The 56,458-nt window shown below is 56.1% G+C and carries 55 protein-coding genes, 4 tRNA genes, 4 pseudogenes, 1 riboswitch and 1 other annotated feature (1 of these 65 cut by a window edge); of the genes and pseudogenes, 19 read left to right on the forward strand and 44 right to left on the reverse strand.

The window, feature by feature from the left end:
- A partial coding sequence (hflX, locus tag DXA70_RS06755; RefSeq protein WP_128118011.1) for a GTPase HflX occupies positions 1-804 on the forward strand: 804 nt, incomplete at its 5' end.
- 85 nt (positions 805-889) lie between these two features.
- Here the strand turns inward: hflX and DXA70_RS06760 are convergent.
- From DXA70_RS06760 to DXA70_RS06785, 6 genes and pseudogenes are all read right to left on the reverse strand, one after another.
- The gene (locus DXA70_RS06760) at positions 890-1,297 is read right to left on the reverse strand and encodes a MarR family transcriptional regulator (RefSeq protein WP_128118061.1); all 408 of its coding nucleotides are present in this window, start codon (positions 1,295-1,297) and stop codon (positions 890-892) included.
- A 127-nt stretch (positions 1,298-1,424) separates the two neighbouring features.
- Complete coding sequence (locus DXA70_RS06765) at positions 1,425-1,601, reverse strand: FeoB-associated Cys-rich membrane protein (protein WP_128118012.1); 177 nt, start codon at positions 1,599-1,601, stop codon at positions 1,425-1,427.
- 31 nt (positions 1,602-1,632) lie between these two features.
- Positions 1,633-3,829, reverse strand: a pseudogene (feoB, locus tag DXA70_RS06770) (ferrous iron transport protein B).
- A 25-nt stretch (positions 3,830-3,854) separates the two neighbouring features.
- On the reverse strand, positions 3,855-4,076 hold the full coding sequence (locus tag DXA70_RS06775; RefSeq protein ID WP_005944554.1) for a FeoA family protein: 222 nt from the start codon (positions 4,074-4,076) through the stop codon (positions 3,855-3,857).
- Between the two features lie 80 nt (positions 4,077-4,156).
- Positions 4,157-4,372 (reverse strand): FeoA family protein, encoded by a 216-nt coding sequence (locus DXA70_RS06780; protein ID WP_022256098.1) that lies wholly within the window; start codon positions 4,370-4,372, stop codon positions 4,157-4,159.
- 485 nt (positions 4,373-4,857) lie between these two features.
- Complete coding sequence (locus tag DXA70_RS06785; protein ID WP_128118013.1) at positions 4,858-5,436, reverse strand: DUF3793 family protein; 579 nt, start codon at positions 5,434-5,436, stop codon at positions 4,858-4,860.
- Positions 5,437-5,693: 257 nt separating this feature from the next.
- Between DXA70_RS06785 and DXA70_RS06790 the strand changes: the two genes are divergently transcribed.
- Both DXA70_RS06790 and pepT read left to right on the forward strand, forming a co-directional pair.
- Positions 5,694-6,293 (forward strand): uridine kinase, encoded by a 600-nt coding sequence (locus DXA70_RS06790; protein WP_128118014.1) that lies wholly within the window; start codon positions 5,694-5,696, stop codon positions 6,291-6,293.
- A 14-nt stretch (positions 6,294-6,307) separates the two neighbouring features.
- Positions 6,308-7,525, forward strand: a complete 1,218-nt coding sequence (gene pepT, locus DXA70_RS06795) for a peptidase T (protein ID WP_112148945.1) — start codon at positions 6,308-6,310, stop codon at positions 7,523-7,525.
- A 53-nt stretch (positions 7,526-7,578) separates the two neighbouring features.
- Here the strand turns inward: pepT and DXA70_RS06800 are convergent, their stop codons facing one another.
- The 10 genes from DXA70_RS06800 to DXA70_RS06840 form a co-directional block, all read right to left on the reverse strand.
- A complete protein-coding gene (locus tag DXA70_RS06800; protein ID WP_128118015.1) occupies positions 7,579-8,964 on the reverse strand; it encodes a potassium transporter TrkG in 1,386 nt (461 codons plus the stop codon).
- Positions 8,965-9,034: 70 nt separating this feature from the next.
- Positions 9,035-9,439, reverse strand: coding sequence for a PaaI family thioesterase (locus DXA70_RS06805; protein ID WP_128118016.1), 405 nt, complete (start codon positions 9,437-9,439; stop codon positions 9,035-9,037).
- Entirely contained in the window at positions 9,432-10,592 is a 1,161-nt protein-coding gene (locus DXA70_RS06810) for an RNA polymerase sigma-54 factor (RefSeq protein WP_128118017.1), read from the reverse strand. Before DXA70_RS06810 ends, DXA70_RS06805 begins: the two co-directional genes overlap by 8 nt.
- A gap of 146 nt (positions 10,593-10,738) precedes the next feature.
- Positions 10,739-11,479: an energy-coupling factor transporter transmembrane component T gene (locus DXA70_RS06815; protein WP_128118018.1), complete on the reverse strand. Its 741-nt coding sequence runs from the start codon at positions 11,477-11,479 to the stop codon at positions 10,739-10,741.
- Entirely contained in the window at positions 11,480-12,991 is a 1,512-nt protein-coding gene (locus DXA70_RS06820; RefSeq protein WP_128118019.1) for an ABC transporter ATP-binding protein, read from the reverse strand.
- Between the two features lie 3 nt (positions 12,992-12,994).
- Positions 12,995-13,594, reverse strand: coding sequence for an ECF transporter S component (locus DXA70_RS06825; protein ID WP_112115018.1), 600 nt, complete (start codon positions 13,592-13,594; stop codon positions 12,995-12,997).
- Position 13,595: 1 nt separating this feature from the next.
- On the reverse strand, positions 13,596-13,871 hold the full coding sequence (locus DXA70_RS14300) for a Ykof family thiamine-binding protein (protein ID WP_243001190.1): 276 nt from the start codon (positions 13,869-13,871) through the stop codon (positions 13,596-13,598).
- On the reverse strand, positions 13,868-14,239 hold the full coding sequence (locus DXA70_RS14305) for a Ykof family thiamine-binding protein (protein WP_243001191.1): 372 nt from the start codon (positions 14,237-14,239) through the stop codon (positions 13,868-13,870). Before DXA70_RS14305 ends, DXA70_RS14300 begins: the two co-directional genes overlap by 4 nt.
- A 98-nt stretch (positions 14,240-14,337) precedes the next feature.
- A riboswitch (TPP riboswitch) is annotated at positions 14,338-14,436 on the reverse strand.
- Positions 14,437-14,576: 140 nt separating this feature from the next.
- Positions 14,577-14,650: transfer RNA gene (locus tag DXA70_RS06835), tRNA-Arg, on the reverse strand.
- A 92-nt stretch (positions 14,651-14,742) separates the two neighbouring features.
- Positions 14,743-15,399: a helix-turn-helix transcriptional regulator gene (locus tag DXA70_RS06840; RefSeq protein ID WP_128118020.1), complete on the reverse strand. Its 657-nt coding sequence runs from the start codon at positions 15,397-15,399 to the stop codon at positions 14,743-14,745.
- 354 nt (positions 15,400-15,753) lie between these two features.
- Here DXA70_RS06840 and DXA70_RS13625 point away from each other — a divergent pair, with 354 nt between their 5' ends.
- Positions 15,754-15,966, forward strand: coding sequence for a hypothetical protein (locus tag DXA70_RS13625; RefSeq protein ID WP_278321320.1), 213 nt, complete (start codon positions 15,754-15,756; stop codon positions 15,964-15,966).
- A 78-nt stretch (positions 15,967-16,044) separates the two neighbouring features.
- Here DXA70_RS13625 and DXA70_RS06845 read toward each other — a convergent pair whose 3' ends face one another.
- Together DXA70_RS06845 and DXA70_RS13760 are read right to left on the reverse strand one after the other, a co-directional pair.
- Entirely contained in the window at positions 16,045-17,334 is a 1,290-nt protein-coding gene (locus DXA70_RS06845) for a sugar transferase (protein ID WP_199522859.1), read from the reverse strand.
- Complete coding sequence (locus DXA70_RS13760) at positions 17,334-17,495, reverse strand: hypothetical protein (RefSeq protein ID WP_199522860.1); 162 nt, start codon at positions 17,493-17,495, stop codon at positions 17,334-17,336. Before DXA70_RS13760 ends, DXA70_RS06845 begins: the two co-directional genes overlap by 1 nt.
- A gap of 273 nt (positions 17,496-17,768) precedes the next feature.
- Positions 17,769-18,027, forward strand: a binding site (T-box leader).
- A 62-nt stretch (positions 18,028-18,089) separates the two neighbouring features.
- Between DXA70_RS13760 and metG the strand changes: the two genes are divergently transcribed.
- From metG to DXA70_RS06865, 4 genes are all read left to right on the forward strand, one after another.
- The gene (metG, locus tag DXA70_RS06850; RefSeq protein ID WP_128118021.1) at positions 18,090-20,093 is read left to right on the forward strand and encodes a methionine--tRNA ligase; all 2,004 of its coding nucleotides are present in this window, start codon (positions 18,090-18,092) and stop codon (positions 20,091-20,093) included.
- Between the two features lie 4 nt (positions 20,094-20,097).
- Positions 20,098-21,057 carry a DMT family transporter gene (locus tag DXA70_RS06855; protein ID WP_112148976.1) on the forward strand — a complete coding sequence of 320 codons (960 nt, stop codon included), beginning with the start codon at positions 20,098-20,100 and terminating at the stop codon, positions 21,055-21,057.
- Complete coding sequence (locus DXA70_RS06860; protein WP_128118022.1) at positions 21,054-21,869, forward strand: TatD family hydrolase; 816 nt, start codon at positions 21,054-21,056, stop codon at positions 21,867-21,869. Before DXA70_RS06855 ends, DXA70_RS06860 begins: the two co-directional genes overlap by 4 nt.
- Positions 21,870-22,011: 142 nt before the next feature.
- A complete protein-coding gene (locus tag DXA70_RS06865) occupies positions 22,012-22,245 on the forward strand; it encodes a hypothetical protein (protein ID WP_022256116.1) in 234 nt (77 codons plus the stop codon).
- A gap of 68 nt (positions 22,246-22,313) precedes the next feature.
- On the opposite strand, the gene DXA70_RS06870 is transcribed toward DXA70_RS06865, so the two are convergent.
- The 10 genes from DXA70_RS06870 to DXA70_RS06905 all read right to left on the reverse strand — a co-directional run bounded on the left by DXA70_RS06870 (position 22,314) and on the right by DXA70_RS06905 (position 29,255).
- A complete protein-coding gene (locus DXA70_RS06870) occupies positions 22,314-23,144 on the reverse strand; it encodes an ATP-binding cassette domain-containing protein (RefSeq protein WP_347553517.1) in 831 nt (276 codons plus the stop codon).
- A gap of 7 nt (positions 23,145-23,151) precedes the next feature.
- A complete protein-coding gene (locus DXA70_RS06875; RefSeq protein WP_128118024.1) occupies positions 23,152-24,078 on the reverse strand; it encodes an ABC transporter permease in 927 nt (308 codons plus the stop codon).
- A gap of 184 nt (positions 24,079-24,262) precedes the next feature.
- Entirely contained in the window at positions 24,263-24,823 is a 561-nt protein-coding gene (locus tag DXA70_RS15380) for an ABC transporter substrate binding protein (protein WP_347553510.1), read from the reverse strand.
- A 14-nt stretch (positions 24,824-24,837) separates the two neighbouring features.
- A complete protein-coding gene (locus DXA70_RS15385) occupies positions 24,838-25,362 on the reverse strand; it encodes an ABC transporter substrate binding protein (protein ID WP_347553511.1) in 525 nt (174 codons plus the stop codon).
- A gap of 461 nt (positions 25,363-25,823) precedes the next feature.
- A complete protein-coding gene (locus DXA70_RS06885; protein ID WP_128118025.1) occupies positions 25,824-26,630 on the reverse strand; it encodes an ABC-2 transporter permease in 807 nt (268 codons plus the stop codon).
- On the reverse strand, positions 26,624-27,322 hold the full coding sequence (locus tag DXA70_RS06890; protein WP_022257454.1) for an ABC transporter ATP-binding protein: 699 nt from the start codon (positions 27,320-27,322) through the stop codon (positions 26,624-26,626). Before DXA70_RS06890 ends, DXA70_RS06885 begins: the two co-directional genes overlap by 7 nt.
- Complete coding sequence (locus DXA70_RS06895; protein ID WP_128118026.1) at positions 27,315-27,695, reverse strand: GntR family transcriptional regulator; 381 nt, start codon at positions 27,693-27,695, stop codon at positions 27,315-27,317. Before DXA70_RS06895 ends, DXA70_RS06890 begins: the two co-directional genes overlap by 8 nt.
- A 171-nt stretch (positions 27,696-27,866) precedes the next feature.
- Positions 27,867-28,535 (reverse strand): hypothetical protein, encoded by a 669-nt coding sequence (locus DXA70_RS06900; RefSeq protein ID WP_243001192.1) that lies wholly within the window; start codon positions 28,533-28,535, stop codon positions 27,867-27,869.
- Positions 28,528-28,809, reverse strand: a complete 282-nt coding sequence (locus DXA70_RS14310) for a hypothetical protein (protein WP_243001193.1) — start codon at positions 28,807-28,809, stop codon at positions 28,528-28,530. Before DXA70_RS14310 ends, DXA70_RS06900 begins: the two co-directional genes overlap by 8 nt.
- A 104-nt stretch (positions 28,810-28,913) precedes the next feature.
- Entirely contained in the window at positions 28,914-29,255 is a 342-nt protein-coding gene (locus tag DXA70_RS06905; RefSeq protein ID WP_128118027.1) for an arsenate reductase family protein, read from the reverse strand.
- A gap of 113 nt (positions 29,256-29,368) precedes the next feature.
- Here DXA70_RS06905 and DXA70_RS06910 point away from each other — a divergent pair, with 113 nt between their 5' ends.
- The 3 genes and pseudogenes from DXA70_RS06910 (at position 29,369) to tsaD (ending at position 33,247) form a co-directional block, all read left to right on the forward strand.
- The gene (locus DXA70_RS06910) at positions 29,369-29,560 is read left to right on the forward strand and encodes a ferredoxin (protein WP_128118028.1); all 192 of its coding nucleotides are present in this window, start codon (positions 29,369-29,371) and stop codon (positions 29,558-29,560) included.
- A gap of 108 nt (positions 29,561-29,668) precedes the next feature.
- Positions 29,669-32,234 (forward strand): annotated as a pseudogene (gene polA, locus DXA70_RS06915) (DNA polymerase I).
- 6 nt (positions 32,235-32,240) lie between these two features.
- Positions 32,241-33,247: pseudogene (tsaD, locus tag DXA70_RS06920) on the forward strand (tRNA (adenosine(37)-N6)-threonylcarbamoyltransferase complex transferase subunit TsaD).
- A 51-nt stretch (positions 33,248-33,298) separates the two neighbouring features.
- Here the strand turns inward: tsaD and DXA70_RS06925 are convergent.
- Complete coding sequence (locus tag DXA70_RS06925) at positions 33,299-34,135, reverse strand: CPBP family intramembrane glutamic endopeptidase (protein ID WP_128118029.1); 837 nt, start codon at positions 34,133-34,135, stop codon at positions 33,299-33,301.
- A 178-nt stretch (positions 34,136-34,313) separates the two neighbouring features.
- Between DXA70_RS06925 and DXA70_RS06930 the strand changes: the two genes are divergently transcribed.
- The 3 genes from DXA70_RS06930 (at position 34,314) to DXA70_RS06940 (ending at position 35,710) form a co-directional block, all read left to right on the forward strand.
- Positions 34,314-34,387, forward strand: a tRNA-Gln gene (locus tag DXA70_RS06930).
- Between the two features lie 28 nt (positions 34,388-34,415).
- Positions 34,416-34,488, forward strand: a tRNA-Pro gene (locus tag DXA70_RS06935).
- A gap of 142 nt (positions 34,489-34,630) precedes the next feature.
- Positions 34,631-35,710 carry an ATP-dependent 6-phosphofructokinase gene (locus DXA70_RS06940; RefSeq protein ID WP_112116350.1) on the forward strand — a complete coding sequence of 360 codons (1,080 nt, stop codon included), beginning with the start codon at positions 34,631-34,633 and terminating at the stop codon, positions 35,708-35,710.
- A gap of 198 nt (positions 35,711-35,908) precedes the next feature.
- Here the strand turns inward: DXA70_RS06940 and DXA70_RS06945 are convergent, their stop codons facing one another.
- Positions 35,909-36,814, reverse strand: a complete 906-nt coding sequence (locus DXA70_RS06945; protein ID WP_243001195.1) for an FKBP-type peptidylprolyl isomerase — start codon at positions 36,812-36,814, stop codon at positions 35,909-35,911.
- Between the two features lie 12 nt (positions 36,815-36,826).
- The gene (locus tag DXA70_RS06950) at positions 36,827-37,204 is read right to left on the reverse strand and encodes a DUF3592 domain-containing protein (protein ID WP_128118030.1); all 378 of its coding nucleotides are present in this window, start codon (positions 37,202-37,204) and stop codon (positions 36,827-36,829) included.
- 234 nt (positions 37,205-37,438) lie between these two features.
- Here DXA70_RS06950 and DXA70_RS06955 point away from each other — a divergent pair.
- A tRNA-Leu gene (locus DXA70_RS06955) sits at positions 37,439-37,525 on the forward strand.
- A gap of 174 nt (positions 37,526-37,699) precedes the next feature.
- On the forward strand, positions 37,700-37,951 hold the full coding sequence (locus DXA70_RS06960) for a DUF6061 family protein (RefSeq protein ID WP_128118031.1): 252 nt from the start codon (positions 37,700-37,702) through the stop codon (positions 37,949-37,951).
- Positions 37,952-38,017: 66 nt separating this feature from the next.
- Here the strand turns inward: DXA70_RS06960 and DXA70_RS06965 are convergent, their stop codons facing one another.
- From DXA70_RS06965 to DXA70_RS07020, 12 genes are all read right to left on the reverse strand, one after another.
- Positions 38,018-39,568 carry an RNA-directed DNA polymerase gene (locus DXA70_RS06965; RefSeq protein ID WP_128118032.1) on the reverse strand — a complete coding sequence of 517 codons (1,551 nt, stop codon included), beginning with the start codon at positions 39,566-39,568 and terminating at the stop codon, positions 38,018-38,020.
- A gap of 56 nt (positions 39,569-39,624) precedes the next feature.
- On the reverse strand, positions 39,625-39,945 hold the full coding sequence (locus tag DXA70_RS06970; protein ID WP_128118033.1) for a transposase: 321 nt from the start codon (positions 39,943-39,945) through the stop codon (positions 39,625-39,627).
- A gap of 136 nt (positions 39,946-40,081) precedes the next feature.
- The gene (locus tag DXA70_RS06975; RefSeq protein ID WP_128118034.1) at positions 40,082-41,047 is read right to left on the reverse strand and encodes a hypothetical protein; all 966 of its coding nucleotides are present in this window, start codon (positions 41,045-41,047) and stop codon (positions 40,082-40,084) included.
- Positions 41,048-41,059: 12 nt separating this feature from the next.
- The gene (locus DXA70_RS06980) at positions 41,060-42,595 is read right to left on the reverse strand and encodes a relaxase/mobilization nuclease domain-containing protein (protein ID WP_128118035.1); all 1,536 of its coding nucleotides are present in this window, start codon (positions 42,593-42,595) and stop codon (positions 41,060-41,062) included.
- Entirely contained in the window at positions 42,567-43,001 is a 435-nt protein-coding gene (mobC, locus tag DXA70_RS06985) for a plasmid mobilization relaxosome protein MobC (RefSeq protein WP_128118036.1), read from the reverse strand. The genes DXA70_RS06980 and mobC overlap by 29 nt, the downstream gene beginning before the upstream one ends.
- 741 nt (positions 43,002-43,742) lie before the next feature.
- Entirely contained in the window at positions 43,743-44,543 is an 801-nt protein-coding gene (locus DXA70_RS06990; RefSeq protein WP_128118037.1) for an SDR family oxidoreductase, read from the reverse strand.
- Between the two features lie 88 nt (positions 44,544-44,631).
- On the reverse strand, positions 44,632-46,581 hold the full coding sequence (locus DXA70_RS06995) for an FAD-binding protein (RefSeq protein WP_128118038.1): 1,950 nt from the start codon (positions 46,579-46,581) through the stop codon (positions 44,632-44,634).
- Positions 46,582-46,594: 13 nt separating this feature from the next.
- Complete coding sequence (locus DXA70_RS07000; RefSeq protein WP_128118039.1) at positions 46,595-47,362, reverse strand: 3-ketoacyl-ACP reductase; 768 nt, start codon at positions 47,360-47,362, stop codon at positions 46,595-46,597.
- A 15-nt stretch (positions 47,363-47,377) separates the two neighbouring features.
- A complete protein-coding gene (locus tag DXA70_RS07005; protein WP_128118040.1) occupies positions 47,378-48,733 on the reverse strand; it encodes a flavin oxidoreductase/NADH oxidase in 1,356 nt (451 codons plus the stop codon).
- A gap of 51 nt (positions 48,734-48,784) precedes the next feature.
- Positions 48,785-49,612 (reverse strand): helix-turn-helix domain-containing protein, encoded by an 828-nt coding sequence (locus DXA70_RS07010; protein ID WP_128118041.1) that lies wholly within the window; start codon positions 49,610-49,612, stop codon positions 48,785-48,787.
- Positions 49,613-49,664: 52 nt separating this feature from the next.
- Entirely contained in the window at positions 49,665-50,915 is a 1,251-nt protein-coding gene (locus tag DXA70_RS07015; RefSeq protein ID WP_128118042.1) for a hypothetical protein, read from the reverse strand.
- 12 nt (positions 50,916-50,927) lie between these two features.
- On the reverse strand, positions 50,928-51,935 hold the full coding sequence (locus tag DXA70_RS07020) for an amidohydrolase family protein (RefSeq protein WP_128118043.1): 1,008 nt from the start codon (positions 51,933-51,935) through the stop codon (positions 50,928-50,930).
- A 521-nt stretch (positions 51,936-52,456) separates the two neighbouring features.
- Here DXA70_RS07020 and DXA70_RS07025 point away from each other — a divergent pair.
- On the forward strand, positions 52,457-53,935 hold the full coding sequence (locus DXA70_RS07025; RefSeq protein ID WP_128118044.1) for a recombinase family protein: 1,479 nt from the start codon (positions 52,457-52,459) through the stop codon (positions 53,933-53,935).
- A gap of 191 nt (positions 53,936-54,126) precedes the next feature.
- Positions 54,127-54,369, forward strand: a pseudogene (locus DXA70_RS07030) (DUF6061 family protein); the annotation flags it as partial.
- Positions 54,370-54,478: 109 nt separating this feature from the next.
- On the opposite strand, the gene DXA70_RS07035 reads toward DXA70_RS07030, so the two are convergent.
- Entirely contained in the window at positions 54,479-55,315 is an 837-nt protein-coding gene (locus tag DXA70_RS07035; RefSeq protein WP_347553512.1) for an AraC family transcriptional regulator, read from the reverse strand.
- A gap of 352 nt (positions 55,316-55,667) precedes the next feature.
- Between DXA70_RS07035 and DXA70_RS07040 the strand changes: the two genes are divergently transcribed.
- Positions 55,668-56,458 carry the 5' portion of a sugar ABC transporter substrate-binding protein gene (locus DXA70_RS07040; RefSeq protein WP_347553513.1) on the forward strand. 181 nt of this gene lie beyond the right edge of the window, so only the first 791 of its 972 coding nucleotides appear in the window; the start codon lies at positions 55,668-55,670; its stop codon lies off the right edge, out of view.

Raw genomic sequence — 56,458 nt, forward strand, 5'->3', positions numbered from 1 at the left:
GGCGGGGGCGGCGGCGGGGGTGCCCGCCGCGGTGCCGGTGAGACCAAACTGGAACTGGACCGCCGCCATGTCCACGCCCGCATCGACGCACTGGCCGAAAAACTGGCCGAGATGGAAAAGCGCCGGGGCGAGAGCCGCAAGGCCCGCGCCAAAACCGGGATGCCCGTGGTCAGCCTTGTCGGCTACACCAACGTGGGCAAATCCAGCCTGATGAATGCCCTGTGCGGCCCCAGCGTCGCTGAGGCGGACATGCTGTTCGCCACCCTGGACCCCACCAGCCGGAAGCTGGTACTGCCCAGCGGCATGGCCGTGCTTCTGGTGGACACCGTCGGCTTCGTCTCCCGCCTGCCCCACAATCTGGTGGAGGCGTTCCAATCCACGCTGGAGGAAGCCGCCTGGTCGGACGTCATCGTCCGGGTGGCCGACGCCGGCGATGCGCAGCGGGAAGAGCAGCTGGCCGTCACGGACGAGGTTTTGGATGGTCTGGACTGTGCCGACATCCCCCGCCTGACCGTTTACAACAAATGCGACAAACCCGGTGCTCTCAGCTTTGACCCGGACATCCTGCTGACCAGCGCCAAAACGGGCTACGGCCTGGAGGCCCTGCTCAAAAAGCTGGATGAGACCCTCAGCGACCGGGTGCATACCATCCGGGTACTGCTCCCCTATGATAAGCTGGGCCTTGCCGCCCCCATGCGGGAGCGGGGCAGCGTGCAGGTGGAAGAATACCGGGAGGATGGCCTCTACCTGGAGGGCATCGTCAAAACGGAAGACCTCCACTGCTTTGAGGGGTATCTCTGCTGAGGAAACACTTACTGAATCATAAAATGCCAAAAGAGCCAGTCTCCTGTGAGACTGGCTCTTTTGATACCCATAGGCTTACAGGTTTTCAGCCCGCCTTTTCCGGTTCGGCTGCTTCGTCGGAGACCGTGCCGAACAGGCGCTCGTACTCACCCACAAAGGCCCGCTCCGGCAGCGCGGAGGTCAGGGCCAGCGCCGCCGCAAAGCGCTCCTCCTCCGTCAGCTCAATGTTGACCGGAGGAAAATTCTGCAGCACCCGCTCCAGCTGCGCCTGCACTTCTTTGGCCACAAAGATGCCGCGGTCGGTCATGTAGATCTTACCGTAGTGCTCTTTGACGATCATGCCGCGCTCCATGAGCAGGTTCATGATGCGCACTACAGAGGGCTTGGTCACGCCCAGCTTCTCTGCAATGCTGCGGGAGCTGATGTCCAGATGTGTCTGTGAGACCTCGTAAATGGCCAGCAGATACCGCAGGTGTGCCGCCGTCAGTTCCATTCCGATCACTCTCTTTCTCTTTGTTGTCTTTGTGAATGTTATGGTTCGCTAACTTTCTTTTTCCGAAAAAAGGGCGCGAGCCGAATACTCTCGACCCGCGCCCCCTTTCAGGTTGGTTCAGGCTTGGTCAGTGGCAGCCGCCGCAGCCGCCGCAATCTCCATTGCAGCCGCCTGCACTGCCACAACCACCACAGCCACCGCCGTGTTTGTGGGAGTGCCAGGTGACCCAGATCACGCCGCCAAACACGATTGCACCAACGATGATCGTGGGCAGGTTAAAGTTGGCAGCCAGAAATTCCATCATACAAAAGCACTCCTTTCAAAACCGTGCGATATTACTTGCTGGCAGTGATCTTCTTGACGTCGATCTTGACCTCATTGTCGCCAACATACTTGTTGGGACGGACCATCAGGTAGATGAAGCCAACCAGAACAACTGCAGCCACGATGGTGAAGAGGTTGAAGCCGACCTCACCGGTGATCAAGCCGCCCAGCTGGTACACGACCAGAGCCGCGCAGTAAGCCAGAGCGCACATATAGCCAATGGCGATAGCGGTCCACTTGCCGTTGTTCATCTCACGCTTGATCGCGCCCATCGCAGCAAAGCAGGGAGCGCACAGCAGGTTGAAGATCATAAACGCGTAAGCAGACAGAGCGGTGTAATCGGCAGCGACAGCGCTCCAGATCTCATCACCGTTCTCAGACAGCTCGCCGCCGAAGTTGTACAGGACGCCGAACGTACCAACAACGTTCTCCTTTGCGATCAGGCCGGTGACGGAAGCAACGGTTGCTTTCCAGTTGCCGAAGCCAGAGGAGCGAAGATCCAAGCGACCTTGGTAGCGATAGCAGCCAGCACGGAGTTGTCCTGATCCTCGACCATACCGAGGCACCGTTCTCGAAGCCGAAGCCCTGCAGGAACCACAGCACAACGGTAGCGGCCAGAATGACGGAACCAGCACGCTTGATGAAAGACCAGCCGCGCTCCCAGGTAGCACGGAAGACGTTGCCCCATGCAGGGATGTGGTAAGCGGGCAGCTCCATAACGAAGGGAGCGGGGTCGCCTGCGAAGATCTTGGTCTTCTTCAGGATGATACCGGAGCAGATGATGGCAGCCATGCCGATGAAGTAAGCGGAAACAGCAACCACAGAGGAGCCGCCGAACATAGCACCCGCGATCAGGCCGATAATGGGCATCTTAGCGCCGCAGGGGATGAAGCAGGTGGTCATGATGGTCATACGGCGGTCACGCTCGTTCTCGATGGTACGAGAAGCCATAACGCCCGGGACGCCGCAGCCAGTGCCGACCAGCACGGGGATGAAGCTCTTACCGGACAGGCCGAAGCGGCGGAAGATACGGTCCATGATGAACGCGACACGGGACATGTAGCCCACATCCTCCAGGATGGACAGCAGGAAGAACAGGACCAGCATCTGGGGAACAAAGCCCAGCACCGCGCCGACACCAGCGACGATACCGTCCATGATCAGGCCGTACAGCCAGCCAGCCACGCCGATGCTCTCCAGGAAGCCGCCCACTGCATTGGGAACGATCTCTCCGAACAGGACATCGTTGGTCCAGTCCGTTGCAAAGGTACCGATGGACCAGCCGCCGTCTGCAATGGAGGTGCCCATGGACAGGGAGTACATCAGGTACATGATGGCCGCGAAGATGGGCAGGGCCAGGATACGGTTAGTCACGATCTGGTCGATCTTATCGGAAGCGGTCAGGTGCTCCACACGGGCCTTCTTCTTGACAGCCTTGGAAACAACACTGTTGATGTAAGCGTAGCGCTGGTTGGTGATGATGCTCTCGGCGTCATCGTCCATCTCAGCCTCGCAGTCCTTGATGTGCTGGTCGATGTGATCCAGCAGGGCCTTGTCGAGGTTCAGTTCTGCCTGGACCTTGTCGTCGCGCTCGAACAGCTTGACGGCATACCAGCGCAGGAAGTGGTCATCGACCTTGCCCTGGATGGACTCCTCGATATGGGCAATGGCGTGCTCCACGCTGCCGGTAAAGACATGCGGCAGCTCGGCAGTCTTGCCAGCCTTGGCAGCGGCAGCAGCCATCTGAGCGGCTTTCTCGCTGCCCTCGTTCTTCAGAGCGCTGATCTCAACGGCCTGGCAGCCCAGCTCTTCGCTCAGCTTCTTCAGGTCGATCTTATCACCGTTCTTACGGACCAGGTCGATCATGTTGACAGCCATGACCACGGGGATGCCCAGCTCGATCAGCTGGGTGGTCAGGTACAGGTTCCGCTCGATGTTGGTGCCGTCGATGATGTTCAGGATGGCATCCGGCTTCTCGCCCACCAGATAGCTGCGGGCGACGACCTCTTCCAGAGTGTACGGAGACAGGGAGTAGATACCGGGCAGGTCCTGGATGATGACATCCTCCGCGCCTTTCAGCTTGCCCTCTTTCTTCTCCACGGTAACGCCGGGCCAGTTGCCGACGTACTGGTTCGAGCCGGTCAGTGCATTGAACAGGGTCGTTTTACCGCAGTTCGGGTTGCCGGCCAGTGCAATTTTAATACTCATTGCGTGTCCTTTCCTCTCTTTGGAATCAAACCACTTCGATCATTTCAGCGTCGGCCTTGCGCACGCTCAGCTCGTAGTTGCGCACGGTCAGTTCCATAGGGTCGCCCAGGGGGGCAACCTTACGGACATAGATCTCAACACCCTTGGTGATGCCCATGTCCATGATGCGGCGCTTCACGGGGCCTTCGCCATGCAGCTTTGCCACCGTTGCGGTCTCGCCGACTTTGACGTCTTTCAGAGTCTTCATTGTAGATCCTCCTCTACTTGTCTTTATACAAGAGACTATTCCAGTTTCGGAGCAGCTCTTTAAACAGCTTGTGGCGCTGTTTAGCCAATCATAATGCGGTTCGCCATGGTCTTGTCCAGTGCGATCCGGCTCTCCTTGACCTGCAGGATCAGGTTGCCTGCGATCTCGTTCACCACGGTCACTTCGCTGTCCACCACAAAACCCAGCTCTGCCAGGTGCTGGCGGACCTCATCCTTGCCGGTGATTTTTTTTATGGTCACGGTCTCGCCCGCTTTTGCCATCGTCAAAGGCATCATGTCTTCCACACTCCTTTGTTATTCTCCTGCAGTCGCCGCAAAGGTTAGTCAGTGGCAACTATCAGCATCGATAGTTTACACTTACTAACCTTTGCTGTCAACAGTTTTTTCATAATTTCTTAGCGGTTTGTAGACACAAACAATTTTCGTCCACGAATTTCCCAAGATTTTTTGCAGAGTGAACATAGACTAACCACAAAGTTTATACTTGCTAACTTTTTAGACTTTTCTTGTTTCTTTTTTGCTTTCATACGAATCATCGCCAAAAAGAATTATTTTCTGCCATTCTGTTTTTATTTTTCTTCATCTTTTTGTAAAACATTGTTCATCTGTTTTTTCCTCCCGGATATGACACAGCCGCCCGGTACAGTGGTCATTCTGCACCGGGCGGCCGCGTGTCAAAAGGAGGATTTCTTCCCGCCGACGCGTGGAGGCTCCGGCGGGCGCCAGGATAAAAAGAGAGTATTGGAAGAGAATGTCAAAATTTAAGCCGCCACCGCGAGGCGGGAGATGGGGGTGCCGCTGTGGAACAGGCGCAGGTACACGGCTGTGCATTTGCTCAGCTGCGCAAAATGGCGCCGGGCGGCGTTGGGGTCGCCGTAGGCTTTCCAGCAGCCGCAGCAGGTAAAGTTGCGGCCCCGGTTCTCAATAAAGCCCACCACATCGGTCAGCGGATAGCCCAGAAACACGCCGATCTCATGCGGAAACTCCGCCGAGCAGCAGAGCCTCCGGGACAGCTGGGTCAGCATGATCCCCGTCTGCTCCCGGCTCTGGGGCAGCTGATATCCCTCCCGTGCCAGAAAAGCGCGGACTGCTTCGTCCGCAAAGATCGCGCGCAGGCGTGCTTCGCGGTAAACGTAGATCAGGAACTGGTGCGTCCGAATACAGCCTTTCAGCACCCGGACGCTGAGGCCCTTGCTGGCCAGCTGCTCGTTCCAGCTGCGGACGCGGCGGGCAAGGTCCGCGCAGTCCCGCGTTTCATAGCGGAACAGCCCTGCAGGCTTGAGCCCGGCCAGTACAGGGGCGCATTGCTCGATCATCACGGTTTCAAAATTTCGCTCCATGTCTGGTCTCCTTCATCGGATGCTTTCTTTCGGGGATATCGTTCCCCGGTGCCCTGTCTTTTATGTGAGCGATAGTTAGAATCAGCTAACCAAAATGTTGAAAAGAACGCGGCTGGTCCCTGCCTTGCCGCTTCTTGGTTAGTTATCTCTAACGTGGCATTATCTTACCACAGGTTCGGGTGGTTGTCAACGGGTTTTTGAAACTTTTTTGAGGATATGCTATACTTATCTCACTTTTACCGGAGGATTTACATTTTATGGAACTCATCTTACTTTGTTCCCACATTGCCACACTCCTCGCCGCCTCCCCCACCCGCCCCATCCTCATCGCTTTGGACGGCCGGTGCGGCAGCGGCAAAACGACGCTGGCGGCACAGCTGGCAGAGCGGTTTCCCGGCAGCCGGACCATCCACACCGACGACTACTACCTCCCGCCTGCCCAGCGGGTGCCGGGGTGGGAAACACTCCCCTGCGCCAACATGGATTTAAAGCGCCTGCGGGCCGAGGTGCTGAACCCTGCCCGGGCGGGGCAGCCGTTTTCTTATATCGCATACTCCTGCCGGGAGGGAGCCTATCTGCCGCCCGTCTCCTGCCAGCCCGCGCGGCTGGTCATCGTGGAGGGCAGTTACAGCCACCACCCGGCCCTCGCCGATTGTTATGACCTGCGGGTCTTCGTCACCTGCTCCAAGGCGGAGCAGACCCTCCGCCTGCAGGCCCGGGAGGGGGCGCGGTATCCCGCTTTTGCCCAGCGCTGGATCCCGCTGGAAGAGGGATATTTTGCAAAGTATTCCATTGAAGAAAGTGCAGACTTGATTCTGGATCCCGAAAAGGGTATGATAGAGGCAACAAAATCATAAAGGAGCATCATCTTATGCGTGCTTACGAACGACTGTTACAATACGCCCGGGTGTATACCACCTCGGACCCCGAATCCGGCACCCACCCCTCCGCAGCCCGCGAGTTCGACCTCGCCCACATGCTGGTGGAGGAGATGAAAAATCTGGGCATCGAGGACGCCCGTGTGGACGAGCACTGCTACGTCTACGGCACCCTGCCCGCCACCCCCGGCTGCGAGAAGCTGCCCGCGCTGGGCCTCATCGCCCACATGGACACTGCCCCGGATGCCAGCGGCGAAAACGTCAACCCCATCCTCCACGAGAACTATGACGGCAACGATGTGACTCTGCCCGCCACCGGGATGGTCATGAAGACCTCCACGTTCCCGTTCCTGAAAGAGCTCAAAGGCGAGACCCTTATCACCACCGACGGCACCACCCTGCTGGGTGCGGACGACAAGGCCGGTGTGGCTGAGATCATGACCGCCGCCGAGACCCTGCTTGCCGAGGGCCGCCCCCACGGCAAGGTCTGCATCGCCTTTACCCCCGACGAGGAGATCGGCGAGGGCGCTTCCCTGTTTGACATCCCCGGCTTTGGGGCCGACTTTGCCTATACCGTCGATGGCGGCGATGTGGGCGGCATTGAGTACGAGAATTTCAACGCCGCTTCCGCTACCGTCACCATCCACGGCTTCTCGGTCCATCCGGGCAGCGCCAAGGACGCCATGATCAACGCCTCCAATGTGGCGCTGGAGTTCCACAGCGCCCTGCCCGTGATGGCACGGCCTGAGACCACCGAGGGCTATCAGGGCTTCTACCACCTGTGCCAGATGTACGGCGACGTCACCGACGCTAAGCTGGGCTACATCCTGCGCGACCACGACGCCCAGAAGCTGCAGTACAAGAAAGACAACCTGATGCAAATCGCCGCCTACCTGAACGGCAAGTACGGCGAGGGCACCGTGGAAGTGGAGATCAAGGACAGCTACCGGAACATGATCGAGAAGATCAAGCCCCACTTCCATCTGGTGGAGAACGCCCGCAAAGCCATCCGGATGGCAGGCCTGGAGCCCGAGGAAGAGCCGGTCCGCGGCGGCACCGATGGTGCCACCCTGAGCTGGAACGGCCTGCCCTGCCCCAACCTGGGCACCGGCGGCTTCAACTTCCACGGCGTCTGCGAGTGCACCACCGTGGAGCGGATGGACAAGGCCACCGAAATCCTGCTCAACATCGTGGAGCTGTATTCCAAATAACTTCTACAAACCAAAAAGAACGTCCGCACACTGTGCGGACGTTCTTTTTGGTTTTAACCCACGTTGATATGCCCCACCGGCATCACTTTCCGTTTGTTGTCGTCCGGTTTTGCCGTCAGGCTGATGGCCAACGAGACGGGGCCCACGCGGCCCATGAACATGACCAGCATATACAGCAGCTTTGCCCCGGTGTTCAGCCGCCCGGTGACACCCACCGAGAGGCCCACGGTACCAAAGGCCGAGCAGGATTCAAAGATCGCGTCAATGACGGTGACGGCCTCGGCGCTGTTGTAGTAGACGACGACTGCCGAGCCCAGCGCCGCCACCGCACCCAGCATAATGATGGTCAGAGCGCGGTAAATCGTCTTGGACTCAATGTGGTGGTCATGGATGACGCAGTCATCCCGGCCCTGTGCCACACTGCGGATGGTCAGGATGACCACTGCAATGGTGGTCACTTTGACACCGCCGCCCGTGGAGCCCGGCGCCGCGCCGATGAACTGCAGAATGCTCATCCAGAGCTTGGTCACCGGGCCGCAGGCTTCCAGGTCAATGGTATTCATGCCGGCGGTACGGGTGGAAACGGATTGGAACAGCGACGCCATGATCTTGCCCGGGACGCTCAGCCCGCCCATGGTGGCGGGGTTGTTCCACTCCATCAGGCCGATGAGCAGAGCCCCCAGCACCCAGAGAATGAGGGAAAATTCCAGCACCACCCGGGCCTGCAGCGAGAGGCGGCGGCGCTTGCGGTACTCGCCCAGCTCCACCCAGACCATGAAACCCAGGCCGCCCGCCATGATCATGAACATGATAACGGCCTGCACATAATAGTTGTTCACATAGGGTACTACGGAGGAATACGCCCCGAAGCGTCCGAACAGGTCAAAGCCCGCGTTGCAGAACGCCGAGATGGCCGTAAAGATGCTGACCCAGATGCCCTCCGGGCCAAACTGCGGCACCAGCGCAAACATGAGCAGCACGGCACCCATGGCCTCAAAGGTCGCGGCCAGCCGGATGACGATTTTAAGCACCTCCGTGGCCTTGGAAAGGCCTTCGGCCGAGACGCTTTCGCCCAGCAGCCGCAGATCCCGGAAGCCCATCCGCCGCCGGGCCGCCAGCGCAAAGAAACTGGTCAGCGTGACAAGGCCAAGGCCGCCCACCTGAATGAGGAGGAGCAGCACTGCCTGCCCGAAAAACGTGAACTGCGTCCAGGTGTCCCGCACGACGAGGCCGGTGACGCAGGTGGCGCTGGTGGCCGTGAACAGGGCGTCCACCAGCCCCAGCCGCCCCTGTTTGCTGGCAATGGGCAGGCTGAGCAGCAGCGTGCCCGCCGCGATCACCAGCAGAAAGCTGACACAGATGATCTGGGTGGCACTGCTGCCGGCCAGCCAGCCTTTTTGTTTGCGGAGATTGAATTTCTCCTTTTTTCGTTTTAGCATAAAGCCCCTCTTATTTTCAGCCATTCCCGCAGGATACTTTCCAGTTTGCCCCGATCCAGCATCTGTTCATTCAGTTCTGCGTTGCAAACATGGAGAATGTTCCCGCTGCCAGCAGTTTCTGCGTTTCTTTCGCGTAGATCTCCACCAGCACGGTGCACACGGTGCGGCCCCGGTGCTGCACTTTGCCCACCGCGTAGACCTGACCCTCGTGGATGTTCCGGTAGTAACTCAGGCTGCCGGTTTGGGTCACATAAGTGCGGCCATCGGTCCGGGCGGTAACGCCGCTGCAGCAGTCCGCCAGCGTAAACAGCAGGCCGCCGTGCAGCATCCCCATGGGGTTGAGCAGCTCCGGGCGGGCGGCGGTGCCCATCACGGCGTGGTCTTCCTCCAGCTCCCAGATCTCAATACCGCAGGCCTGGACAAAGGCATTTTCAGCAGTATATTCGATCAGTTTTTTCTTTAAATTCTCATTCATCACTCATACTCTCCCGGGTAAAGAACCAGCTCATGGGGTAGATGCCCTGCGGGCACTGCAGATACTTGTCCTTTACCGCGCAGCGAATCCATTCTTTGGATACTCCCAGCGCGTCGGCTGCCTGCTGCAGCTCCAGCGGGCGGAGGTAGCCGTGGCCTTTGCGGAAGAATTCTTCCTGCTCCGCCACGATCTTTTTGGCACAGCGCTCCAGCAGCGCCTGCCGCCTGTTGATGTTTTCCACGATGCTGCGGGCCTGGTTCAGCTTCTCCGAAAGATAGAGGCGCACCTCTTCATCCGGCGTCTCGAGCAGCAGGTTGCTGTAATACACGCTGAGATCCAGCGGGGGCAGACCGCCGCCGTTCACCTGCACTTCCAGCTCCTCGTCTTCCCCGGGCAGCACCAGGACATCGGGCGTGACATAACTCAGGTTCTCCCGGCGGCTGAACCCAGTACCCGGGCGGGGGTTCAGGGAGCGGATCAGGTCGCATTCCTCCCGCACCAGAGCCTCGGAGGCCCCTGTCTTCCGGCTGATGGCGCCATAGCCGTTCTCGGCCAGCTCATCCATGAACTGCTCCACGATCATCCTTGCCAGCCGGTGGTCGCCTGCGTGCCGCTCGATCTGCAAACTCAGGCACTCGGTCCGGTCCCGAGCCCCCACGCCCGCCGGGTCGGCAGCCTGCAGCTCAGTCAGGGCACGGGAGATCACCGCGTCGCTGACGCCCAGCGATGCGGCCAGCTCGGCGGGGTCCTCGCTGAGAAAGCCGTCATCGTCCAGCCGGTCACAGAGCAGCTCCACGGCCTGCAGCACCTCCGGCTCCAGCTTCGTGCCGATAAACTGCGAAAGCACAAAGCGGGAGAGGTCGTTCTCATCGCTCAGATAATATCCCATCCGGGAAAGCGGGTCCCGGCTGCCGTCTTCCTCGTCCTGGCCCTGATAGTAAGAATCCTGCCAGTCGCCGGCCTCCAGCCACTCCCGTTTCCGGGCAAAATTCGGGTCTTCCAGCATCTCTTCGCCCGGGTCGGACAGCTCAAACACCGGGTTTTCCTGCAAAGCAGTTTCTACATAATCCCGCAGCTCCTGCACACCCATCTGCAGTACGCCTGCAAACTGTGTTTCCTGGGGAGACGGAGTCTGTTCATACGTTGCGCTCATTTCATTTACCTCCCAATCATCAGCGGTCTCAGTCTATCACATCCCCTGTTGTGAATCAACATTTCTCCAGATTTCTTGGCAGGTTGCAACAAAAAGTGCGCCCGCATTTTGTGCAGGCGCACAGTAGAGCACGGTGGAAAACCCGTTCAGTACTTTAAAAACAGCATTCCCAGCACCACGCCGCCCACCATGAGCGCCGCGGCGGCCAGGTCATACCAGTGCACCCGTGGTACCGTATAATAGGTACGCGGCGCATCCCCGCAAAAGCCCTTGGACTCCATGGCCATGGCAATGGACTCCGACCAGCGGACGCTGTTGACCAGCATGGTGAAGACCGGCTTCATCGAGAGCGGGCCCGCTTTCAGGCCGCGCGCCGCAAAGGCCGTGCGCACCTGGGCGTACTCCCGCGCCATCCCCGGCATCAGGTGGAACGCCGCCAAGATGCCATAGGCAAACTTGGGCGGGAGGTGGCACTGGTGCAGCAGGCTGGCAATGAAGAAGTCACCCTCGGTGGAAAGTGCAAACAGGATGCCCAGCCCGGCGTAGGCCAGCAGACGGGTGGCCAGCTGCAGCGCCGTGTACAGGTTTTGCGACATGGCCGCGCGCACACTGTAAGGCATGGCCGAAAGGCTGCTCAGATCCATGGTCTGCGTGCTGCCGCCCCGGGCGTAGTAAAGGCCCGTCACAAACAGGCCGAACGCCGCAATGCAGGCCGGCAGCAGGATGACGCCGATCTTTTTCAGACTTACCCGGGAGCAGAACATCAACAGCAGCAGGCAGACGGCCAGCACCAGCAGGTTCAGGCTGACCAGATACTCAAACGAGAGCAGAATGACACAGATCAGCACCGCAAATGCCTTTACGGTGGGGTTCCAGCGTTCCAGCATTTACAGCACCTCCTCTGCGGATTTTTCCACCAGCGCGGTATCTTCCAACCGGTAGATTTTATCGGCCCAGGCCGCAGCCAGCTCGGTATCGTGGGTGATAAAGATGACCGTCAGCCCCTCCTGCTCCACTTTTTCCCGCAGGTGCTCCATGATGGCGTTTACCGAGCGGGCATCCTGGCCGTAGGTGGGTTCGTCCAGCAATAGCAGTTCCTGCCCGCCTGCCAGCACCGAAAGAACCGCCAGCCGCCGCTGCTGGCCCTGGCTGAGCATGTAGGGCGAGTACCGCCGCTGCCGTTTCAGTCCGTAACGATCCAGCAGCTCTTCGGCCCGCTGGCGGCAGGCCTCGTCCGAGAGGCCCGGCTCCCAGAGCCGCAGACCAACACAGACCTCGTCCTCCACATTCTGGGTGACGAACTGGTTGGCCGGGTTCTGGAACACGATGCCGATGTGGCGGTACAGCTCTTTCGACTTCATTTTTGCAATGTCCCGGCCCTGAAACAGGATCTGCCCCGTGTAGGGGTGCTGCTTGAGCACCGAGAGAAAGGTCGTGGTTTTGCCGGTGCCGCTGGGGCCGAGAACTGCCGTCATACAGCCCGCCGGGAAATCCGCGTCCGCATTCTGCACCAGAAAGGGTGCGTCGTACACCGCGCGGCCCCACTTGCGGCGGGTGGGCAGCCCCTTGCGGATGCTGACACCCCGGAACTGCAAAAGCGGCTTGCCCTCTGCCACCGGGCGGGCCGCTCGCTCCGGCCGGGAACCCGGGTAAAACAGGCCCAGCCGCTCAAAGTCCGCGCGGTGTTCCGGCAGATTTTTGCAGTTGATGCCCCGGGCGGCTACTTTGCCGCCCTCTTCCAGCAGGATGATCTCATCGGCGGCTTCCAGCCAGAGGTCTGCCTTATGGTCGATGGCCAGAATCGTCCGGCCAGAAGTTTTCATCCTCAGCAGCATTTCCAGCAGCTGGACTGCCGCCTCGTGGTCCAGGTTGGCAAAGCTTTCATCCAGCAGGATGCAGCGGCTCTCCATAACGTAGAGGCAGGAAAGGGCCGCTTTCTGCTTCTCGCCGCCGGACAGGGTGGAAAGAGTCCGATCCAGCAGCGGCGCAATGCCCAGCTCCGCGGCGGCCCGGTCGATCCGGGCATCCATCTCCCCGGCAGGGACGCGGATGTTTTCCAGACAGAAGCGCATCTCCTCCCGCAGGGTGTTCATGCAGAACTGCAGGTCCGGGTTCTGGAACAGCACCGTCAGGTAAGCGGCCCGTTTCTGCGGGTCCAGCGTTTTCAGGTCCTGCCCGTACAGCCGGATGGTTCCGCCCTCCAGAAAACCACCGTTTTCCGGGTACAGCCCCGCGGCTACCGCGGCCAGCGTGCTTTTGCCGCAGCCGCTGCCGCCCATCAGGACCGTGAGCGTCCCGGCCGGGATGCTCAGGCTGGTATGGTCCAGAATGTTGCGTTTGCCTTTTTCCTGATAGCGGAACACGATATCTTCCAGCTCCAACGCGGTGTTGGCCGACATTTCTTAATCCTCCAGGTCAGCGTCCTGTGCCTGTGCCACGGCATAGCCTTTCAGGACACCTGCCTTGACGAGGCCGTCGGCCAGCATCGGGGTGATGAAACCGTCAAAGACGATGGCGCTGATGATGCGCACCACCAGCATGATGGCCAGCACGGGGATGGCAATTTTGTTGTAGCCGCTGATGAACAGGTTGTAGATCAGGGTCAGGACCGAGCAGATGACAGCGCCCTCGATCATGGTCATCCGGTCAAACTTCTTGTAGCGTTTCAGGGCAATGATGAGCTCAAAGCCAAGGCCCTGCACCAGGCCGGACAGGATGATGATGGGTCCAAAATAGTTGCCGTACAGGCACTCCAGCACAGCGGCCAGCAGCTCGGCGATGAGGCCGGTGCCGGGCTTGCGCATGACATAGATGCCGAACGCACCGGCCATGAAGTAGATGCCGTAGAACGGCTCATAGCCCAGAGAGGCCATGCCGAACGGGGTCAGCATCCCGTACAGAACGCCGCCAATGTAAGTGCAGCCCAGATAGACCACACCGAACAGCACAGCGCTGATGGCAATGAGCAGAACGTCTTTCAGTTTCCAGTTTTTCGTATTCATTTTAGTTTTCCTCCGTCGGGCTGTTGCAGTTCATGGTAAAGTGCAGGACATAATGGTGGACCGCCGGGGCGTTCTCCATCAGCTCACAGACATGGGTCAGGTAGGTGAACACATCCTGCACGTCGCCGTCGATGCGGGTGGCATAGTGGATGGTCTTGGGGTTCAGGCCCTCGTCCTGCGCCATGTACCACACCTTGGCGATCTCGTCGATGTACTGGGCATCCCCCAGCGGGTACAGGGCCAGCTTGCAGTGGACCGGGAAGTGGATGTCTTTCACCAGTGCCGCATTGGGGGCCTCGCCCTCACGCTCAGCACGCTGTCGCCGGACACATCGCCCGGGCAGCCCTTGGAGAACTGCCCCTCCAGCGCCATGTGGACGCCGGGGCGGTAAGCGTTCAGGAACAGTGCCTGCACGGCGTCCGCCACATAGGGCAGCTTGCCGCGGTAAACGGTCGAAAGGGCATCCGTCTCACTCCACACCGCAGAGGTATTCGTCTTTTCCAGCGAGCCCAGAATGATCTCGATGTACTTGTCCGACATGGGGTACAGGGTAAAGCGGCAGCCCGCAATGGGCAGCTCCGTGCCGCGGCCCGCCCAGGGCAGGTCCGGGCGGTTGCAGCCGGTACAGCAGTTTTCGGTTTCCATAGTCGTTCCTTCTTTTCCATTTTTGTACAAAATAAAAGGGATGCTTTTCGTCCAGGAAAAGCATCCCTTTTGCCAGCAGGCGCGGCGGCCCGTTGTAAAAAGCGACAGAAATGCTTTTCCTACGCCGGTATTACCCGGATCAGGTGCAGGGAGTCGGGTGTGAACCCTCTCAGCACAAGGCCCCTCCAGCATTCTGATGATTCTCTTTTTATTTGCCACCGCATAGCATACCGCAGCCGTACAGAAATGTCAAATATTTTATCTTAAAATCACCGATCAAAAAAGCGCAAAGGCTTTGTTTCCCGCTTGGAAAACAACCTTTGCGCTTTTTGTGAGATGTCCCTGAGCGGATTCGAACCGCTGGCCTTTCGCTTAGGAGGCGAACGCTCTATCCAGCTGAGCTACAGAGACAAAATAAGAAGAGCCATGCGCTGTATGGAGATGCATAGCTCTTTTATAATACCGCAAAGCGGGCGGAAAATCAAGTCGGGGCGGCCCGGCTGTTACCAGACGGGCTCCTCCAGGTCTGCGGTAAAGTCGGTCGATGGCTGGTCGTCCAGGCCCAGCATGGCCCGGTCAATGGCATAGCGGTTGCTGCCGTTCCGGACACTTTCGGCACTGGCGCGGTAACAGGCCAGCAGGATGTCCATGTTGGGCTGCGGCCCATTCGGGTCGGTCAGGGCGCCAAGCTCCCGGGCCTCGTAGTAGTTCCCGATGATCTGGCCGCAGATGCGCCGACGATCCCGCAGCGGGGTCTGCAGGTTGGCGATCCGCTGCTGGCGCATCCCGTAATAATCGCTGCCGTGGTCCGCAAACAGGATGTAGTATTCCTGCTCGATCTCCACGGGTGATGCCTGCCGGCCATAGTAGTGCACCAGGGCGCTCCGGCGCTTGTCGTGGTTGAATTTGTTGATATCGGCCAGCCCATTGGGGAAGAGCTCCGGGTGGCGGATCCATTTGGAGTAAGGTTCCACCGCCACATGCAGGGCGTCGAAAATTTCCAGAAAATCTTCCATCGAAATTTTCATCTCGCCACTCTCCCATTTCTGTACGGTCCGCTTGTCGCGGCCAAGCCGCTCGGCCAGCTCCCGCTGCGAGACATCCGCGCTCTCCCGGGCGCTTACCAGCGATCTTGCAATTCGTCCTCGATATCCTGTCATGCTGCTCCCCTCCTCGATCGCCGCGCAGAGTGGCTCGCTGTTTCCGCAATGCACGGCGGCACATTCTGCACCGCCAAATTTCTCCGCGCCGATTGTTTACTCTGCACCTCTTCGTGTGCTACAATACCCTCGGAAATTTCCAATGAGATGCTTGTCTATCGAAAGAATACACGATTTTCCTTTTTCTGTCAATTTAATGGCGTTTTTCGACGCATTTTCTGGCAAAGATTTCTTAGCCTGGGTTCTTTTGGATGATAGACCCGTCGTTTTGGGGGTGCAGGCATCTTTCCTGCCATTAGGCCATTCGAATATTTTTCAGAAAGTTGGTGATCTGCCGTGTTCGTTTACCGCTGCGTGATGGAGCGGCAAACCTGTCCTGAGATTGGATGGTATCAGAGTTTTGGCTTGGCAGTCTATTGCACCCGCCCCGGTTCGCAGGTGCTTCTGACCGCCCTGTTTGACATTTCTCTTGACCGCGCGTTCGTGGAGCGGCTTGCAGAAGACTGTACGAGATTTCAGCTCGACCCGGTCCATCTCATGGACGTTGCGGAAGACGCTCTTGCATAGAAAGAATCAAAAAAAGCACCAGCCTCCTGCATTGCTGCGCGGGAAACTGGTGCTCTTGTTTTTATTTCTGGTTCCGGCTTATTCGGCGCCGCGGCCTGCAAAGACCACCCAGACCGTCTTTAACAGGATCTTGATATCCTGCCAGATGGTCCAGTTATCAATGTACCTGGTATCCAGCTTGACGACCTCTTCAAAGTCCTCAATGTTGCTGCGGCCGCTCACCTGCCACAGGCCCGTGATGCCGGGCTTCATGGACAGGCGGCGCTTATGGTGGCTCTCGTACTGCTTGTACTCGTCCAGCGTGGGAGGCCGGGTGCCCACCAGGCTCATATCGCCCCGGAGGACATCGAAGAACTGGGGCAGCTCGTCGATACTGGTCTTGCGGATGAACTTGCCCACCTTGGTGATGCGGGGATCGTCCTGCATCTTGAACATGAGGCCGTTCATTTCGTTCCGGGCCATCAGCTCTTTCTTCCGCTCCTCCGCGTCCACATACATACTGCGGAGCTTGTGGATATAGAACACACGGCCGTTGCGGCCCACACGGCGCTGTTTGAAGACCAGCGGGCCGGGGCTTTCCAGCTTGAGGGGGATGGCCACGATGGCAATGATGGGGATGCTGAGGATGCAGCCCACCAGACTGCCCACAATGTCCAGCATCCGCTTAAGGGCCTGGTCGCGGAGTTTGAGCTCCACGGTGCCCATGGTGACCACATTGCCGCCGGCGCAGCGGCTCAGGCTGCGGCTCAGGCGGGCGGTGCTGGTCTCATCGCAGCAGACATCCTCGATGCGGTCCAGCAGGGGCAGACGGAAATGGACGGTCAATCCCATGCTCTCCATCTCTTTCAGATAAGGCACAAAGGAATCACCGCTGTCCATGGGGATGTCCACATACACTTCATCCAGCGCGGCCTGCCGCAGCCAGTCCATAAAGGTATCGTAGTTGGCCTTGATGTCCACGCCCTCGATCTGGCCGCCGATCTGCTCTTCCGGGATCTCCAGCAGGGCAATGCCCGTCAGCCGCTTGGACCAGTCCCGCTGCAGCTCCCGCACCATTTCCCCGGCATGTTCGCCGGTGGTCACAACGCCCACCAGGCTTTCCATGCTGTTTTTCTTCCGGGTGGTGGTCAGCAGCTTTTTGAGCACACTGTGGAACACCGTCATCAGCACCACGTTGATGACCGGCACTGCCACCAGAAAATACCGGGAGCTCAGCAGCGGGGCCTTGGTCAACAGCAGGCCCGCCGAGTTGATGAGGGTCAGAATCAGGTTAAATTCGACCGAGATCTTCAACTCCCGTTTCCATGGACGGGTGGTAATGTTCTCGCTCTGGTCAAAGGTCAGAAACGTCAGCAGATAGGCCAGCATCAGCAGGCAGAACGCCTGGATGAGGTCGGGCGCGGTGTAGTTTCCACCTTGCCCAGCAGACCATCCACCATCAGCCAGCCCAGCGCCATGCTGAGGGCCAGCGAGAGGATGTCTGTTACAAAAGTGCAGACATACTGCAATTTTTCTCGCTTGGAAATCACGATTTTTCCATTCCTTCCTCGTTCACGATCATTTTCCCCCCAAGGGGACGATTCCTGTTTCCGCAAAAAGCCCTGTCCGTCAGGGCCAAAGAGGCACTTTGCAGGCCTCTGCCGGGCTCTATCGTCCGTCAATGGTTGATTTTATCACATTATCGAGAATGTTTCAATCCCAAAATTTTTCTTTCAGGCTTTTCAGTTGACAAACTCACTGTTTTTGCGTATTATAAGTAGAAGATGCAAAGGGGAAGTTCTGCCCCTTTGCACCCAGACTGCAAATCGGCTTTGACGAGAAGAGTACACCCCGTCCGCACCTGACAGAAAGCCCGGAGGATGGAAGCGGGCAGGCCGCGCGGAGTGGAAGATGGTCTCTGAGCCGCGCGGGCGAAAGGGAGTTTTCTCCCCCAGCCTGCGACGGGTGCGCCCGTTACCGCGCCGCGCTGGTACATTATTTATATACCAGCGCGCAAGGCTCTGCCTGCAAAGGCCGGGCGAACCAAGGTGGTACCACGAAAGCAATGCTCTCGTCCTTGGCCGGAGTTTCCGGCAAGGGACGGGAGCTTTTTGTTGCCGCAACAGAAAGGAAGAAACAGACCCATGAGTGAGCACAAAACATTCTACATTACCACTCCCATTTACTACCCCAGCGATAAGCTGCACATCGGCCACAGCTACACCACCGTGGCCTGCGACGCGCTGGCCCGCTTCAAGCGGATGCAGGGCTATGACGTCATGTTCCTGACCGGAACCGACGAGCACGGCCAGAAGATCCAGGACAAGGCAGCCGATGCAGGCGTCACTCCCAAGGAGTACGTCGATAAGATCGTTGCCACCGTCAAGGACCTGTGGAAGCTGATGGATGTCAGCTACGACCGCTTCATCCGCACCACCGACGATTACCACATGGAGTCCTGCCAGAAGATCTTCACCAAGCTGTACGAGCAGGGCGATATCTACAAGGGCGAGTACACCGGCCACTACTGCAAGCCCTGCGAGAGCTTCTGGACCGACAGCCAGCTGGTGGACGGCAAGTGCCCCGAGTGCGGCCGTGAGGTCTACGACGCCCACGAGGAAGCTTACTTCTTCAAGACCGGCAAGTACGCCGACCGCCTGCTCAAGCTCTACGAGGAGAACCCCCAGTTCATCCAGCCCGAGAGCCGCAAGAACGAGATGATCGCGTTCATCAAGCAGGGCCTGCAGGACACCTGCGTTTCCCGTACCTCTGTCAAGTGGGGCATTCCCGTCCCGTTCGACCCCAAGCACACCATGTATGTCTGGGTGGACGCCCTGAGCAACTATATCTCCGCCCTGGGCTACGGCAACGAGAAGTACCACGACTACGACAAGTTCTGGCCGGCAGACCTGCATATGGTGGGCAAGGAGATCCTCCGCTTCCACACCATCCTGTGGCCGGCCATGCTGATGGCTCTGGACCTGCCGCTGCCCAAGCGCGTGTTTGGCCATGGCTGGCTGCTGATGAACGGCGGCAAGATGTCCAAGTCCGTGGGCAATGTCGTGGACCCCGTGGTCCTGTGCGACCGCTACGGCGTGGATGCCATCCGCTATTTCCTGCTGCGTGAGATCCCGTTCGGCAACGACGGCATGTTCACCAACGAGGCCCTCATCAACCGCATCAACAGCGACCTGGCCAACGACCTGGGCAACCTGCTCAGCCGTACCGTGGCCATGTGCGAGAAGTACTTCGGCGGCACCGTCCACCATGTGGCCGGCACCGAAGCCATTGACACCGAGCTGGAAACCATGGTCAACGAGCTGGCCTCCAAGGTTTCTGCCGACATGGACAACCTGACCATTCCCCAGGCCCTGATGGAGATCTTCGCGGTCATTCAGCGCGCCAACAAGTACATCGACGAGACCGCTCCCTGGGCTCTGGCCAAGGACGAGGCCAACAAAGCCCGTCTGGAGAGCGTGCTCTACCACCTGTGCGAGGCCCTGCGCGTGGCTGCCGTCCTGCTGAACGCTTACCTGCCCTCCACCGCTCCCAAGATGATGGAGCAGCTGGGCCTGGATGCTTCCGCCCTCGACCTGAGCAAGACCGTTTACGGCGCGCAGGAGACCTACACCGTCCACAAGGGCGACGCTCTGTTTCCCCGCATCGACGTGGCCAAGGAGATCGCTTATCTGAAAGAGCAGGACGAGAAGCGCAAGGCCGCTGCCGCTGCTGCCAACAAGGCCAAGGAAGAGGCCGCAAAGCCCGCCGCCCCCAAGGAGGACGCTGCTGAGAGCAATGTGGACTTCACCCACGAGGAAGAGATCGACTTTGACACTTTCTGCAAGGTGGAGCTGCGCGTGGCTGAGGTGCGCGCCTGCGAGAACCTGAAAGAGAGCAAGAAGCTGCTCCACCTGACCGTCTTCGACGGTGAGCGCGAGCGCTGCATCCTCTCCGGCATTGCCAAGTGGTTCAAGCCGGAAGACCTCATCGGCAAGAAGATCGGCATCGTGTGCAACCTGGCACCCCGCCCCATGATGAAGGGCAAGTATGTCAGCGAGGGCATGATCTTCGCCGCGGACACCGCCGACGGCGGCTGCTCCATCGCATTCTACGGCGACGACACCCCGGTCGGCAGCCGCATCCACTGAGCCGATGCCGAACATTGAAAATTCCCGCTCGGCCAAACTGGACGCCATCTTCGGGACGCCCCTCTTTGCGGTGCTGCTGGCCATCGGCTGCAATGTGCTGTGGGGTTCGGCGTTCCCGTTCATCAAGATGGGCTACCGCCTGTTTGCGATTGAGACCAGTGATACGGCCTCCATCCTCTGCTTTGCCGGGGTCCGGTTCATGCTGGGCAGCCTGCTGGTGCTGGCGGGAAGCCTGATCCTGGAGGGCAAACTCCCGCAGCCGCCCTGCGGCAAAGTCTTGGGCGAGTGCTGCGCCCTGGGCCTGTGGCAGACCACAGCCCAGTATGCGTTCTACTATATGGCCGTTGCCCTGCTGACGGGTGCCTTTGGCGGCATCCTCAACAGCACCCAGAGCTTTCTGGGCGTCATCTTCGCCCATTTCCTCTATGGCGATGCCGACCGGATGACACCGGCCAAAACGCTGGGCTGCGTGCTGGGCTTCGCCGGGGTGCTCATCGGCACCATCGGCAACCACGGCGGCGGAAGCGCCTGGGGCGTGTTCTGTATGCTGCTGGCCACGGTCATTTTTACCCTGTCCGGCCCGTGGAACAAGTCCGTGACGAAAAAGGCGGACAGCTTTGCGGTCTGCTTCCTCAACCTGTTCGTGGGCGGGCTGGCTCTGCTGCTGATCGGTCTGGCACTGGGCGGCAGCCTCCACCCGCAGAGCGCTCTGGGCCTGCCGGTGCTGCTTTATCTGGCGTTCATCTGCGGCGCGGGCTATGTCATCTGGGCCCTGCTGATGAAGAATAACCCCGTCAGCCGCATTGCCATCTTCGGGTTCGTGAACCCGGTGGTCAATGTGCTGCTGAGCGCCCTGCTCAACGGCGAGCCGCTGTTCCGCTGGCAGTACCTCGGGGCGCTGGTCTTCGTCTGCGTGGGCATCTGGCTGGTGAACAAAGCCCCTGCCCAAAAGGGGGTGCGCTGATGGGCCCTATTTTTGATACCCATGCGCATTACAGCGCCCATGCCTTTGACACCGACCGTTACGCCCTGCTGGACAGCCTGCCCGATCAGGGCGTGGTGGGCGTCTGTGAGCAGGCCACCCACTCGGGCGATGCCCCCAAAGTGCTGGAGCTGGCCCACCGCTACCCGTGGGTGTATGCGGCCATCGGCATCCACCCGGAAAGCCTGCTGGCGGCGGAGGACTGCGGCGAGGAGGGCCCGGCCCCGACCATCTCCGTCTACGGCGGGGACTGGGCGGCGGAGATGAAAGCCCTTGCGCCCTACTACGACGACCCCAAGGTGGTGGCCGTGGGCGAGTGCGGGCTGGACTACCACTGGCCCGTGCCCAAGGACGCCCAGCTGGCCCTGTTTGAGGCAGAGCTCCGGCTCAGCCTGGAGCTGGGCAAGCCCATCATCGTGCACGACCGCAGCGCCCACGCCGATGTCTACGCCCTGTTGAAAAAATACCAGCCCAGAGGCATCGTCCACTGTTATTCCGGCAGTGCGGACGACGCGGAATGGCTGGCAGAGCAGGGGCTGTACTTCGGCTTTGGCGGGGCCTGCACGTTCAAGGGTGCCAAGCGGGCGGCCAAGGCCATTGCGGCCCTGCCGCTGGAGCGGATCGTTCTGGAAACGGACTGCCCCTACATGGCCCCGGAGCCCGTGCGCGGCACCCGCTGCGACAGCTCCCTCATCCGCTATGTGGGCGAGTACATTGCGGCTATAAAAGGCGTGGAGCCGGAAACCGTCTTCCGCGTGACTGCCGAAAACGCCAAGCGGGTCTATCAGCTGTAACGGCTTTGCCCTCTCAGGCGCTTACGCGCCAGCTCTCCCAATGGGAGAGCCAAGAGCGTCTTTATGAAAAGCAAAAGCTAATCTTTAGCTTCTGTATAAAACAAGAAAATCCATCCTAATTGTTTATAAGGAGACATCTATTATGAAAGCTCGTATCCCCAAACATCGTGAGTTCATCATCAACTTCCCCGACAGCATCCCCGAGGCAAAGGCCAACGAGGGCTGGGCAAAGCTGCAGCAGATCGTGGAGGACTACAAGAAAGCCCACAACGGCGCTTCTGTCTACGCTCCTACCTTTATTGAGGACTGCGAGGCTGACGTCAAGAAGCTGCAGGAAGAGTATGGCTTCGAGTACACCGTTGAGTACGTTCAGTAATTTTTAAAAGCGTTTCTACAAAAAAGGGGCTGTTCCCGGATGGGAACAGCCCCTTTTTTCATTGTTTTTCATTGTCTGATTTCATGATTCGCTTCCACCTTGCTCAGCAGGATGCGGTCGTTGTCCAGCGCCTTACCGGCGTTCTCGCGGAACTTCTCCAGCAGATCGTCCACGGTCATCTTGCCGCGGGCCTCGCCCTTGACGTCAAAGACGATCCGGCCCGCATCCATCATGAGGGTGCGGTTGCCCAGCTCCAGCGCCTGATGCATGTTGTGGGTGACCATGAGGCAGGTGATCTTTTTCTCCGCCACGATGCTCTTGGTCAGCTCCAGCACTTTCTCGGCGGTGGCCGGGTCCAGGGCGGCGGTGTGCTCGTCCAGCAGGAGGAGCTTGGGGGTGACGAGCGTTGCCATCAGCAGGGTCAGTGCCTGCCGCTGGCCGCCGGAAAGCAGGCCCACAGGCTGCTTCATCCGGTCTTCCAGCCCCATGTTGAGCAGGGCCAGCTTCTCACGGAAGATCTCTTTGTCCTTGCGGGAGATGCGGGAGAAGATGGCGTGGGGCGCGGTGCCTGCCCGTAGGTAAGCCAGCGCCAGATTTTCTTCAATGGTCATATTGGGGGCCGTGCCCTTGAGCGGGTCCTGGAACAGGTGGCCGATGACCTTGCTGCGCTGGTATTCCGGCGCAAAAGTGATGTTCTCCCCGCCCAGATAAATGCTGCCTTCATCCGCAATGAAGCCGCCGGTGATGGCGTTGAAGAGGGTGGATTTACCGGCGCCGTTGGAGCCCACGATGGTGGCAAAATCACCCGCTTCCATCGTAAGACTGACGCCGTTCAGAGCCACTTTTTCATTGACGGTGCCGGGGTTGAACGTCTTGTGGAGGTTTTGCAGTTCCAGCATTTCCATCTCAGACCGCCTCCTTTTTCTGTGCCGCGTGTTTCCGCTTTTCAAAGGCGAAGTGTGCCTGGATGGCGGGCATCGAGATGGCCACGGCCACGATGATGGCACTCACCAGCTTCATGGCCGCTGCCGGGACATTGAACCGCAGCGCCACCGCCACGATAAAGCGGTACAGGCAGCTGCCGAAGACGACGCCCAGCACCCGGCGCAGCATGGTGCGCTTGCCCACCAGCGTTTCGCCGATGATGAGGGAGGCCAGCGCAATGGTGACCATGCCGGTGCCCACGTTGATGTCGCAGCTCTTCTGGTACTGGGCCAGCAGGCCGCCGGAGAGGGCGGTCAGGGCACCGGAGATGCACAGGCCCACCGTGATGGTGAATGCAGGGTTGATGCTGGACGCCCGCACCATGGCGGCGTTGTCACCGGTGGCCCGGATGGAAAGGCCAAGCCGGGTACCCAGGAAGCCGATCATTGCCGCGCCAGCCAGCGCGATGACCGCTGCAGCCAGCACCAGCTTATACCAGCCGCCTGTAAAGGCCAGCGCGCTCTTGGCGATGGAGAAGACCGTGTCCGTCTTGACCAGCGACATGGTGGAGGAGAACCCCATGACCGCCAGGTTGATGGTGTACAGGCCGGTGTTGACGATGATGCCTGCCATGATGCTCTCTACCCCGAGGCGGGTCTGCAAAAAGGCTGTCACGAAACCGGAGCACACGCCCGCCGCCATGGCCGCCAGCAGCGCCAGGAACGGGTGCCCTGTCAGCGCCACCTGACACGCTACCGCGCAGCCCAGGGTAAAGCAGCCGTCGGTGGACAGGTCTGCAATGTTCAGAATGGAATAGCTCAGAAACAGCGCCAGCGCCACCAGGGCGTAGATGCAGCCCAGCTCCAGCGCGGTCTGAATGACATTGAGCGAAAAGATACTCGCCAGCATGTGTGTGCTCCTTAATATAATGATTGAAACCTCTCAGTCACGCTTCGCGTGCCAGCTCCCCTACGAAGGGAGCCAAGAGGACGGCTGCGTTTTTGAGAAACTGCATCTGAACGATGCCGTTGGGCTTGCCCCCCCTGTCAGGGGAGGTGGCATCGAGCGTTAGCGAGATGACGGAGAGGTTTTCTCAGAAATTCTCTGCCGTCTCCACTTCCACGACCTCGGTGCAGTAGGGCTTGAACGCCTCTTTCACGGTGTCGAGGGAGAGGCCGAGGGCGGCGCAGGTCTCGGTGTTGATGGTGGCAATGCCGTTGTCAAAGGTCTGGAACGGCAGGTCAGCGGGGGTCTTGCCGTCGCAGAGCAGCTCCACCACCATATCGGCGGTGGCCTCGCCCAGCTGGACGTAATCGACGCCGTAGCCCACGAACGCGCCGTTCAGCGCGAAACTGTCGGCACCCGTATAGTGCTGGACGCCTGCCTCGGCAAAGGTCTCATAGATGGAGAGCTCCGCGGTCATCACGGTGTTGTCCGTCGGGGTGAAGACGGCCTTGACGCCGGAAGCAATGAGGGCCTCGGCAGCCATCTGGACCTCGGCGGTGGTGGTGCCGTTCTTTTCAATGTACTTGATGCCCTTTTCGTCGCAGAATGCCTTGGCGTCGGCAATGGCCTGGGTGGAGGCATCCTGGCTCAGGTCGTACAGCAGGCCGATGGTGTCGATGTCCGGGTTGACGGCCAGGATCAGGTTCATAATGGCGTCCGTGTTCAGGGCATCGGAGGTACCGGTGATGTTGGGCTCGGTGTCAAAGCGGCTGCAGCCGGGTCGGTAACGGCGGAGTAGACCACCGGGATATCGGTGTCTTCCACAGCGGCCAGCATGGTGGCGGCGGTGGGGGTGGCAACGGCCACGATGACATCCACGCCATCGGCCACGAGGTCGGCACCGATCTGGTTCAGGTTGGTCTGATCGGCCTGCGCATTGGCGTAATAATCTGCGTAATCAAAGGTGACGCCCTTTTCCTTGGCCACTTCGTCCAGGCGGCTCTCCACCGACTCAACGATCTGGTTCAGGGAAGCATGATCCACGTAGTTGACGATGCCCACTTTAAAGGTCTGGCCTGCGGCGGCCTCGCTGGCAGCGGCCGAGGAAACCGCGCCGGAAGCAGCTGTGCTGGAAGCCGTGCTGCCGGCAGAGCTGCCGCAGCCCGTCAGGCCCAGTGCGGAGACAACAGCGGCAGCGGAAGCTGCTTTCAGGAAGCTGCGGCGAGAGATCCTATTCATGGTTTTCATAGCGGTACTCCTTTCCCTGGAGCGGGCGGCCCAAATGATAAATAAAAAACCCGCTCCACTTGCGGAACGGGGTAAAAGAAAACGACCCCGTCCCTGTGTGTTATCCACAAGGACAGGATCGGTAAAATACGATTCTGCGGTGCCACCTTGCTTGCCCTGCTCATTTCCCAGATTGGAAACGGCAAGAGCCCCTCAACGGAGAGCCAACACTCCCCTGCCCTGTAACGGAGGCTTCCGTCCCAAGCTACTGCGGCATTTCTGCCTTTTTGCCCGGCCCTCGGCGGCCCACGAATCTCTGCCCCGCTCTCGCCCGTTTTCACTGTCCGGGCTCACTGCAGACGCGCTGTGCAGGTTCTCTTCCGCCTCATTGGTTTGATTGCATTATACACTTTATCTGCGTAAAGTCAAGAGGGAAATTTTCTTTTTTGCAAAAATTTGTCCACAGAATTTTTCACGTTTCCTCATTCGAGATTGAGCTTATTTTTCATCAGCCAGCAGGTGAGGATAAAATACACCGCGCCAAACACCGCCGTGATGGCAAACGAAGCCGCAAAGAAGATCAACGTGCTGTGGTTCGCCGCCTCGCTCACGATGGTACCACCGGCAGAGCCCATGAGGATGCGGACAAAGCCGCCTGCATTCAGCAGGTTTTCCACCCGGCCCTGTCCCCAGCTCATCAAAAAGAACGCGCCCACGCTGGCCACGCCGTTGTGGGCCCGAAACAGATGGCCAACCATGCAGGCGGCATAGATACACAGCATCGTGCAGAGCATCCGGGCATAGCACAGGAGGGCCGTCCAGAGCAGGATCGCCAGCAGATCTCCCTCAAAGCTCGTCCGCAGGGCTGCCCAATCATCCCAAAGATTGCTGAAGTTCAGATTGGTGAAGTCCGCTCCCACACAGAACATGACGACGAGGGAAACCACACCCACTACGGCGCTGGCCAGCAGCCAGACCGCGCTTGAGATCAGCTTGGAACCCACCAGCTGGGCCTCCGTCACGGGCAGGGTGTGCATCAGGTAGCCCTCCCGGCCCAGCAGATTTTTGGTAAAGCGCTGGATCACCGTGACAATGGTGACGATGACGAGTGCCATGACCAGCAGGCTGTAGATCGTCACGCCAAGTTCAAAGACATGGCTCTGGGCAGCGGCTCTATCCCCCCGGAACGAGAAGCCGATGAGACCTGCCGCGGCCAGCAGGGCCAGATAGATGCCGCCGTAGGTACGGGCCGTGGCCCGGAACTCATACTTCAGTAAATTTTTCAGCATTTGAATCCCTCCCGGAAATACTCATCCACACTCATGCCTTCCGTCTCCCGGATCTCATCCACGGTGCGGTGGGCAAAGATCTTTCCCTCTTTCAGGAAGATGGCCTCGTCCAGCACCGGCTCAATGTCCCCGATCAGGTGCGTGGAGATGACCACGGTGGCGTCCTCGCTGTAGTTGGAGAGAATGGTGTGCAGGATGTAATCCCGCGCCGCCGGGTCCACACCGCCAATGGGTTCGTCCAGCAAATAGAGCTTTGCCGCGCGGCTCATGGCCAGGATCAGCTGCACTTTTTCCTTGTTGCCCTTGGAGAGGGTCTTGAGGGGGGCCTTGGGGTCCAGCTCCAACTTGGCCAGCATCTCGCCCGCCCTGGCGGGGTCAAAATCGGCGTAGAAATCGTGGAACATTTCCACCAGCTGCTCCACACGCATCCAGTCCGGCAGCCAGGCGGCGTCCGGCAGGTAAGAAACGATCTCTTTCGTAGCCGGGCCGGGCACACTGCCCGCAATGGTAATGCTGCCCTCCGTAGGCTGCAGCAGACCGTTGGCCAGCTTCATCAGGGTAGTCTTTCCGCTGCCGTTGGGCCCCAGCAGGCCGATGATCTTTCCCGGCTCCAGGTGCAGGTCCACATGATCCAGCGCCCGTTTTTTGCCGTAGGCCTTGCTCAGGCCGGTGCAGTTCAAAAGCTCAGTCATGGTTTGTTTCCTCCTTCTCATTCCAGCGCTCCAGCAGGGTGGCGGCCTGTTCCGGGCCGTAGCCAATGCCGCGCATCTTCTCCAGAAATTCGGCGGTCAGGTTCCGGGCCGCCTCGGCACGCAATTGTTCGATCAACGCTCTATCCTCCGTCACATAACGGCCCGCGGTGCGCTCGGTGCGCACCAGGCCCTCGTTCTCCAGCTGGGCAAGCGCCCGCTGCATGGTGTTGGGGTTGACCCCGGCGGCGGCGGCAAGGTCGCGCACCGAGTCCAGATGCCCGCCGGGTGGGTAAATGCCTGCTAAAATTTTTGCCTTGAGCCGTTCCACCAGCTGAGCATAAATGGGGCGGCTGGAGTCAAACTGTTCGGCCATCGGATCATCTCCTTGTGTTGCTGTATTAAGTGTCTAATACAATAATACTCATTTTTCAAGCTGTGTCAAGGGCATAATACAATTTTAAGCAAAATTTTTAAGCAAAAATGAAGGCAGAAGCCTTTGGGGAAAGCTTCTGCCTGGATCAAACCCGATTCTTTTCCTTATGACTTACGCCGCCGCGCTGGTGCTGGCTGCATCTGCCTCAGCACTGTCCGCACCGGCCTCCCCGGAAGCTGCCTCGTTTCCCGAAGCAGCGTCTGCTTCCACACTCTGAGCGGCAGGCTCGTCCGCGGCGCTGTCGCTGTCGGCCGTGGCGGACGCGGAATCCGCCGTGCTGGCCAGAATGGCGTCCTGCACTTCATGCTCCTCCATCTGCGCCGAGGCGCTGGCCGGGGAGCTCTCGGCGGAGGATTCCGGCTTCGTCTCGCTGTCGGTCAGGCCGGTGAGATACCAGCTGCCGCTCTGGCGGGTGAAGAGATAATCCATATACTTGGTGGGCGTGTCAGACGAGGCGTTCAGGATGCTGTCGTCCGCGCTCTGGGTGGGGATGTAGCCCACCGTGACGTGGAGCTTGCCGTCCTTTTTGAAGAGCTTTGTCACGGTGGCGCGGTAGCTGCCCACGCTGCCCGTGACCGGGATCTTGTAGCACTGGGTGGTCTCGTCGAACTCGATGGTCATGTCGTCCATCTCAAAGCTCTTGTGGGTCATTTTAAAGCTGGGGCCCACCAGCTTTGCCAGGTAGGCGTCCACATCCACCGAGGGGATCAGCAGCTGCTCGGTGTCCGGGTCGGTGTTGTAGTGGTCAAAATTGCCCTGGGTCTCCTGGATGTTATACACACAGCCCCAGACAGCCGCCTCCCGCAGTCAGGTCGTCGATGTTTTCAATGCCGTCAAAGGGGAGCGGGTCAAACAGGACAAGGCCCTCCAGCTTATCTTCATATTCTTCTTTCTGGGCCGTATCGTCAAACAGCTTTGCCACGGCACGCACGCCGGAGCGCAGCACCGTCACCGCGCCGATCAGCACCAGTACCGCCACCAGCAGCCCAAGGGCCTGCCGGGCACGGCGGCGGTGCAGCCGGGCGTGCTCTTCCGGGGTCATATAATTTTTCATAGGGTATCGTCTCCAAGAATGTAAGTTTTCTGCACTCCACAGTATACCACAATCTGCCCGCAGGTGCAAAACCCGGGCCGTGGATTTTTTGTGAAAGCGCGTGGTTATTCCCAGGTCTTCCAGACATCGGGCTGGTAGCCCACGGTAGCCTTGCGCCCGTTGCGCACAATGGGCGTGAGCAGCAGCTGCTGATTTTCAAACAGCTTATCCTCTTTCTGCCAGTCGATGAGAGCGTCCAGCAGCGCCAGCGTCTGCTTGTCTTTCGCGTTGGGGTTCACCATCTTTTCCCAGCCGCCCAGGGCCCGGGCCACATTGTCAAACTCGCCCCGGCTCATGCCTTTTTCTTTCAGGTCGATCATCTGGAACTTGATGCCCCGCTCCTTGAAATACCGCTGGGCCTTTTTGGTATCAAAGCACTTGGTGGTGCCGAAGATCTGAATGTTCATGGTTTGTCCTCCTGTCGTCCGTAAAAGTTATTGTACCACACCGCGCACAAAAAGCCCAGCATATTTCCCTGCGAAACGGGGAAAATAAAGCCATCCAAAGGAGGATTGGTTTTATGAGAGCATTCGTAGACCCCGACCTGTGCATCGGCTGCACCCAGTGCGCGGGCATCTGCCCTGCCGTGTTCACGATGGAGGGCACACTGGCCGTGGCGCTGGCGGGCGAGATCCCCGGCGAGGAAGTGCCCGCCGCCGTGGATGCCGCCCAGGCCTGCCCCGTCAGCGCCATCCGCATGGAGGAGAGCTGAGTCTTCTCCCAAAATCACCGGGAAGCAATTGCCTCCCGGTGATTTTCTTTGGGCAGGTTTTGTGCTATACTATAAGGTGTGAAAATTTGGAATGGAGGATGAGAAACGATGCGTTTACTGGTCATTGACGGCAACAGCATTGCCAACCGTGCGTTTTTTGGCATCAAGCTGCTGACCACCAAGGACGGCCGCTATACCAACGCCATTTATGGCTTTTTGAATATCCTGCTCTCCCTGCTCAAGGAGTGCGACCCCGACGAGGTGGCCGTGGCGTTCGACCTGCGGGCCCCCACGTTTCGCCACAAGATGTATGACGGCTACAAGGCCACCCGCCACGGGATGCCCGAAGAGCTGGCCCAGCAGATGCCGGTGCTGAAAGAGCTTCTGGCCGACCTGGGCTACCGCGCCGTGACGGCCGAGGCTGGGAGGCCGACGACATTCTGGGCACCCTGGCTGCTGCCTGCGACGCCCGCAAGGACGACTGCTACCTGGCCACCGGAGACCGCGACAGCCTGCAGCTGGTGAGCGAGAGCACCACCGTACTGCTGGCCGCCACCGCCATGGGCCGGAGCAAGACCATCACCATGGATGTGGACGCCATCCACGAGAAATACGGCATTGAGCCCAAACAGCTCATCGAGGTGAAGAGCCTGATGGGCGACACCTCCGATAACATCCCCGGCGTGCGGGGCATCGGGGAAAAAACAGCCCTGAACCTGGTGCAAAAATTCGGCACGCTGGAAAATGTTTACGCCCACATCGACGACCCCGTCATCAAGCCCAAGCAGCGGGAGCATCTCTTGGAGTGCAAGGCAGATGCCGAGCTGAGCCATGTGTTGGGCACCATCCGCACCGACGCCCCCATTGAGACGCTGAGGGTGCCTATAAAGTGGGCGAGGGCAACAAGGCCGAGGCCGTGCGGCTGCTGCAGGAGCTGGAGATCCACTCCCTCATCCCCCGGTTCGGGCTGGACAACGTGGCTCCGGCCACGGCCCCCGAGGAAGTGCCCACGGAAGAAGCCGAGATCGGCATTCTGCCCCTGACCCCCGCCGGGCATTATCTGGTGGCCGCCCGCCCCGCCGTGATGGGCAAACAGGGCACCAAAAATGTCATCGTCCAGCCGGAGGCCTGGTACGCCGTGCAGGACAGGACCGTTTTCCCCCTGAGCGACGACGAGCTGGTTCGCCTGCTGGATGACCCCGCCGTGACGCTGGACGTCTTCTACTCCGCCCCCCTCTACGCCAAGGCCATGGCGGCCGGTGGCTGGGGCAGCAGCATCGTCTGGGACGGCAAGCTGGCCGCCTATCTGCTGGACGCCTCGGCCTCCAAGTATCAGATCTCGGAGCTGGCCGTGAGCTACCGCGCCAAGGCAGCGTTCACCTGCGAGGAGTGGCCGGATGCCGGTTTCCTGGCGGATCTGTTCGCCAAGATGAAAGCCGAGATCACGGCCTGCGGCGAGGACGACCTGTACCATGACATCGAGTTCCCGCTGGCCCAGGTGCTGGTCGATATGACCCGCACCGGCATTCTGGTGGACAAAGGCGGCATTGAGGAGTTTGGCGTCCGGATGCGCACCGAGCTGGCCCAGGTGCTGGGCCGCATCCAGATGGAGACCGGCAGCACCAGTTTCAACCCCAACAGCCCAAAGCAGCTGGGCGAGATGCTCTTTGATACCCTGGGCCTGCCCCACGGCAAAAAGACCCAGCGTGGCTGGTCCACGGACGCCGAGACGCTGGAAGCCCTGCGGGATTACCCGCTGGTGGAAGACATTTTACAATACCGTGCCTACCAGAAGCTGAACTCCACCTATGTGGAGGGTCTGCTGAAAGTCATCGGCGAGGATGGCCGCATCCACACCCGGTTCAACCAGACCGAGGCCCGCACCGGCCGCCTCTCCTCCGATAACCCCAACCTGCAGAACATCCCCATCCGCACCGAGCTGGGCAGCCAGCTGCGGGCCTACTTTATTGCAAAGCCGGGCTGCGTGCTGGTGGACGCCGATTACAGCCAGATCGAGCTGCGTATCCTGGCCCATGTCACCGGCGACGAGCACATGCAGAACGCGTTCCGCAGCGGGGAGGATATCCACCGCAGCACCGCCGCCAAAATTTACGGCATCCCCCAGAGCGAGGTAACGCCCCGGCTGCGCTCCTCCGCCAAGGCCATCAACTTTGGCATCATGTACGGCAAGGGGGCCTACAGCCTTTCCAAGGACATCGGTGTCTCGGTGAAAGAGGCCGACGCGTTCCTCAAAAACTATCTGGCCGCGTTTCCCAAGGTGGACGGCTACATGGAAAAGACCATTGCCGACGCCAAGGACTGCGGCTATGTTTCCACCCTGTTCGGCCGCCGCCGCGCCCTGCCGGAGCTGAGCAGCTCCAACCGGAACATCCGGGCCAGCGGCGAGCGGATGGCCCGCAACACCCCCATCCAGGGCACCGCTGCCGATGTCATCAAGCTGGCCATGGTGCGGGTCTGGCGGCGGCTGCGGGACGAAAAAATGGAGAGCCGCCTCATCCTGACCGTCCACGATGAGCTCATCGTGGAAGCGCCGGAGGCCGAGGCGGCCAAGGCGGCCTCCATCCTGCGGGAAGAGATGGAGGGCTGTGTACACTATGCTGTGCCCCTGAGCACCGAGGTGCATGAGGGCAAAAACTGGCTGGAGGCCCATTAAACTGTTATGATCGTATTAGGAATCGAATCCACCTGCGACGAGACCGCCGCATCCCTCGTGGAGGACGGGCGGCATCTGCTGAGCAACGTCATCTCCACCAGTGTGAAAGAACAGGCGCTCTACGGCGGCGTTGTGCCCGAGATCGCCAGCCGCCGCCACTGCGAGTTCATCAGCGCCACCGTCAAAAAGGCCCTGCTGGACGCCGGTAAGACCATCGACGACGTGGACGCTGTGGCCGTCACCTTTGCACCCGGCCTCATCGGCGCGGTGCTGGTGGGCGTCAACTTTGCCAAGGGGCTGGCCTACTCGGCGGGCAAACCGCTGGTGCCCGTGCATCACCTGCGGGGCCACATCGCCGCCCTCTACCTGACCCACCCGGAGCTGAAACCGCCGTTCCTCTGCCTCGTGGCATCCGGCGGCCACAGCCACATTGTGGAAGTGCTGGACTACACCCACTACCACATTCTGGGCCACACTGTGGACGACGCGGCCGGTGAAGCCTTTGACAAGGTGGCCCGGACCCTGGGCCTGCCCTACCCCGGCGGCCCCAGCGTGGCCAACGCCGCCAAGACCGGCAACCCCAAAGCCTACCGCCTGCCCGTGCCCCATGTGGAGGGCAAATACAACGTGAGCTTCTCCGGCCTCAAAACCGCCGTGCTCAATGAGGTGAATCAGGCCAGATGAAAGGCACGGAGGTCAATGTGCCCGACTTGGCCGCCAGCTTTCAGGAGCGCATTGCAGGCATTCTGGCCGAAAAGCTGCTGCTGGCCGCGGCCGACACCGGAGCCAAGCAGGTCTGTCTGGCGGGCGGCGTGGCTGCCAACGGACGGCTGCGCCAGCTGGTGAACGATGGGGCCCAGAAGCTGGGTGCCAAGGTCTACCTGCCGGAGCTCAAGTTCTGCGGGGACAACGGTGCCATGATCGCCGCCCAAGGATATTACCAGTACATGGCCGGGCACACCGCCGGGCTGGAGCTCAACGGCCTGCCCACCCTGCCCATTGATTACGAATAAGCAGATACGCAAAAACGAGGAGCCGCAAGGCTCCTCGCTTTTTATGCTCTGTTACTGGATGTCTTTGCCAAAGTAGAGGCCCACTTCCCCGACCTTCTTTTTGCGGAGGAGGAAGAAGGTGGGGACGAGATAGACCAGCACGGAAAGCAGCATGGTGGAATCGTAGCTGCTCACGGCAGTGGACATATTCTCGGTGCCATACAGGCCGCCCGCCAGCAGAGAGGCTGCGTCCTGCGCTCCATGCAGGAAAACCAGCACCCACAGGTTGCCCGTGCGGAAGTAGATGGCCGCAAACAGCACGCCCAGCGAGCCCGCAAACACGCACTGCATCAGCACGCCAAAGGGAGCGCTGGACAGGATGTTGGTCAGGTGCGCCCCGCCGAAAAAAAGCCCGGACAGCAGGCAGGCTTTCCAGATGCCCGCACGGCTGGTGCCGAAGTGCTCCAGCAGGGTCTGGGCGATGACGCCCCGGAAGAGAAATTCCTCCGCCACACCCACCGTGAACATCCCGATGAAATACCACGCGATCTGCCAGCCGGTGCGCAGGGGCCGGTCGGTCGGCATCCCGAACAGCAGCTTGCCGTAGAGGGTGTAGCAGATCATGGCAAAGGGGAACATGCCCACCAGGATGCCATTGAAAAAGCCGCTGCCCCGGCGGCGGAGCAGCCCCAGCCTGTCGGTCTTCTTTAAAAAGAATACGGCCACCAGCGCTCCCAGCAGCTCCTGAATGGCGCTGAGGAAATAATCGTCCACCCGGGTCAGGTCCACTCCCAGCATGGCCAGCAGCAGGACCAGCAGCACCGGCACCACCATCAGCACGGCAAGGAACACCACTTCCGTCAGCAGGCAGTACCCCACCGGGTGCGCCCTGCGCAAGCGTTTCAACATCAGCAAAACCTCCCGTTCATTCGTGGCTCTATTCTAACATACTTTTCCATCCGGCGCAAATCTCCGCACCCGGAAAACGGGCTGCGAAAAAATCCGAAAAAATGGTTGACAACCACCGGGCAATATAGTATAATATCCCTTGTCAGCGGCGGACACCGCTCCTGGCAAAACCGAATATTGGGGATTTGCATAGTGGTAGTGCGGTAGACTCTGACTCTACTTGTGGGAGTTCGATTCTCTCATCCCCAACCAAACCGCAGTCAATTGGCTGCGGTATTTTCGGGGCATAGCGCAGTTGGTAGCGCGCCTCGTTCGGGACGAGGAGGCCGTGGGTTCAAATCCCGCTGCTCCGACTGAAAAAACACGTTGATTCTTCGTGAGTCAACGTGTTTTTTGTTTTCCTCTATTGACACCCGCCTCATTGGGGAATATTCTTATAGTAGCATTTGTGCCCCGCCCGCGCGGGTAAAATTGAGGAAACGAGGGATTTGCAGAATGAAAAAACGTGTTGGTATCCTGACCTCCGGCGGCGACTGCCCGGGCCTGAACGCCACCATCCGCGGCGTTGCCAAGGCGCTGTATGCCCGCATGGGCGAAAATGTCCAGATCGTAGGCATTCTCAACGGCTATCACGGCCTCATCACCGGGGAATACAAGGAGATGACTCAGGACGATTTCCGAGGCATCCTGACGCTGGGCGGCACCATTCTGGGCACCAAGCGCACCCCCTTTAAGATGATGCGGGTGGTGGAAGACGACAACATTGATAAAGTGGCTGCCATGAAGCGTACCTATAAGGAAGCCGGCCTCGACTGCCTGCTCTGCCTGGGCGGTAACGGCACCCACAAAACGGCCAACCTCCTCTCCCAGGAGGGGCTCAACATCATCGGCCTGCCCAAAACCATCGACAACGACATCTACGGCACCGACGTAACGTTCGGCTTCCACACCGCTGTGGACATCGCCACCGACGTCATCGACCGCATCCACACCACGGCAGGCAGCCACAGCCGCGTGATGTGCATTGAGATCATGGGCAACAAGGCAGGCTGGCTGACCCTCTACTCCGGCATTGCAGGCGGTGCGGACATCATCCTCATCCCCGAGAAACCCTACGACATCGACCGGGTCTGCGACGCCGTGGAGCGCCGGGCAAAGCGGGGCTCCAACTTCTCCATCCTGGCCGTGGCCGAGGGCGCTTACAATTGCGAGGAAGCCAAGATGAAGCGGAAAGAGTGGATGGCAAAGCGGCTGGAAGCCGGGACCGGCACCACCGCCACCAACCGCATCGCCGCCGCCATTGAGAAAAAGACCGGCATGGAGACCCGTGTCTGCATCCCGGGCCACATGCAGCGCGGCGGCAGCCCCAGCGCCTATGACCGTGTGTTGGCCACCGAGTTTGGCAGTTACGCCGCCAAGCTGGTGGAGATCGAGCGGTACGGCGTGACCGTGGCCATGCTCAACGGCCATGTCACCGAGAACCGTCTTGCCGATATTGCCGGCAAGACCCGCAACGTGCCCGATAACTGCGAGCTGCTCACCGTGGCCCGCCGGATGGGCATCAGCATGGGCTGAACGCCTTTCCCCTGCTGTCATTTTTTCGGATACGGAAGCCCCCGCCGGAAAACAAACTCCGGCGGGGGCTTTTTGCGTGCAAAATGGGCAGGGCAGGCGTTCCGCTGTTCGGACGGCTCATTTTGCTCTTTTGTGGATCGAAACGCATCCGTGCTCAGCGAGGCAGCTCCTCCACCACCGGTTCTGCCGGGGGCGGCGTCAGGGTGGAGTGCTCCACCACAAACTTTGCCGCCCGGTGGGCGGCCATGCCCTGCCGCAGCTCCGGGCGTCGTTGGCGGGGAACGTCTTCTCCCCCTGCTTTTTCACGTCCCAAGCGGCCAGCGCAGTGGCCACCTCGGCCTCGGTGGGCCAGAGGTGTTCTTTCCCTGCTACCAGCAGCAGGCCCAGCCGGCTGCGGAGCCTCCGCTCGGCGTCTGCATGGAGCTGCTGGCGGAACTCCTCCACGGTCTGGCCCTGCACTTTTAAGTATTGGTCAAAATTGATGTTGTTGGCCTGCATCCGCAGGTTGAACTGCCGCTGCTCGGCAAAGTAGTTGCCGGCCACCAATTGCTTGGGCAGCGGGCCCTTGACCTCATTGCCCAGTTGGGCCACCAGCTCCCGCTCGGCCAGCATTTTGCCCTGCTCACAGCGCTTGGCGTACAGCTCCCGGGTCACCCGCTCCCGCAGGGCCTGCTTGCCTGCGGCATCGGCGGCACGATCCTCATCGCCATGGAAACGGTTGATCTCCAATTCAATGGTCAGCTCCCGCAGAGGCCGGGGCTGGATGGGCTGCACAAAGCCGGTGTACCGGCCCAGCTCCAGCGGCGGCACGCAGAAGAACTGCGCCCCGGCCCGGAATCCCTCGGCCCGGTTGACGGCCAGCAGTTCAAAGTCCGGGTCCGTGACCGGGAGGAGCTTGTGGTTTTCCACCAGTTCCGCGTACAACGGGGAAAATCCCGTTAAAATGGCCCGGTTGACGGCCGCCGCCATCAAATCTTCCTCGTCGGCGGGCGGGTTCTCCCCCGCCTGCTCGGCCGCAATGGCCTCTTCCAGCTCCTGAGCCGATGCCGTAAACACCACCCGGCAGTCGCCGGGCTCGGCCATTCCAAAGTGTTCCAGTTTCATGGTGTATCCTCCTTACAGACGCACAAAGCCAGCCATCAGCACCAGCAGCACCACGCCCAGCGCGGCGTACAGCACCTCGGCCCCCAGCACGGCCTTGTCGCCCTCGACATACATCTTTTCCAGATCGTCGGGGTCATAATATAAGGTAACGGTCTCGCCCTCGGCAAAGCCCTTGCCTTTGGCGGCTTTGGGGTAATGCAGCCGGTGGCTGCCGCCTGCCGTCTCAAACTCCAGCACATAGGCCGCGCCGTGCCGGCTCTGGGCCAGCCCCGCCACCCGGGCGGAAACTTTCTGCCCTTTGGTGCAGAGTTTATGCCGCTGGGCCCGGCTGCGCAGCGCCATGTAGAACATGAGCACCGCACCCAGAATAAAGATGATGAAGTTGAACATTCCGGATTCCCTCGTTCTTTGTTTTTTGGCCCGCCGGAGCCTGCGCTCACACGGGCAGCTTCTATTGTACCATACTTTGCGCAAAATTTCGCCCCAAAAGTGCCCTCCGACGTGCAAAAATTTCGCCCGGAAATTTTGTCAGAAAAAATCGAAAAGAATGCTTGACATTTTTGGAATCCATGGTATAATTATCAACGTTCCGAGCCGACCAGCTCACGGACAAAAACAAAATAAGCGGATATGGCGGAATTGGCAGACGCGTTAGATTCAGGTTCTAATCGGGGCAACTCGGTGGAGGTTCAAGTCCTCTTATCCGCACCAAACAATGAAAATCCGAACCTTTTCTCGATAGGAGAAGGGTTCGGATTTTTCGTTTTCTTCGGGAATGACAATTCTGGCTCGTTCCAAACGGCTGTGTGTCCAAAACCTTATCAAAAAAGACGTATCACGAAAGTCACAACTGTAAAGGTGCCGTAAGGCAGAAAGGACACGAACATGAAGTACGATGCAAGAGCCTGCAAGTTTAACATGGACACCGGCTGTGTGGAGCTGCTGCTCCGGAATGGGAGAAAAATCTCTATTGACTGCACTGGGGTCGAGGATGCGCTGGATGTGACCATGGCACAGCAGACCGAACTGGACTACCTCATTTACAACGCCCCTCTGAGCTATGCGGATTTGATTTTGAATGGTGATCCGGAGGAATATTTGAAGAATGTGGCTGGAAGTCATGGGTTAGAAGATTGAGATAAGAGAAAGACGTGCCGCACAAAACGCAGCACGTCCTTCTCTTAATAGACAAAAATGCAAGAATCAGTAGCAAAAATGCACATGATTTGTTTTCATTTTTCTGTACATAATAAGATTTTTACTGAGATTTAGCTTTCTGATGAGATTTTCCTCGGAAAGTATGCCCTCAGTGTAAAGTTCATATATAAGAATCCACGAGCGAGCGTTTTCGGAAAGTATATGCTTTTGAGAATCTGATAGAATACCTTTTCTTAGTAACATTATTTGTGCAAGCTCATTCGAACTTGCAACGATCTTATCGATCAGAGAATTTCCGGTGGAGAGAGTTTGGGTCTCTAATAAAATATAGAGAATCCATATAACCTCCAGATCATATTCTTTAGAGAGACAGGCTAAAAGCATTGTTGATAATTGTTCTTTTTCGTGAGCGTCTAACGGTTCCGATTCAACGCTTTTAAGAATTAAAGAACAAGCTTTTGTAAGAGATCGGTCATTATTGGTAAGAATTGTAAACAAGTACGCTCGATACAATTTTTTATCCTGTTCCACCTGAAAGTGAATAGGAGCAGCTTCTATGCTTTTAAGAAGATAACGAATCGCACCTTTCGTTCCGGAGATTTCAAAATTAAAAAAGCTATTAAATAAACTCATTAAATCCGGAACACTAGATGTATCTGGTCTAACACTCAAAACTTCTCTATATGAAGATATGACCTTTTCTAGATTTTCACTTACATAGTATGGGAAATCGAGAATCTCGGTTTTTTCATAGTTCAGTGTGAAACCATATTTTTTTAATACACTTGCAAATTTACTAATGACCTGCTCTTCATCATCGGAGTGAAGATACACCTCATAATCATCGACATATCGAGAATAATTTAGCCCCAGTTCATGAAGGTCTTGATCTATCCTTGTCATCATGCCTTCTGCTATGATTTTCGAGGAAAGTGGTCCAACAAGAAGTCCGTTGGTTTGATTCAAATTTTGTCTACGATAAATTGAATCCAAGTCACTGTATGTTTTGTAAAGTTCGCTTGATTCTTCATTATTTTGGTGATGATGATATTGAATATTTGTCTCATCTAATCCCAAAATAATCACAGGAATCATATGAAGATAAAAACTTGAGAAAAAATTTGAAATATCAAGTTTTAAAACTTTTTTTGCGCCACTTGCTCTAATTATTTTCGTAGCAAGATTTGAAATATAGCTTGATGGAATTTGACCATTTTCTTCTCTCATCGCTCCAGCTAAACCATAGGACTGTTCATGACGCATAATCGAATTGTCTTCCCCTAAAATAGGAGAAAAAGAACAATCATTGCCTGCGGTAAATTCTACCAAATCTTTGATGATGTGGTGGTCTTTCATATAAGCGTGAGTCACTGCATATGCACCAATCTCTGGAATACTAATCGTTCGCCGAGCATCATTTTGATTAAAGCGGCTCATATTGAAATTGTATGGAGGAATCAAGTCGCATTTAGCCCCCGGCAAGTGATGAAAGACATCTGAATTTAGTTGAAAGCACGGTGGCAGATATTCCGAGAAAAAACCTGTGTCACGAATTTTCTTATCAAGATTGGCGTATTCTTCGGTAGATAAAGGCATTGATTGAATCACTCTCCTACTTTGTTTTGAAACGATAAGACTAATTTTATTAAATACTATCCAATCTCAAAGGTCAAGAAAAATGATAAACTTCTGACAAAGCAAAAAACAGGGTGCGCCCCTGAATAGGACGCACCCTGCCAAAAGCCACAGACAATAGCGATATGTACAGCAGGGAGTTCCCCAACGGGAACTTCCTGTTTTTCGTTGGTTGTATGATGAGCCTGTTCCGCCTGCCATGCGGCAAACTCCCGCTGACCTTCTTCGCTGTTCCAGCAGGCAAGGATGGCCGGGTAGAATGCCCGCGCCAGACGGTCGATGACTTCATCGGGATAAGGGGAAGTGTTTGTGGACTTTTTCTTTTTGTTCAAACGCACGCTCCTTTGACTGTCCCACCATGCAAAGCCGGGCGAGAAAATCAAAGTTCCAATTTTTATCAGGCGCAAGGGCGCGGAAGCTTTCTGCCCTGCACTTGCGGCTGGTGGCTCATTGATGGCTTACAAGTGCCTGTCGTTATGCCGTTTTTTCTTCTTCAAGGGCTTCTGCAAGAGCCTTTTCCAGATAGGTTTCGATTTCAGTCAGGTAGTTAGCAGGCCTCTGCATTGCGAAGCGGAGAACCTTTTGCTTTTCCGGGTCAGTGAAATAGCTGGGATTGTTTTTGAGCGTTTTCTTCCATGAGTTTTTCATCATTTCGGTCGCACGGCTCAAGGATTTGTAAACCTTCATAAACTCGTCCGGTACATGATAGCACCGGAATTCTTCTGTTTGTGGTGTGGGCATGGGAACGGGTTCTGCTTTTTCAGGTTCAAATTCTGCGCTGGCAGATTCCAACACTTCCAATGCTTCTGGATGCAGGATTTGAGCAAGGACATCTGAACGATGCTCGGCACTTGCCTGCACAAGCTTGGACATTTCTTCGTTGGTAAACTTCACTTCGCCGGAAAAGACTTTCTGCTTGATGCCGGGAGAGAGATTATCTGCGATGTCGATGCCTCGTGTATAGTGGCTGGCACGAAGAACGGAGGCACGGCTGACACCGTTTTCCTCTGCGATCCGGTCGCAGGTTTTCTTCCCGGAGTGGTGGTTATCACCGTGATCACCACCACTTTTCTTTGCTAAAGTGTACTGATTACCCCGAAAGATTTTTGCAGCTTTCTTCTCGGCTTCGTACTGCTTCCCAAGCAGATAGCGTTTCTGTTCAGGACTCAGGTTTCGCCGCCCCAACTGGTTCTTACAAATCCAAGCGAGGACTTCTTCTCTGCTTTCAAACGGGAGCGGCATGGTGGAAAAATAAATCTCAGGATGCTTCTGGAGAATGGCATAACGGTTGTGGCCATCAACAAGGGTGTTATTCCAAACGATCAAAGGAGAGAGCAGCTTGCCCTCTTTCAGGATATTTTCTTCAAGCTGCTTGAATTCATCATCGGTCAGAGGAGGAATCTGGGACTGGAACTCCGGGTCAATTTTCAAGTTGATCATACGCACACTCCTTTATCTCTCCTGCTGCGTCTGTTCTTCCTCCCGGAAATAGGACGCAACATTCTGCTTTGCGGTTTTCAGTTTGAGCAGTTCTTCCTTGGCTTCCTTGTACTGCTCGTAGAACTTTGCCTTTTCGGATGCCAGCTGCGCATACTCGGCTTCCAGTTTCTTCGGGCTGGGCAGCTTGGTGATATCATTTGCCTTGAAATAGGCTGCTGCCGCCCGGTGCGCTGTCAGCTCTGCACGGTGCTGTTCTTCAAAGGCTGCGGGTCGTTTTGCAGCTTTTAACTGCTGTGCGACGCTCTTGGTGCTGGCGTAGGCTGCGACCTGATAGCGCAGCTCTTTGTTGACCTTCATGCGGCCTTCGAGGTCTTTCACCACCGCCAGCGAATCGTGGAACTTGGTGTCAAGCTCTGCGATTCTCTGGTCGAGTGCGTCCTCGTCAGTCAAGCCCTTTTCTTCTAGGAGAATCAAGGTCTGTGCCATGGCTTTGAGGTTGTGTTTTTTCGCCCAACGCTCGTAGCCGATACCCTTGCCCTGCTTCAGCTTCGCTTGGATGTCGATCAGTTTCCTGATGGCATCCTGCTTGGATTGTCCCTTGGGTTTGCGTTCGGCGTTTGCCTGCAACGTGGCAAGCACTGCCGCCTTATCGAACTTGTCACCGAGATGTTTCGCTCGGATAAACTTCGTTCTGCCAGCGGGCAGATAGCTCAGACACCCACGGCTTTCCTTGACGGCAATACCATACTGCTGCAAGAGCCTGTCGGAAAATTCTTCAAAGCTCGTGGCACGGTGCAATACAGACGAAATCTGTCTCCGTAAAGTATCCTTCACAGTTTCAAACTTCTTCTGCCGGGGATGCTGTCCGGTTGCGGTAAGGGATGCGTTCTCGCGGTCAAGTTTCATCTGACCGCGCCTACGCGCCCAATACTCGGCTTCGCTCACGCGCTCCTTCGAGCCGTTGAGCAGGTCGATCTGGTACAGTCCGGCACCCTCGCACAGTTCCATGACCTCAACACGCAAGTGCCGCATGGTCTGGGCTGTGCTGGAGTGCTTCATGCCCTCGCACCAGTCGCGGGGCTTCTGCATATAGGGCTTGCGTTCCACCTCGCGCATTCGGACGCTGCCGATCACGATGTGGACGTGGATATTTCCCGAACGGTTATGCCCATCCGGGTGAGTGCAGACGATGGCGGGATGACCTGAGAAGTTTTCTTCGCAGAATTTCAGGCCAAGTGCCTGTGCCTTTTCCATGGTCAAGCCGTTGTCGGCTGCATCTCTTGGGTCAAAGCTGATGATATACTGGTGGCTTTTGATATCACCATGCTGGGTATTCTTACCATACTTGCGGTTCGCCAGCAGACAGGCCGTTGCAAACGAGAAATCGCCGCACTCAAGGGTGTCGAGCAGGTAGGATTCCCGCAGCTTCGGTCTGCCTTGTTCATCCAGAAGTTGCTTCCCGGTGAACGCATCGTGCTGGTAAACGAGGTACGCTTCGATGGCGGTGTAGTCCGAGTTTTTAGAGGCGATATGCTTGAGCGTTGCCATACAGTTCACCCAGAACTTTCTCGGCGTGCAGCCGAAATGCGGTCAGGTCTGCAAGTTCGTCAAGGATTTTCGCCCGAATCTGCTCGGTGTCCGCACCGCCGGAATTGAAGTGCCTTGCAAGCTGGTTGAGGTTGGTGCCCACCTTGCTGCACTGGGCAAGCAGGGTGGAAACAGCGGTCAGGGTTTCTTCTCCGCTGCCAGCAACGATGACCGTTTTCTCGATCTTGACGTTGTGGATGGCGCGGCGGATAAAAGTGGAGAGGGAGAGATTCAGGAGTTTGCAAGTGAGTTCCAGTGACGCTTTTTCCTCCGCTGTCACACGGAACTTGATGACGTGCGTTTTGTTGTTCGACGTGTCGTGGTGCTGGGAATTGCTAGGAATCGGTTGAACATTCGTTTTGGTCATTGTACCTCCTGTCTGTTCGATAACTCCTCGGTGAAGTTATGTAAGCACGACACGCCGTTGCTGTTCGCACCGTCAGGTGCGAACCATGAGCAGGGTTTGGGGCAGGCACGCCCAACAAGATCACATCGGAAATGCAGACGCATTGAAGAAGTGAAGTCCCGGTGGAACACAACATTTTCAAGAATTGAAAATTTGTGGCCACGGGACGGTTCTTGCCCTCTACCGCTGCGCTCAAAATCAACTTTCGACAAATGTTTCCGAATTGTTAAGGCGCAAAAAATAAGTAAAAGGTCTCTGCTCATGTATGGGAGTCACCGTTTGCTCCGAACGAAGTTCCTGCCCCTGTTTGTGCAGCGGCGTTGGCTAAAAAGCCGGTATCCCGTTCGGACGGCTCATGAAATTTTCAAGGTGCGTTTCCAGAAAAGAAAAATACCGCCCACGCAGTACAGGCGAAGGATTTTGTCGGGGTGAAACGGCGGCAAAATGATCGGGTGTGTTGCGGGGCGGTACGTTCTTTCTGGGCAATCATCCGCTGAAAGTGGTGGTTATCACGGCGAGAACCACCACTTTTGTCAGCAGGATTTGGAATAAAGGGTATCATGGAAGCGTGGGTGCGTCAATATGGTTTTGTAAATTTTATTGCGGTAAAGCGGTAGAAGTAGGACTTATAAAAGAAACCCCGACCATAGTACAGCAAGGAAAGAAAACTGTACTGGATCGGGGTTTGGTATGGGGAGGTCTTTACGGACGCTGCCCCATGCCGCCTTCAAGTGTCAAGGTTTCACCGGACATGAACTTGAAGTCCGGGCTGGCAAGCTGGACGCAAACCCGTCCGATTTCAGTTTCTGCATTTCCGTAGTGACCCATTGGAGGCATCTTCACATTCGCCTTGAACGCATCCGGGTAGGCTTGCTGAAATTGTTCCAGCTTAGCGGTCCATGCCAACGGACAGACGATGTTGACATTGATACCGTCCTTGCCCCATTCGGTGGCAGCGACACGGGACAAGCCGCGGATGCCTTCTTTGGCAGCAGCGTAGGCGCTCTGTCCGAAATTGCCGAACAGACCTGCGCCGGAAGCAAAATTGATCACGCTGCCATGCGATTCTTTCAGGTAGGGATAGCATGCTTTCATATAATAGAACGCTGCATAAAGGCCAGAGTAAAGGGCCAGATCAAACTGTTGCGTGGTGTGCTGTGCCAACGGTACTCCGGAAGCCGATGCCTGTGCGTTGTTGATAAGCACCTGAATCCCACCAAAAGCATCCACAGCCTGTCGGACAACATTTGCAACGACAGCTTCATTGTCCCCGCCTGCACAGACATCCGCCTGCACGGGCAGGACTTTGATTCCGTAGTTGCCTTCCAGCTCCTGCTTGGCATCTTCCAGCTTTTTCAGATTTCTACCAGTGATAACAAGGTTTGCACCCTCTTTGGCATAAGCTGTGGCGATTCCATAGCCGATGGAGCCGCAGCTTCCATCTTGCAGAACAGCACGTCCTGCACCTGTAATGATTGCAGTTTTTCCAGTTAAAAAGCCCATCGTATAAACCTCTCGTCAAATCAATTCAGAGCGTTTGAATTTTTTATGCCGAAGTTCAACACCATAGATTCAGTCGATATCCAGTATATTATTGGATATTTCCTGTTTCACGATAGCTTCGCCATACATTTTCAAAGAAATCATCATCCTCCGGGATAGAGCGCGGCTCTCTCCAGTCGGTTTTGCAAATACCATTTTCGTACCGCAATTCCTGAATCAGCGGTTGTTCGTTTTTATCCAGCGCGAACGTAAACGTATCTGGAAGATGTGCAAATGGCTTTGTTCCATTTTTCCTGTCGGTGTAAAGCGCACTGCCCCGACTTTTTCCACCATGTGCTCTGTAATCCACCATCGCTGTCAGGTAGGCTTGTTGACTCAGAAGCATATCGCGCAGCCGATACGCCATTGCGAGTTCTCCGCGATTGGAAACCCTCACGATCGTGTGAAAATTTTTCAGTTGCGTCTGTACGACCTTGCAGTATTCACGAATCTGTTCTTCATCACGGATTGCCGCTCCGCAGCGGCTCATAGCGGCAGAAGCCTGTTTCCATAATGTCCGCACATTGCCGGTTTCTGCCGTGCAGGAATTTGCCAGTTCACTCATTTCTTTCAGTGCCGACGCAGCTGCCGTATCAAAGCAGTCCGGAGCCTCTCCCTGACAACGCGCCGCAATATATTGCGCTGCACGGGTGCTGCCAACCTGTCCGGCATTCAATGCAGTGCCGCCCGGACGGTAAACGCCATGGCTGGCTGCCACTTCGCCTACGGCAAACAGACTTTTTACATTGGTCTGCCACCAGCAGTCGATTCCCAATCCGCCGTTGTTGTGCTGCGCACAGAGAGCGATTTCAAGCGGCTGAGTGTACAGATCCACGCCTTTATCCCGATAGAAGTCGATTGCAGGTTGGTTCATGTGTGCCAGACGTTCGATTGGTGTACCGAAACAGGCTCCCGCTTTTTCAAGATAAGCCCTTGCTTCTGGCAGCAGGGACTTATAATCGAATGCTCCACTCACAGGATTTGTACGGTAATCCAGAAAAACCCTGCGGCCCTTGCAGCTTTCAAGGTAAACCAGAATATCAATGATAGAACTTCCATCTGCCACTTTGCGAACATCAAACGGCCACTGATAGCCTTTCAAAAACAGTTTGCTGAGCATATCGTGGACATCGTTGAAGAAATCCATCAGAAATTCTTTTTCGTCACTGCCGTCTGATTCTGTGGAATAGACGCGCGGCAACACCTGCATATAAGTACCTGAAACATTCCAGCGCGGCGCAACAGAAGCAAGGCCATACTGCCATTCTGTCAGATTTTTTCCTTTTGCCCCCGCCTCTAATGCCAATCCTGTTGCACCGTATTGGCTGAACGGATATACACTGTCTGCATACATTCCTGCTGGGCCACCGGTCGCGTAGATCACATTTTTACAGCGGATCAGCACAAAGCGTTCAGCATCATCCTGCGCCGCAGCATTCAGGCAAAGCAGTCCGCAAACAGTATCATTCTCACTCAGCACACGAATGACCTGCATTTTGTCCAGTACAGGTACACCATCATTTTGTACGGCACGTTCCAGACATTCGGTCATCTGTTTGCTGGTGTACGGTCCAACACTGGTAGCACGGCGGCGTGGATCATGGTCCGTTTTATAGCCGATATATTCGCCATACCGATTCCGAGGAAACGGCACACCAAGTTCAACAAGTTTCAGGAAGCACTGTGTAGAAAGCGCAGCTTCGCACAATGCGATGTCACCATCTACACAGCGGCCCTCATAAAGCGTCTGTGCCATTTCACGCACACTGTCCGGGTCGCCGCCGGAAAGTGTCAGCTTGTAATAGGTCTGCTTGTCGCTTCCTGTGTTGCGGCTGGTACCACCGATCCGGTTTTCTGTAATCAGCAGAATATCGTGCTGTCCCAGTTTCCAAAGGCGGTCAGCTGCATTGAATCCTGCCGCACCGCTGCCGACAACAGCTGTATTGCAACGGTAAACCCTTGCAGTATCGTTACCAACGCGGAAAATTTCGTTTTCCATAGGATTCTCCTTTTTACAGGCGTTGAATATGGAAACCGCCGTCTACATCGATATAGTTGCCCGTAGTATACCGCAGACGGTCGCTGCACAGCAGACTGACCGCACCGGCTACATCCTCCGGTGTTCCCCAGCGCGCAATGGGGAAGGTTCCTTTTTCAATCAGATTGTCGTACTTACCCTGTACTTTGCTGGTCATGTCTGTGGCGATCACACCGGGGCGTACCTCGTTGACCAGAATTCCTTCGGCTGCCAGACGGTCTGCATACAGAGTCGTCAGCATCGAGATTCCAGCCTTGGACACGCAGTATTCACCACGATTGGTAGAAGATACGACCGAACTGCAACTGGATACGTTGACGATCACACCCTTGCGGCCATCCAAAGGTTCCTGTTGAATCATTTGTTTTGCAATCAACTGTGTCAGGAACATATTGCCCTTGGTATTGATTCCCACAACATAGTCAAAACTTTCTTCGCTCATGTCAAGCAGATCTGCCCGGACCTTCGGAGCTACGCCCGCATTGTTGACCAGTACATCCACGCGGCCAAATGCAGCCAGAGCACCATCCAGAATCTTCTGACGATCTTCCTGATTCCCGATATTTGCCTGCACATAGGCACAGGCAATGCCGAGGGCTTGCAACTCATCCAGAGCCGCCTGATTCTTTTCCTGCAACCCGGTAGCGACCATCACAATATTATATCCATCCATGCCCAGCTGTTTTGCAATCGCAAAACCAATGCCGCGGCTGGAACCTGTAACGACTGCGGTCTTTTTCATAAGAAGCATCCTTTCTCAGCCACGGAAATTTGCAGGCTGTGTCTTTTTGATTTCGAGAAATTCCTTGTAAAAGGGCATAAACGTCTTATTGTCGCGGATCACACAGCCGGTAGGCTTGTGGGCGCGGATTAAGTCTCCGCACTTTCCGCAGGTCAGGCAAACACGGTTGGGGTCGATGCGGCCTTTTTTGACGATTTCATTTGCAAAATCCGGATCGGCAAATGCCATGCGACCAAACAGCATACCATCACACAATCCCTGTTCAACTGCACCGGCAGTGAACAAGTCTGCATAGGCGCGCAGATAACTGGGAGCGGATGCCCAGACGGTCATTGCAGGAACAGCTTTTTTTACCTCACCGATGCCATGGATCATCCGGGAAAGACCCACAAAGGGGTGTTCATCCGGCTCATATTTGCCGAAATCAAAAGGGCGGGTAACATGCGTGGTGGCATAGGGATTTCCCATCGTCAAGTTGACCATGTCCAGGCCCAGTTCATCGTGCAACTCCCGCACGAGGCGGACAGGCTCCGTCAGGTCAGGTGTTTCACCGCTTTCCGGACTGACACCAAAGCCCCACGGGTAGGCATAACCGTCATAGATGCCAACGCGGGCAGTGACCATGAAGCTCTCGTCTTCGTGAACCTTTGCCGCGCGAATGCCATTTTTTAGCAGACGAAAACGATTTTCAAAGCATCCACCATATTCGCCGGGGCGATTATAAGCAGAGGAAAGCTCTGCCAGCAGGTAGCCATGGCAGCTCTTGATGTCGATTGCATCGAATCCTGCTTCTTTTGCAAGGGCAGATGCTTCACCAAACTTTTCTTCCAAGCTCTTCAGATAATCATCCGTTACGATGCAGGAATCATCCGCTGCGCGATATTGCTCAAGAATCGGGTGACGGTAAGCGATCATCGGGGCAGGCTTGTTATCGGGGTTAGAGTAACGACCGCTGTGATTTGCCTGCATGATTAGATAGGGTGCATAACCGTTGGCTTTTAATCCTGCTTCCTTCACAGCGGAGGTCATTTTTTTGAACTCATCCAGCGTATCGCGGGTCAGGAGCAGCTGCGTTTTGGATGAGCGGCCTTCTTCCACAATGGAGATAGCCTCAAACCAGATCACCGAACTTCCGCCAATTGCTTCATTGACATAACGGCGAATCGTATAATCAGACGGCGCACCTGCCGGTGTGGAATCGGCGCCTTCCATGGGAGCGATGCCCAGACGATTCGGGAATGTGATATCACGCACCTTCAGCGGCTGTGCCAGAATTGTGGTGTCTTCGGCAAATGGAAGCGAAACACCCAGTTCCGAAGCCTTTTCTTTCACTTCAGCAAGCGATTTGTAGTGAAATCTTTCATGTGACATTTGTATGTTACCTCATAAATCTGGGCAGGCGGAAAGAGTTCCTGTACGTTGTTATTCTTCAGCTTCACCATGATCTGCGTACTCTTTGCGGTAATCTCTGGGTGTCATGTTGGTGGATTTCTTGAACTGCCGGGAAAAATAGGTAAAATCATCGTATCCACATTCTGCGGCAATCTGCGTGATACTTTTGTCTGTTTTCGTCAGAAGTATCTTTGCACGGTTGATGCGCAGAAGGATCGCATATCCGATCAGCGTGTGACCGGTTTCATCCTTGAACACATGAGCAATGTAGTTTTTGTTCAGAAATAGCTCTGCGGCAATTTTATCAACCGTGATTTCCTCAGTAAAATGATGGTTGATGTAATTCATAATGTTATATGCCACTGTAACGCTGTGTCCGACTTTCATTGCCATGATATCTGCACATTCACGGTAGATTATTATGAATATCCGGCGCAAATCGGCTCCTACATAAAGTTCCCAGTATTTTTTCTTGTTGTTGTACTCTCGTTCCATTTCCAGAACGATATCGTACAGATAATTCCAGATCGGCTCCGACACCGTGAGAAGATGAGAGAAATTAGGAGGCCTCTTGATAAACGCTGCAATCACTTCCGGATATTTTACTTCATTCTGGAAAAAGTCCGGCTGAACACGGATCAGGTAGCGCTCATAGGGATACTCCAACACCTCCAGCTCATGCTCTTCCAGTGTGCTCAATACAATCACACCGCCGCGACCAGTCTCGTAGGTTTTGTTCCCTACCCGATAGCGGATGCGACCATTTGTAATAAGCAGCATCTGGTAGACATTCTCATAATGGTTATCGAGTTTGAAATGAGACGCGTTATATCTGTGTTCAATCCGGACATCTTCCATAAGTATTTCTCCTTAACGTTGCAGTTTCTCTTTCTGTCTGCGGTTAAGTCTATTATACAATATTAAAGAACAATGTGGCGAGCAAAACATTTGCCAGAATCGCAAAAGGCTGTGCTGCGCCGTAACCTGCGGTGGGTTCCTCGGAGCCAGTGGCACTGATTGCAGCACCCAGTCCCGGTGCAGAAGTACAGCCGCCAGCAATCGCACCGCTAAGAATGATCCAGTTGATCTTAAAGACCTTGTGACCAATGATGAAAGCAATGAGCACCGCGATTGCTTCCACAAAGATTGCAACGATTGCCAACTGCAGACCCGAACCCATCAGGGAATTGACCACATCGTAACCGTAGCGCAGACCAACAACTGCCATAAAGAATGTCAGGCCAGTCTGATACAGCGTACCGAGTGCTTTCTGATCCATACGGAAGTTGACAGGACCGATTTTGCCAATATAGCTGAACACAAGCGCAGAGACCAGAATACCGCCCGCAGCACCAAGAGAAAACTCTCCAAAACTGCCAAGAGGGATTTTGATGTTGCCGATGAGAATACCGATCGCTGCGACAAAGGCAAGAACCATGAAATCCAGAGGACCGTCTTTCAGCTTTTTCTCGTTCGAGACATCTGACTGCAGCTCCAGCTCGTATGCGGCTTTCTCAGCGGCCACATCAATGCCGAAGAGCTTTGGCAGAAAAGAGATCATAATAACGATTACCAGAACGCCGATTGGGAATGCAACGGTATACCCAAGACTGATTGCAGACGAGGCTGCTTCCAGTGCTTCTCCGGAAACAACATGGCCAGCTGCATCCAGTGCTGTGCCGTAAGCGGGTGTGGAAGTCATAGCACCGGCAAACATACCGATGGTTTCAAATTCAGTAACAGAAGGACTTCCCTTCAGAACGAAATGATACGCAACCAGCGAGACGATCATCGAAATAACAGGGATCATCGCACCGATGATAACAAATTTGATGCCATATTTTTTGAAGATTGCACCAATTCCGCTGCCCACCTTCATGCCGATGGAGACAAGGAACAGCATCAGAAAGAATGTAAAGAACAGATTGCTGACAACACCAGTCTTAAGCACACTCGTTGCACTGGAGTAGCCAAGTTCGCCCTCCTGTACACCCTTTGCCCAAGTCTGAGCGATGAAGCCAATCACGATACCAGAAAAGATGCCGCCGGAAACGCCAAGAGAAAAATTTCCGATTTTGATTTTGCCCAGTGCCAAACCGAGCGCAATCGCCAAAAAGATCAGAAAGAATTGATTTGTAAGAACCGAAATCAACGTTGCCATATTTATTCCTCCTCACACATGGAATAACCGTTGTGCATTACCATGCAGAATTGCCGCTTTGTTTGCATCGTTCAGATTCAGTTCGTCAATGCACTTCAAGGTACGGTCAATGTAACCGGGACCCTGTTCCGGGTCAAAGGGCATGTCGGTAGCGAACACGATATGATCCACACCAAAGAAGTCAATACCAGCTCGGATGGCAGATGTGGATCCAAAGGAAGCAGTGTCCGCATAAAACTTACGAATCGTATCAATGGGTGCACCCTTCATTTTTGTGCGGGTCAGCTCATCCCTCAGCTCAGGCGCAGTGCGTCCACCATACATCTTCAGACCATTTTCGATACGCCCTTCGAGCATGGGAATCATTGCACCAACATGATGGGTCACGATTTTAATGTTGGGAAAGTCCTCAAAAATTCCAGAGAATGCCAGACGCATCATGGCAACCGTGGTCTGATAGGGCCAGCCAATTGTGAACCACAGCTCATATTTAGAACGTTCTTCCGTCGGAAACTCCGGAACCATCTGACCACCCACCGGGTGAATAAGGATCGGCAAATCGTACTTTTCACAGGCTTCATAAATCGGCCAATATTTTTCTGTGTCAATGGCTTCCCCATTCATATGAGTGTAAATCTGAATGCCCTTTGCACCCATATCTTTGACACGCTTGATTTCTTCAACCGATGCCTGCACGTTATTGAACGGGATTCCAGCGATGAAGCCTTCGTAGAATTCCGGGTTAGCCTCGACGATTTTTTTGATTTCATCATTGCCGATTGCTGCCAGCCTGGGGGACTTGTCCGGTCCAGCAAAAGTTTCAACCGGAGGCGACACGATGTTGGGAATCTGCTTGTAACCGGGGAATTCTTTCAGCACCTCATTCCGACTTTCCATGTTGGACATGGAAGGGACTTTCAGTGCACGGACAAACATATGCGATTTGTTGGGAGCTTCTGCCATACAGATCTTCGCATATTCAGGCGGCATCAGATGGCAAAATACGTCAATCGACTTCATAGTGCTTTCCTTTCATAAATTGGAATATCCTGTTTTCAAAGGCTCTGCTCTCCGGATAGCAGAATCTTTGTTCTGACACACCAATCTTATCATGAACGACTTCTCTTTTTCTCTGATTATTATGACATGGATTTGCACAAAACTGTATCCTCTGTGTTGCTCTATTTTTTATTGTTCACAATGCTCAATGAAGGAACGTTCTTTTTGCACACAATATCCAATGGCATGTATGAAAAAGCCGACCGTTATCCTGAGTTTTAGAATAGTTGACCAAATCCACCGTTAAAATTTTGTCCATCTTTACTTTTTACTTTGGAAAGGGATTTAATACTGGGACAAAACTGTTTTACATTTTCTGCGCGATTTTTGGACTTTCCTGTTTTATGGAAGGCTTTTGTATCCCAGAAAGTGTGCTGAGCTGAATCCGCTCTCGAATGTAAGTCTTTACAAATCTATAAATCTGTGGTATATACATTATACGAAACAATGCTTTGAATGATGTATAAAGTGAGGTGCTTGCCATGACCGCCGTGATCTATGCCCGCTATTCCAGTGACAACCAGCGCGAAGAATCCATCGAGGGCCAGATCCGGGAATGCACCGCCTATGCGGAGAAGAACGACCTTACGGTGGTCAAACACTATATTGACCGGGCAATCTCTGCAAAAACGGACAACCGCCCGGAGTTCCAGCAGATGATAAAGGACAGCGACAAGAAGCTGTTTGACATTGTACTGGTCTGGAAGCTTGACCGCTTTGCCCGGAACCGCTACGATAGTGCCCGGTATAAAACTCAGCTGAAGAAGAATAGTGTCAAGCTTGTCTCGGCCACTGAGATCATCTCAGAAGGGCCAGAGGGTATCATTCTGGAATCAGTGCTGGAGGGCTATGCAGAATACTACTCCGCTGACCTTTCGGAAAAGGTCATTCGCGGCATGACGGAAAATGCCCTCAAGGGCAAGTTTACCGGCGGTGCTATCCCCTTTGGATATACCATCAATGCAGACCGCCATTTTGAGATTGATCCGATGACTGCGCCGTTTGTAGCTGAGACGTTTCAGCGGTATAACGATGGTCAGACCATGCGGGAAATTCGGGACTGGCTCAATGAAAAGGGCATCAAAAACAAGCGTGGCGGGCCGATGACTTTCAATACCATCCAACATATGCTGAGCAACCGCCGCTACATCGGAGAACTGAAATACCGTGACATCCTGATTCCCGATGCGATTCCGCCTATCGTGTCGGTGGAACTTTTCGACGATGTGCAGAAGAAGATGTTGAAAAACAAGAAACCCCCTGCCCGGAGAAAGGCAGAGGATGATTACCTGCTGACCACCAAGCTGCACTGCGGTTACTGCGGTGCGCTGATGTTTGGCGAAAGCGGTACGAGCCGGACGGGCGAAGTTCATCGTTATTATAAATGTGCTACCGCAAAAAAGCACAAGGGCTGTAAGAAAAAGACCGTCCGCAAACAGTGGCTGGAAGATCTGGTAGTGAACCAGACGATGCAGCTTGTCCGGGATGATGCCGCCATGGAATCCATTATCGCTAAGGTCATGGAGCTGCAAGACCGGGAGAACACCAACCTTCCCCTCTATGAAAAGCAGCTCCGGGATGCGGAATCGGGTATCCAGAATATGCTCAATGCGATTCAGGCGGGCATCCTGACCAGTTCCACCAAGGAGCGATTGGAGCAACTCGAAGAAACCAAGCGGGAGCTTGAAGCCCGCATTGCAGAGGAAAAGCTGGCAAAGCCGAAAGTAACCGAAGAGTTCATCCGGTTCTGGCTGCTGCGTTTCCGCAAGCTGGATATGCGCCTGAAAGACCAGCGGCAAGCGTTGGTGGATACGTTCATCAATGCGATTTACCTGTATGATGATAAGGTTTTGATAACCTTCAACTATAAAGAAGGTACACAGACCATCACGTTTGAAAATGTTGCAGAAGCAACATCAAAGAGAAATGGTTCGGATTTGGATTGCATTCCTGCACTTTAGAGACAGCTTTCCAAAAAGGCTGTCTCTTTTCTTTTGCAGTAGTCCTTTTGGAAACACTCTACAGCGGATAAGAGGACTTGAACAGCACGGCCCTGCGCAGCAGGGTAAGCAATCAGCCCAGCGGGCTGTTGCTTAGTGCGCGGTTCCTAGAGATTTAGGAATGTCTAACAAGAGGACTCCCGTGAAGTGCGGATAAGAGGACTTGCCATTTCAACATGGATACCGGCTGCGTGGAGCTGCTGCTCCGGGATGGGAGAAAAATTTCCATCGACTGCACCGGGGTCGAGGATGCACTGGACGTGACCATGGCGCAGAGGTCGGAGTTGGACTACCTCATCTACAATGACCCGCTGGGCTATGCGGATTTGATTCTGAACGGTGACCCGGAGAAATACTTGAAAACCATAACCGGGAGCCATTGGTTAGAAGATTAAAGGCAAAATAAAAAACAGGGTGCGCCCCTGAATGAACAACACCCCATTTGTCCGACGGTATTCGGTCTGACAAATGGGGTGTTTTTATATATCGGAAAAAACGAAAGGCCTATAGCGGAGAATGAGACCGATTTTTATAGCGCAAGATGCTTTGCACGATAGTCCCGTGGCTGATGCCGTATACATTTTTGAACGCACGGGAAAAGTGAAGCTGATTGGGATAGCTGACCATGGTGCTGATGGTGCTGATGGGCAGGCGGCTTTCGGTCAGCAGCTGTGCCGCCCGTGCCATGCGGTAGTGCAGCAGGAACCCCTGCGGGCTTTCGCCCATGGTATCCCGGAACACCTTGCTGAAATAGCTGCGGTTCAGCCCGCAGAAAGAGGAGATATCCTCGATGGAAATGTCCTCGCTGTAATGCTGCTCGATGAAGGACAGCGCCTCTTTCATATAGAAGTCCCGCAGGCGGCGGGGACTTTGTGCCTGATGGGAGGCAGAGGACTGTACAAGCTGATCCAGAAACAGAAAGCCGTAGCCGATCTGGCGCATGGGGCTGTCCTGACTGTGATTTACAAGGAAGAGCATCTGCTCCTGCAACAGCTGCCCGGCTTTGGCGCTTGCAGGCGAGTACACAGGGTTCTGTCCGCTGATGCCTGCAAGGTTCAGGGCTTCGTGGGCACGCAGACCGTCAAACTCGATCCATGTGTATTCCCACGGATCCTGTTCATCGGCACGGTAGGTGGTGACCTGACCAGGAGCGATCAGAAAACCATGCCCGCCCTCGATGGCGTATTCCTGCTCGTTTGCAAACAGCAACCCTTTGCCGGAGATGACATAGTGGAACAGATAGTGGTTGCGGGCATGGGGACCATAGGAGTGCAGAGGCTCTGTCTGCTCCCAGCCATATTGGTATAAGTTGAGATCGACGAATCGCTCATCCTGAAACACATGGAACCTTAATTTTGTTTCCGTTGATACGTTTCTTTTTATACATTCTTGCATACAAGATGCCTCCCGTCCGCTTTTTCTTATTATATACCAAAATGCGTGATGACTTCAACATAATTCGTAGTATTCATTCAAATTGAGATATAACAAGTCGCATTTTTGCATTTACGAAATCACCGGCAGATAGTATAATAATGGCACAACAAGAGAAAAGAAACTGTGCAATGTGATGATGCACAAAATTTTCTCGCTGCTTTTGTAAGAGTTAACAAAAGCAGGAAAAATCGCCCCGGCCGGTGCAACACCATACGAAGATCACACTACGGAATAATGACTTTGGAGGAGAACAAAAATGAAGATCTCTCGCAGACAATTCGTAAAGGCAATGGCGGCAATGAGCGCCGCATCCATGCTGGCAGCCTGCGGCGGCAACAGCGGCAGCGGTTCTTCCGGCGGCAAGAAGGCACTGACTTTCCAGATCTGGGACGTTGCACAGAAAGAAGGCATGGAGGCTATGTGTGCGGCCTACACCCAGCAGCACCCGGATGTCAGCATTGAGGTGCAGGTCACCAGCTGGAACGAATACTGGACCAAGCTGGAGGCTGCAGCCACCAGCAACCAGATGCCGGATATTTTCTGGATGCACACCAACGAGCTGCTGAAGTATGCCGACAACGGGATTCTGGCAGATTGCTCCGACATTGTGGAGAAGGACAAGTTCTCGGAGATCTCGCTGTCCAACGCCATGGGCTCCAACGGTACCCTGTATGCAGTCCCCAAGGACAAGGACACGGTTGGTCTGGTGTATAACAAGGAGATGTTCGATGCTGCCGGTGTTGCTTACCCGGACGAGAACTGGACTTGGGACGATCTGGTCAGCGCATCCGAGAAGATCTACGCTGCCACCGGCAAGTACGGCTATATGGCATACGCCGACGACCAGCTTGGCTACTGGAACTTTGTGTATCAGGCTGGCGGCTACATCCTGAACGAGGACAAGACCAAGGCGGGCTTTACCCAGCCTGCCACCGAAAAGGCAATGAAGTTCTACATCGGTCTCCAGCAGAACGACTGGTGCCCGGACCAGACCTACTTTGCCGAGACTGCTCCCGGCACTGCATTCTTCTCCGAGAAGGGCGCAAT

The organism is Faecalibacterium sp. OF04-11AC (assembly GCF_003460645.1).
Classification (GTDB): Bacteria; Bacillota; Clostridia; order Oscillospirales; family Ruminococcaceae; genus Faecalibacterium; species Faecalibacterium prausnitzii_I.

Bases quoted from the DNA above. Each gene is read 5' to 3' on its own strand.
- DXA70_RS06760 (WP_128118061.1), bottom strand. From the start codon at position 1,297: ATGGAACTGACGGCGGCACACCTGCGGTATCTGCTGGCCATTTACGAG.
- DXA70_RS06765 (WP_128118012.1), bottom strand. From the start codon at position 1,601: ATGATGGAATTTCTGGCTGCCAACTTTAACCTGCCCACGATCATCGTT.
- DXA70_RS06775 (WP_005944554.1), bottom strand. From the start codon at position 4,076: ATGAAGACTCTGAAAGACGTCAAAGTCGGCGAGACCGCAACGGTGGCA.
- DXA70_RS06780 (WP_022256098.1), bottom strand. From the start codon at position 4,372: ATGATGCCTTTGACGATGGCAAAAGCGGGCGAGACCGTGACCATAAAA.
- DXA70_RS06785 (WP_128118013.1), bottom strand. From the start codon at position 5,436: ATGGAGCGAAATTTTGAAACCGTGATGATCGAGCAATGCGCCCCTGTA.
- DXA70_RS06790 (WP_128118014.1), top strand. From the start codon at position 5,694: ATGGAACTCATCTTACTTTGTTCCCACATTGCCACACTCCTCGCCGCC.
- pepT (WP_112148945.1), top strand. From the start codon at position 6,308: ATGCGTGCTTACGAACGACTGTTACAATACGCCCGGGTGTATACCACC.
- DXA70_RS06800 (WP_128118015.1), bottom strand. From the start codon at position 8,964: ATGCTAAAACGAAAAAAGGAGAAATTCAATCTCCGCAAACAAAAAGGC.
- DXA70_RS06805 (WP_128118016.1), bottom strand. From the start codon at position 9,439: ATGAATGAGAATTTAAAGAAAAAACTGATCGAATATACTGCTGAAAAT.
- DXA70_RS06810 (WP_128118017.1), bottom strand. From the start codon at position 10,592: ATGAGCGCAACGTATGAACAGACTCCGTCTCCCCAGGAAACACAGTTT.
- DXA70_RS06815 (WP_128118018.1), bottom strand. From the start codon at position 11,479: ATGCTGGAACGCTGGAACCCCACCGTAAAGGCATTTGCGGTGCTGATC.
- DXA70_RS06820 (WP_128118019.1), bottom strand. From the start codon at position 12,991: ATGTCGGCCAACACCGCGTTGGAGCTGGAAGATATCGTGTTCCGCTAT.
- DXA70_RS06825 (WP_112115018.1), bottom strand. From the start codon at position 13,594: ATGAATACGAAAAACTGGAAACTGAAAGACGTTCTGCTCATTGCCATC.
- DXA70_RS14305 (WP_243001191.1), bottom strand. From the start codon at position 14,239: ATGGAAACCGAAAACTGCTGTACCGGCTGCAACCGCCCGGACCTGCCC.
- DXA70_RS06840 (WP_128118020.1), bottom strand. From the start codon at position 15,399: ATGACAGGATATCGAGGACGAATTGCAAGATCGCTGGTAAGCGCCCGG.
- DXA70_RS06845 (WP_199522859.1), bottom strand. From the start codon at position 17,334: ATGCTGGCCTATCTGCTGACGTTTCTGACCTTTGACCAGAGCGAGAAC.
- metG (WP_128118021.1), top strand. From the start codon at position 18,090: ATGAGTGAGCACAAAACATTCTACATTACCACTCCCATTTACTACCCC.
- DXA70_RS06855 (WP_112148976.1), top strand. From the start codon at position 20,098: ATGCCGAACATTGAAAATTCCCGCTCGGCCAAACTGGACGCCATCTTC.
- DXA70_RS06865 (WP_022256116.1), top strand. From the start codon at position 22,012: ATGAAAGCTCGTATCCCCAAACATCGTGAGTTCATCATCAACTTCCCC.
- DXA70_RS06870 (WP_347553517.1), bottom strand. From the start codon at position 23,144: ATGCTGGAACTGCAAAACCTCCACAAGACGTTCAACCCCGGCACCGTC.
- DXA70_RS06875 (WP_128118024.1), bottom strand. From the start codon at position 24,078: ATGCTGGCGAGTATCTTTTCGCTCAATGTCATTCAGACCGCGCTGGAG.
- DXA70_RS15380 (WP_347553510.1), bottom strand. From the start codon at position 24,823: ATGAACCTGATCCTGGCCGTCAACCCGGACATCGACACCATCGGCCTG.
- DXA70_RS15385 (WP_347553511.1), bottom strand. From the start codon at position 25,362: ATGAAAACCATGAATAGGATCTCTCGCCGCAGCTTCCTGAAAGCAGCT.
- DXA70_RS06885 (WP_128118025.1), bottom strand. From the start codon at position 26,630: ATGCTGAAAAATTTACTGAAGTATGAGTTCCGGGCCACGGCCCGTACC.
- DXA70_RS06890 (WP_022257454.1), bottom strand. From the start codon at position 27,322: ATGACTGAGCTTTTGAACTGCACCGGCCTGAGCAAGGCCTACGGCAAA.
- DXA70_RS06895 (WP_128118026.1), bottom strand. From the start codon at position 27,695: ATGGCCGAACAGTTTGACTCCAGCCGCCCCATTTATGCTCAGCTGGTG.
- DXA70_RS14310 (WP_243001193.1), bottom strand. From the start codon at position 28,809: ATGAAAAATTATATGACCCCGGAAGAGCACGCCCGGCTGCACCGCCGC.
- DXA70_RS06905 (WP_128118027.1), bottom strand. From the start codon at position 29,255: ATGAACATTCAGATCTTCGGCACCACCAAGTGCTTTGATACCAAAAAG.
- DXA70_RS06910 (WP_128118028.1), top strand. From the start codon at position 29,369: ATGAGAGCATTCGTAGACCCCGACCTGTGCATCGGCTGCACCCAGTGC.
- DXA70_RS06925 (WP_128118029.1), bottom strand. From the start codon at position 34,135: ATGTTGAAACGCTTGCGCAGGGCGCACCCGGTGGGGTACTGCCTGCTG.
- DXA70_RS06940 (WP_112116350.1), top strand. From the start codon at position 34,631: ATGAAAAAACGTGTTGGTATCCTGACCTCCGGCGGCGACTGCCCGGGC.
- DXA70_RS06945 (WP_243001195.1), bottom strand. From the start codon at position 36,814: ATGAAACTGGAACACTTTGGAATGGCCGAGCCCGGCGACTGCCGGGTG.
- DXA70_RS06950 (WP_128118030.1), bottom strand. From the start codon at position 37,204: ATGTTCAACTTCATCATCTTTATTCTGGGTGCGGTGCTCATGTTCTAC.
- DXA70_RS06960 (WP_128118031.1), top strand. From the start codon at position 37,700: ATGAAGTACGATGCAAGAGCCTGCAAGTTTAACATGGACACCGGCTGT.
- DXA70_RS06965 (WP_128118032.1), bottom strand. From the start codon at position 39,568: ATGCCTTTATCTACCGAAGAATACGCCAATCTTGATAAGAAAATTCGT.
- DXA70_RS06975 (WP_128118034.1), bottom strand. From the start codon at position 41,047: ATGATCAACTTGAAAATTGACCCGGAGTTCCAGTCCCAGATTCCTCCT.
- DXA70_RS06980 (WP_128118035.1), bottom strand. From the start codon at position 42,595: ATGGCAACGCTCAAGCATATCGCCTCTAAAAACTCGGACTACACCGCC.
- mobC (WP_128118036.1), bottom strand. From the start codon at position 43,001: ATGACCAAAACGAATGTTCAACCGATTCCTAGCAATTCCCAGCACCAC.
- DXA70_RS06990 (WP_128118037.1), bottom strand. From the start codon at position 44,543: ATGGGCTTTTTAACTGGAAAAACTGCAATCATTACAGGTGCAGGACGT.
- DXA70_RS06995 (WP_128118038.1), bottom strand. From the start codon at position 46,581: ATGGAAAACGAAATTTTCCGCGTTGGTAACGATACTGCAAGGGTTTAC.
- DXA70_RS07000 (WP_128118039.1), bottom strand. From the start codon at position 47,362: ATGAAAAAGACCGCAGTCGTTACAGGTTCCAGCCGCGGCATTGGTTTT.
- DXA70_RS07005 (WP_128118040.1), bottom strand. From the start codon at position 48,733: ATGTCACATGAAAGATTTCACTACAAATCGCTTGCTGAAGTGAAAGAA.
- DXA70_RS07010 (WP_128118041.1), bottom strand. From the start codon at position 49,612: ATGGAAGATGTCCGGATTGAACACAGATATAACGCGTCTCATTTCAAA.
- DXA70_RS07015 (WP_128118042.1), bottom strand. From the start codon at position 50,915: ATGGCAACGTTGATTTCGGTTCTTACAAATCAATTCTTTCTGATCTTT.
- DXA70_RS07020 (WP_128118043.1), bottom strand. From the start codon at position 51,935: ATGAAGTCGATTGACGTATTTTGCCATCTGATGCCGCCTGAATATGCG.
- DXA70_RS07025 (WP_128118044.1), top strand. From the start codon at position 52,457: ATGACCGCCGTGATCTATGCCCGCTATTCCAGTGACAACCAGCGCGAA.